Origin of the sequence: Allorhizocola rhizosphaerae (genome assembly GCF_003426775.1) — a bacterium.
Lineage (GTDB): Bacteria > Actinomycetota > Actinomycetes > Mycobacteriales > Micromonosporaceae > Allorhizocola > Allorhizocola rhizosphaerae.
Map to the genome: position 1 here is coordinate 1 of NZ_QJUG01000028.1, position 52353 is coordinate 52353.

Below are 52353 nucleotides of genomic sequence, written 5' to 3' on the forward strand. Positions count from 1 at the left end.
CGTGCCCGCGGTCAACGATGAAGACGCCTACGCCGGTATGGCCCGGGCCTCCATCACCTTCAACGGTGCCACCGGTCCAGAAGTGTCTGCGGTGGTCAATGAGCCGTGGCAATCCACACCGACCGCCTCACGCACCATCAACGGCACCACCGTGCATGCCCGCTTCGCTGCGACCGCCGGCACGCACAGCCGGGTCGCGTTGGATACCGATGGTGGCGCCCGCACGGCCGGCGTGCGCACGACCTCTACCCGGACCAGCTTCGACGAGCACGGGATGGCCATCGAGGTCGACCACTTCGGTGATGACGCTGTCGCCGATGACCAAAAGTGCACCCTGACCGACTACATCCGCAACACCAACCCGGCCACGGGTGTCTGGCTGACCGCGTTCGTGAAACGCGTCCGTAGCTTCGCCGTCGGCTGCACCACCGCCAAGACCTCCCCGCTGTCCGAACAGGACATTATCAGCGATGACAAGACCCTCTACGACAACACGGCCTATGGCACCGCACCCACCAAGGGCGACGTCACCGAGGTCCAGCAACTCAAGGCATACAGCGCCGGCTCACCCACGCATGTGACCGTGGCCAGGAGCAACTACGACCAGTACGGCCGGGTCATCGGCACCTGGGACGTGGACAACCGCCACACCGCAACCGCCTACACACCCGCTGCAGACGGGCCGGTTGCCCAAATGGTGGTCACCAACCCGATGGGTTGGACCACTACGACGGTGCTGGAGCCCGCGTGGGGGACACCGATGGCGGTCACCGACGTCAACGGCAAACTGACCGAGGCCACTCGGGACGGGCTCGGACGGACCACCGCCGTGTGGAAGCCAGGAAGGTCCCGGGCCGGCGGGCACACCCCGCATGCCACCTACAGCTACCTGATCCGCACCGGCGGCGCCAACGCGGTCACCACCAACAGCATCAACGCCACCGGGACCGGCTATATCACCAGCATCGCGTTGTACGACGGGCTGCTGCGGGCGCGGCAATCCCAAACCCCCGACGCCGCCGTTGCCGGGGCCAGGATCGTCACCGACACCTTCTACGACACCGCCGGCCGGGCATTCAAAGCTACCAACCCGTACACCATGTCCGGCACCCCCAGTCCGGACCTGTACCGGCCCAAACCTCCCGAATACTCTGGGCCGGAAGCGCTGCCAGGATGGTCGGTCAACCTCTTCGACGGAGCCGGACGAGTCACCGACTCGATCCTGTACTCACGTAACGTGGAGAAGTGGCGCACCCGCACCGCCTACACCGGCGACCGCGTCGACGTCACCCCACCGGCCGCTGGCACCGCCACCTCAACCATCACTAACGCAGCCGGGCAGACGATCGCGTTGCGCCAGTACCACGGTCCCACACCGACCGGCGGCAGAGATACCACCACATACTCCTACGACCGCAAGGCCCAATTGGTCAGAGTCACCGACCCTGTCGGCAACCATTGGGATTACGCCTACGATATTCGCGGCCGCAAATTCCAAACCGACGACCCCGACGCCGGACGCACCACCACGACCTATGACGACGCCGGACGGATCGTCACCCGTAAAGACGCCAACAATCTCACCGTCGCCTATACCTACGATGCGCTCGGGCGTAAGACCAGCCTCCGCGACGGCAGCGTCACCGGCCCGAAACGCGCCGAATGGGTCTACGACAGTGTCGCTAAAGGACAGTTGGCCAAGTCGGTGCGCTACGTTCAACGCGACACCGTCTACGACGCCTATACCACCGAAATCCTGTCCTACGGCCATCAATACGAACCGGGCATCGTCAGGTATTCACTTCCCGCCAGCGAAACCGGATTCGGCGCCACCGTATTTAGCTACAGCCATGGCCACAACACCGACGGCAGCCTGTCCACTACGCGTATTCCCGCCGCCGGCGGGCTCGCCCTCGAAGTCGTCAACTACGGCTACAACAGTCTGAGCCTGCCCAGCACCCTTTCTGGCGGCGGTGGCACCCTGGTCACAGATACCGGCTACACCAACTACGGCGAACCCAACATTGTCACCCTGCAAAACAGCTCAGGCAAGATCGCCCAAGTCGGCTACTACTATCACGACGACGGCACCCGCCGTCTCGCCGAAATCAAAACCACCAGCGCCGCCGTACCTACCACGTATGCCGACCTGTTCTACACCTATGACCCGGCGGGCAACATCACCAAGATCGCTGATGCTGTTTCCGGCGACAACCAATGCTTCCGCCACGACCAGCTGCGCCGCCTCACCGAAGCCTGGACCCCTGCCAACGGGAACTGCGCCACCAACCCCACTCTCGCGGCGCTGGGCGGACCAGCAAAATACTGGCAGCAGTGGACCTTCGACGCGATCGGCAACCGCAAAACCCAAACCAACCACGTCGCCGCGACCACCGCTACCTATACCTACCCGACCGCGGGCGGCCTCCAGCCTCACGCGCTGTCCAAAGTGGACTATACCGGCGCGGTCTCCCGGACCGACAACTACACCTACGACCCGGCCGGCAATACCAAGACCCGGCCTGCCGCGACCGGCGGGCAAACCTTGACCTGGGACGCCGAAGGCCACCTCGAAAAGAGCATCGACCCGTCCGGCACCACCAGCTTCATTTACGACGCCGACGGCAACCGGCTCCTCCGCAAAGACCCAGGCGGCAAAACCCTTTACCTGCCTCAACAGGAAATCCGCTACAACGGCGCCACCGCCACGTGCACCCGCTACTACACCCACGCGGGCAAGACCGTAGCCATGCGAACCAGCGCCGGCATCACCTGGCTGTCCGGCGACGCCCAAAACACCAGCAACATCGCCATCACCGCCACCAGCCAAACGACGGCGCTGCGCTGGCAGGACCCGTACGGCAACCCTCGTGGTGCCTCAGGTACTTGGCCTGCCGCCATGGACAAGGGCCTGGTCGGCGGCACTAAAGACAACACCGGCCTGACGCACCTCGGCGCCCGCGAATACGACCCACAACTCGGCCGGTTCATCTCCGTCGACCCGATCATGGATCTGGCCGATCCACAGCAATGGCACGCCTACACCTACTCCAACAGCAGCCCCATCACCTTCTCCGACCCCACGGGACTGCGGCTCAAAGAAGAAAAGTCCGGCGGCGTGCCCTGGAGTGGCACCGGCGCACACCTCAATCCGAAACCCAAGAAAGACAGCTGGGCTCGCGGATTCTTCATCGGGGCCGCCAAAACCACCCGCGACGTCGCCTACTACGGCAGTCTGATCGGGCTTGGCGACATGCTGTGGCAAACCGGAAAAAACGTGTACAACGGCATGAACCAGCGCGCCCAAGCACTTGGTGCCGGTGAAATCGGCTGGGGCGAGTACCTCCTCGGCGGCGCTGCAGACCTGTTCAACCAGCCATTCATGCTCGGCGGCCTTATCAACAGCGTCACCTCGATGATCGAAACCGCCAACACCGCCATCAACGGCGAAACCGCCGAGCAACGCGGCGAAGCCGCCGGCAACCTCACCGTGGAACTCGTAGCCAGCATCGCCGGATCCCGCATGCGCCTGCCCCGAGCAAGCGGATGCCACAGCTTCCACCCAGCCACACCAGTGCTCATGGCTGACGGATCCACCAAGCCCATCGAAGACGTCGCCGAAGGCGACACCGTCCTGGCCACCGAACCAACCACTGGCGAAACCACCGGCAAGCCCGTCACGCAACTCCACAACAACCAAGACTGGGACCTTGCCGACGTCACCGTCCTCAACAACACAACCGGTGAGACCACTACCATCCACACCACCTGGACCCACCCCTTCTGGAACGCATCCAGACAGACCTGGGTCGACGCGGCCGACCTGCTACCCGGCACCGCCCTAACCGCACCAGACGGCAGCACACCACTCACCGTCATCGACGTCCACACCCGTATCGGCAACGCCACAATGCGCGACCTGACCGTCGCAAACATCCACACCTACTATATACTCGCAGGTGAAACGCCGGTTTTGGTCCACAACTGCGGCGACGTCGACATCTATAAGGCGCCAGGCAAGGGTATGACCGATAAACTGAAAACAGATGGCTTTACCCCAGAGGATTTCCCGGGCTCAGGTAGTAGCTATCCTGACGGAAGGGCGTACTTTGGGATCGGTGAAAAGGGCAAGGCGATTGCCGAGGATTATGCGACTCGGGGCGGATACGACGGAACGGTCATCAAGATGACAATCCCAAAGAATGTATGGGACGAGCACTTCGCCAAACACGTAGGTGCACACAATGGCGTTCCTAGGACCGAGATAGGCATTCCGAACTCCCTGTTTGGTATCTTGAACCGGTTCGAGCGGGTGGTGTTGTGACGTGGGTGATGACGGCATTGAGCAGCGCGAACGCGAAATGATAGGCGGGTTGGTCCGCGGTCGTGTTGAGGCTGTCTTCCGATGGGGAGTTATTGTCGATCTTGGAATGTCGCGCCCAGGTCTAATTGATGCTCTTTATGTCGAAAACGACGATCGATACGAGGCGGGGGATGTGGTGGAAGCCCATCTCGAATGCTTCGATGAAATGAAGCAAGAGTTCATTCTTCGTCCACCCTCGCAGACTTCAATCGGGGATAGACTCCAAGCTAAAGGTTTCGACTTAGATTGATCCTGGAAGGCGACAGGTCAGCTAATGAGAATCCCGAGCGAATCTCCACTAGAATAGATGTCGAATACTTGAATGTGTCCCTGGATGGTGAGAGCGTTGGCCTGGGGCGGACGACTGGACCGGATCGCCGTGGTGCCGTGGCCGACTCGGGGACTGGCGGTGCTCGCTCGTTGGCACGTCGCGTAGCGTCGTGGCGTCGATCCCCGGAACCCATCACGGCTGGCGCTTGCCCAACCGGGGGATCGTCACCGCCTTCGCCGGTTCTGGCTGGTCGTTGCGTGGGTGAGTGCGCTCGGCGCAGCCGGGCGCGCTCTTGATATCTCGGTAAAGCAATTTCTAACCACCTTGGCGGTGGTCGTCGATGTTTCGGCCTCGGGCAGGGCGGGCCACTGTGGTGAGTCGGTGGATTGCCGGTCGTGTGGCGCGTTCGGGGCGGGCGGCCAGCCTGCCCGCGATGCCTGCTGTGAGGCCGCAGTGGTCTCTGGGCTCAAGGGCCGCCTGAGGGCGGTTGCCGTGGCGACGCGTAGCGCCCTTGAACCCGGAGGGGCGGCCACGTAGCCTGGCGACCCACGACCGGCTCCGGACAAACCTCTTCATGCCTCCCGCGTCGCCGAACCGGCGACGCTCGTCGTCTACGGTCGCTGACGTGCGCTCGTGTTGATGTCACCGCTGATGTCAAAGCCGACAACGGCGAATGGATGATCCAATGTGGAGGATCGAGATGCGCATATAGAAGTGCAAAGTGGTACGGGCTGGCGCAACAAGATGATCCCGATCCCACACCTACTATGTGATCGCCGGGGAAACTCCGGTCCTGGTCCACAACAACAATGGGCTCGGCGCGTGCGGGACTGGCGGCGGTCGCCCCGACGGGGAGACTGTCTTTAGCGGACACGGTGGACAAGAGCCAGGTACCGGACTAACGCGCGCACCGAAGGGAACTTGCGTGGTCATGTATTGCACATACGGAGATACGATTTTGGATAGCACTGGAAATGCAATTGAGACAGGCGCTAAACTGAGCCAAGTCAGGCTACAATCTGTATCGGAATGGCAACTCCAGGGCAAACTCAATGACTCTGGCGTGTATCTTCCGGGCGATGGATCTGGAGGGCCTTTGTGCTGAAGCGACGCAAGCGCATCATAGTAGGCGTGTTCCTGGGCGGCCTGCTGCTGATAATCGGTGGGTTTGTGCTGTACGCGACAACCGCTGAAGCAATGTGTAACGGGAATCCCATGCTGCCGACCGAGACATGCCTCATTGAGGAAGAGGGCGCTGCCGTCGAATATGGATATGAGGAGCGGCTTGGCTATCAGGCCGGTCAGGCCAGCGTCTATGCGTTGGTTGCAATCGGACTCCTTGGCGGGTTGTGCTTCTACCTATACCCACGTAACAGAAGCAAGGCTCAGACATCCGATCCGGCAGTCGAAGACCAAGCTTCCTGAGTCTGCGCCTTCGGTCAGTCTGCTGTCGCCGCTCAGGTAATTCGCGTGCGACACAAGGTCGCGTATCTCAGTGAATCCATCAGTGACGATCGAAGATGTAGCTCCGGGCTGGTGTCCCGTCCCCAACCTCGACGTGTCGGGGCCCGGCGCGCGTTGTCGACTGTCAGTCGCGCGTTGGCCGGGGCAGTACGGTGCCGCGGCGTCACCGCGCCCGTCTTTCATCATCGCATAGCCAGGGTCCGTTGCCATCGTGCGAGGTCAACGGAGTGCCCCTTCCGGTGGCCGCAGCTGTGGTTCACTCGAGGTTCGCCGACGTTCGTCGCATCGCTGTCAATACGGTCGAACGCAGCATCGCTGCGGTGACGTCGGCCGTCAAACGAGAGTGACCAGTTTTCGCACCGCAATCCAGTTCGGAGCGTTTACGAGGAATTGAAAGGCAGACATGGGAGTGAACCCCTCTGCTCATGCACGAGCACGGTCCCTACTACTTGTCGTCTTGTGTGCCGCGGCGACTGCCGTCGGTACACCCGCCGCGGCGAACGCGGATTGGACGCCGGTCGGGGCCAGCAGGCCGTACGTCGGCATGCCTGTTCCCGAGCCGTTCAACGTCACAACGGACTGTTCCCTACAGTGCGTCACTCCTGCGCTGGTGCGAACCACCACACCGGCGTTGGGTGTGAGCATTTCGGGCGCCGCGGGCTACGCGTTCGACACCACATTCGAGGTCCGCTCGGCGCCCAGCGTCAAAGCACCTGTGCTCGCGAACGGAAGGACCGGCTTCCTTATGGCTCCCACCACGGTCCGGTGGACCGTGCCGCAGGGAATCTTGAGCGCAGACACGCCTTACTTCTGGCGTGCCCGATCCATGAACGAACGACAGATGTTCAGTAGATGGACGGCATGGCAGACGTTCAGCATTGACCAGACCCGGCCCGATGTCCCAACGGTGAGTTCGGCCGAATATCCGGAAGACCAGTGGGGAGCCGAGTTGGGGACCGAGGGTACCTTCTCCTTCTCCAGCAACGCAGCCGACGTCGTCGAGTTCCTTTATCACTTCGACTACGACTATGGCAGGGTGGAGGCCACCGGCACAGGGCCGCGGGTTGCGTCGGTCAGGTACACGCCACCGTCCAGCATGAGCCACCTCTTGGCGGTGACGGCGATCGATCCGGCCGGAAACACCAGCGACCCAAGGCACTACCGGTTCTTGGTCACTTCACCACCGGAGCGATACTCCAATTGGACACTGGACGGTACAACCATTGACTCAGGCAATATAGGAGCCGACGGTATCCTCTCCGGCGACGTCAGCTTCGGCCCCGGCAAGCTCGCCGACGCGGCTGTCTTCAACGGCGGCACTATCTCTACTGCCGCAAGCGTCGTGGACACCGCCGACAGCTTCACGGTGATGGCATGGGTCAATCCAAGGGATCTGAGCGGCAGTCAGACGATCGCCGCGCAAGGCGCGTTACGCCTGTACCTTGACGCGACCACCAACGCATGGTGCGGTTCGCTGGGCACGACCGTCGCCTGCGCGAATGGCCAGAGTTGGGGCCCGCCCACGGTAGACCAGTGGGTCCACCTCGCCCTGCGCTTCGACGCGATCAGAGGAACGCTGACCATCTTTGTCATGGGAGATTGGGAGAGTTGCTGGTTGCCGAGTGAGCGCACGGAAGTGGGCGCTGCCGCGGTCGCTTCCGTGGGGCCACTGGTCATCGGTGATCGCTGGCACGGTGCTATCGACGAGGTTTGGGCCTATCGGCGGGCACTGGAGGGTGTAGAGATCTGCATGGCGGCGGACAAGTAACGTCACGCATCTGCGATCGACGAAAGGCCGCCCGCATCGCCAGCGGGCGGCCTATACCGCCAACGCCCGATCGAAGGGGCAAGAATTTAGCGTTTGGGTGGGGCGGTGCTGGCGCGCGTGACGAGGATGGGGGCGACGGGGGAGGCGGAGGAGGGGGTGGTGTTGTCGAGCAGTTGTAGCAGGGTGGCCATGCTGCGGCGGCCTACCTCGTCGAAGTCTTGGCGGATGGTCGTGAGCGGCGGGAGGAGGAAGCCGGACTCGGGGATGTCGTCGAAGCCGATGACGCTGATGTCTTCGGGCACGCGCAGGCCGCGCTCGTGCAGCGCGCGCAGCAGGCCGAGCGCCATCTGGTCGTTGCCGGCGAAGACGGCGGTCACCTCGGGCTGGCCGGCGAGCGCGACGCCTGCGGCGTAGCCGGATTGGGCGCTCCAGTCGCCCGCGATGGCCGCGGGCACGGGCGCGCCCGTCTTGGTGAGGGTTTCGCGCCAGCCTTCGATGCGGTCGCGGGCTTCGAGCCAGTCATTAGGGCCGGCGATGTGCCACACGGTCTTGTGGCCGAGGTCGAGCAGGTGTTGCACGGCCAGCCGCGCGCCCTCGATCTGGTCGACGGAAACGGAGGGCAGCCCGCTGTCCTGGCCCGCTTCGACCGCGACGGCGGCCATGCCCTTGGGGAGATTGTGCAGGGCGGCTGCGGCGGCCATCTGCGGGGCGATGATGATGACGCCGTCCACGCCCTGCCCGGCGAGGTTGTCGGCGGCCTCGAGCACGCTCTGCCGGTCGACCCGCTCCAGGGTGGCGATGCTGACGCCATAACCCGCGGCGCGGGCCGCGCGCTCGATGCCGAGCAGGGTTGACGCCGGCCCGAACAGGATGGTGTCGAAGCTGACCACGCCCAGCACCCGGGAGCGGCGGCTGACCAACCCGCGCGCCATCGCGTTTGGACGGTAGTTGAGCTCGGCGACGGCGCGCATGACGCGCTCACGCGTGTCGGGGTGCACCTGGGGGTTGCCGTTGAGCACCCGCGAGACGGTCTGATGGGACACGCCTGCCAGCCGGGCCACGTCGGTCATCACGGCCGGCCTGCTCGCGTTCCGTGGTGTGGTCAAATGTCACGCCCTCTTCACTGATTGCCGCAGCCCATAGACTAGCGCGGCCCACGCACAACGGTTCGGTCGCAATCCCGCAAGGAATGTTTCGCGGATGTTGACAGCACGATATGTTAACGCTCACACTGCTGTGAACGCGGGGCCAATGAAAGACCTATGCACTAACAGAATCGAAAGGGTTTGCGTTGCCGTGAGCGCACACCATCGGTGACGCTGCCCATGAACGCAGGATTTACCCGGTACCCCCAAGGAGAAAAGATGATCAGCAGAAGGAGCCTGCTGACTGCGGCCGTCGCCGCGGCAGCCACAGGCGGTCTCGCCGCCTGCGCCAAGGATGGCGGCGGCACGAACACCGGCAACGGCAATGGCAAGATCACGCTCGGGTTCTCGCAGACGGGTTCGGAAAGCGGCTGGCGGACGGCCAACACCAAGTCGATCCAGGAGTCGGCGACGGCGGCCGGGATCGACCTGAAGTTCTCCGACGCGCAGGGCAAGGAGGAGAACCAGATCGCCGCGGTGCGCTCGTTCATCCAGCAGAAGGTGGACGTCATCTCCTTCTCGCCGTTGAAGGTGACGGGCTGGGACACCGTGCTGAAGGAGGCCAAGGCCGCCAACATCCCGGTGATTCTGACGGACCGGGGTGTCGAGGCCGATGCGTCGCTGTATGTGTCGCTGCTCGGGTCGGACTTCACGGAAGAGGGCAAGCGCGCCGCCGTGATGTTCAAGGAGATCTGCAAGGACATGGCGGCCGTGAACATCGCCCAGTTGGAGGGCTCGACCGGCTCGGCGCCGGCGATCGAGCGCACCAAGGGCTTCGCCGAGGCCATCGCGAGCGAGACCAAGTTCAAGATTGTGGTCACGCAAACCGGCGAGTTCACCCGGTCCAAGGGCAAGGAGGTCATGGAGGCGTTCCTCAAGTCCCACCCGGAGATCAACGCGTTGTACGCGCAGAACGACGACATGGGGCTGGGCGCGATTCAGGCGATCGAGGCGGCCGGGAAGAAGCCGGGCACCGACATCAGGATCGTGACGGTCGACGCCATCAAGGACGGCATGACCGCCCTGGCCGCAGGGAAGATCAACGGCATCGTCGAGTGCAACCCGCTGCTCGGCCCGCAGCTGATGGAGATGGTGAAGAAGGTCAAGGCCGGCCAGACGGTGGAGAAGCGGATCATCACCATCGAGAAGGACTTCTACCAGAAGGACGCTGCCGCGGCGCTCCCCACGAGGCAATACTGAGCCATGACTGAGCCGGTCCTTGAGATGAAGGGCATCAGCAAGGAGTTCTCCGGCGCCCGCGCGCTGGTGGGCGTGGACTTCCGGCTGTTTCCCGGTGAAATCCACGCGCTGATGGGTGAGAACGGCGCGGGCAAATCAACCCTGATCAAAGTACTGACCGGCGTCTACCATCCGGACGCCGGTCAGGTCACGCTCGACGGGGAGGTCGTGCGGATCACCAGCCCGCTGCAGGCGCAGAAGGCCGGGATCAGCACGGTGTATCAGGAGGTCAACCTGTGCACCAACCTGTCCGTGGCCGAAAACGTGTTCCTGGGCCGCGAGCCGAGGCGAATGGGCGCCATCCACTGGGCGCGGATGCGGTCCGATGCGGCCCAGCTGGTCAGGCGGGTCGGACTGGAGCTTGACGTGTCGGCCCCGCTGGGGTCCTATCCGTTGGCGATCCAGCAGTTGGTCGCGATCGTGCGCGCCGTGGCCATTTCGGCGAAGGTGCTGATTCTCGACGAGCCGACGTCCAGTTTGGACAGGAGCGAGGTGGAGCAGCTGTTCGCCGTGATGCGCCGGCTCAAAGAGCAGGGGGTCGCGATCCTGTTCGTGACGCACTTCCTGGAGCAGGTCTACGAGATCTGCGACCGGGTAACCATCCTGCGCAACGGCGCCCTCGTCGGCGAGCACATGGTGGCCGAGCTCGAGCGCAAGCGCCTGGTGCAGCTGATGATCGGCAAGGCGCTCGGCGAGCTGGAGGAGCTGACCGAACACATCCGCCCGGCGGTCGGCAAGGCGATGATCCGCGCCGAAGGGCTGGGGCGCAACGGTGCCATCGCGCCGTTCAACCTCGACGTGCACGCGGGCGAGGTGGTGGGGCTGGCCGGGCTGCTCGGCTCGGGCCGCACGGAGGTGGCGCGCCTGCTGTTCGGCGCCGACCACGCCGACAGCGGCAAGGTGCTCATCGACGGCGAGCCGGCCAACCTGCGCACGCCCAACGCGGCCATCGAGCGCTCGATCGCGTTCTGCTCGGAGAACCGCCGCGCGGAGGGCCTTGTGCCCGAGCTGTCGGTGCGGGAAAACATGATTCTCGCGCTGCAGGCGGCCCGCGGCTGGACCCGCCCGCTGTCCACGGAGAAGCGGGATGAGCTCGTGGCGCGCTACATGAAGGCGCTGGACATCCGTCCGTCCAATCCGGACCTCCCGGTGTCCTCACTGTCCGGCGGCAACCAGCAGAAGGTGCTGCTGGCCCGCTGGCTCATCACCCAGCCGCGGCTGCTCATCCTCGACGAGCCGACGCGCGGCATCGACATCGGCGCCAAGACCGAGATCCAGAAACTTGTGGTGGAGCTGTCGGAGGGCGGGATGGCGGTGCTGTTCATCTCGGCGGAGCTGGAGGAGGTGCTGCGGTTGAGCCACACCATCGGGGTGCTGCGCGACCGCCAGCTGGTTTCGCAGATCGCCAATGCCCCGGAGATCAACGCGGACCGCATCATGGAGATCATCGCGAGCGGAGCGCCGGCATGAGTTCCGTTATCAGACACCGGCTTTTCTGGCCGCTGGTGGCACTGGCCCTGCTGTTGCTGGTCAACCTGTTCAAGAAGCCCGACTTCTTCGCGATCAGCGTGATCAACGGCAATCTGCACGGCAGCCTCATCGACATCGCGCTCAACGGCGCACCGCTCATGCTGGTGGCGCTCGGCATGACGCTGGTGATCGCGACCGGCGGGATCGACCTGTCGGTGGGCTCGGTGGTGGCGATCTCCGGCGCGATCGCGTGCTTCTACATCAGCGGGCAACCCGACCAGAACAGCCTGAGTGCCGTGCTGATCGCGGTCGCGCTGGCGCTGGCGGCCTCGCTCGTGCTCGGCGCGTGGAACGGCGTTCTGGTGGCCCGCTTCGGCATCCAGCCCATCATCGCCACGCTGATTCTGCTCGTTGCCGGGCGCGGCATCGCACAGCTCATCACGAGCGGGCAGATCATCACGATCAACAGCGCGCCGTACAAAATCATCAGCGGGTTCTGGCTGGGCCTGCCGGTGGTCGTGCCGATCGCCGCGGTGATGGTCGGCTTCACCGCGCTGCTCACCCGGCGCACCGCGCTCGGCCTGCTGGTGGAATCCGTCGGCGGCAATGCGGAGGCCAGCCGCCTGGTCGGAATCCGCTCCGCCACACTGAAGATCATGGCCTACGGGTTCAGCGCGCTCTGTGCGGGCATCGCCGGCCTGATGGTCAGCTCGAACATCTCGGCGGCCGACGGCAACAGCGCCGGATTGTGGATCGAGCTAGACGCCATCCTGGCCGTGGTGATCGGAGGAACCTCGTTGCTTGGCGGCCGGTTCTACCTCGGTGGCACGGTCATCGGTGCACTGATCATCCAGTCACTGACGACAACCATTTTGACCATGGGGGTACCGTCCCAGGGCACCATGGTCTTCAAGGCCGTAGTGGTCATCATCGTGTGCCTGCTGCCGGTGATCCGAAAGGTGCGCAGCACGAGGGTGGAGGCGACATCATGATGAGTCCGGCAATGCGCCGGCGGCTTCCGGCGGTGGTGACCGCGACGCTGCTGGTTGCCATGATTGTCAGCGGCTACCTGCGCTATCCCAAGTTCGACGGGCAGGCCATCTACGACCTGTTCATCGACAACGGCTTCCTGCTGGTGGCGGCGATCGGGGCCACGTTTGTCATCCTGTCCGGTGGCATCGACCTGTCGGTGGGCGCGGTCGCCGGGTTCAGCACGATGTTTGCCGCCTGGCTGATCGTGCGCCAGGGTTGGACGTCGTGGCTGGTGATCCTCATCGTGCTGGCCATCGGCACGCTGGCCGGCCTGCTTATGGGCGCGGCGATTCACTACCTGGAGATCCAGCCGTTCATCGTGACGCTCGCCGGGCTGTTCCTGTTCCGGGGACTGTGCTTCGTCATCGACGACAACTCGATCTCGATCCGCGACCCGTTCATCGCGGGCATCGCGGAGGCGCGGTTCCAGCTCCCGGGCGGCACGAGCATCACGCTGAGCGCGTTCATAGCGATCGCGGTGCTGGCTGTCGCGGCCTACGTGTTGCATTACATGAGGTTCGGGCGGCAGGTCTACGCGTTGGGCGGCAGCGAGCAGTCGGCCCTGCTGATGGGTGTGCCGGTCGCGCGGACCAAGCTCGCGGTCTATGCCGTCTCCGGCTTTTGCTCGGCCTTCGCGGGCGTGCTGTACATCTTCTACATCCAGTCCGGTGATCCGTCCATCGGTGTGGGGCTGGAGCTCGACGCCATCGCGGCCGTCGTGATCGGCGGCACGCTGCTGACCGGTGGTACGGGCACGGTGCTCGGCACGCTGCTGGGTGTGCTCGTGTTCGGGATGGTGAAGACGATCCTCAACTTCGAGGGCACGCTGAGTTCGTGGTGGGTGCGCATCTTCGTCGGCTCGCTGCTGCTCGCGTTCATCCTCTTGCAGCGGTTGATGGTCGCCCGCAAGACGCCCGCCCCGGCGTAGGCTCGTGTCCATGCTGGTGGCGAGACTGCACGGGGCCAAGGACATCCGCGTCGGCGAGGAGTCCATGCCGGAGGTGGCCGACGGTCACAGTCTGGTGAGGGTGACGGCGGTCGGGCTGTGCGGGTCGGATCTGCACTGGTACTGCGAGGGCGGCATCGGCGAGGCACGGGTGGGCGAACGCCCGCTCGTGCTCGGGCACGAGTTCGCGGGCGTCGTGGAGGGCGGCCCGCTGCACGGGCAGCGGGTCGCGGTCGACCCGAACATCGCGTGCGAGGCGTGCGCGCTGTGCCTCTCCGGGGATCGAAATCTGTGCACGGCGGTCGAGTTCGCGGGCAACTGGTCGTGCGATGGCGGGCTGCGTTCGCATCTCGCGTGGCCGACCCGCCTGCTGGTGCCGCTGCCCGACAGCGTGTCCGATGTGGACGGTGCGCTGCTGGAGCCGCTCGGCGTCGCGATCCACGCGCTCGACCTGGGCCACCTGCGGATCGGCATGTCCGTGGCGGTCATCGGGTGCGGCCCGATCGGGCTGATGCTCATCCAGATCGCCCGTGCGGCAGGCGCCTCGTCGGTCTTTGCGGCAGACCCGTTGCCGCACAGGCTCGCGGCAGCGGTCGGGCTGGGCGCGTCTGCGCTCACCGAGGACGCCGAGGTCGATGTCGCCTTTGAAATCGGTGGCACGGACGGTGCGGTGGATCTGGCGCTGCGGGCGGCCCGGCCGGGCGCTCGCGTGGTGCTGGTCGGGATCCCCGACAACGACCGCACCACGTTCACGGCCGGTTTGGCCCGGCGCAAGGGTTTGACGCTTGTGATGTCGCGACGCATGAAGGACGTCTACCCCCGCGCCATCGACCTCGTCGCGCGCGGCGCGGTGGACCTGACTTCGCTTGTCACACAACGGTTTCCGCTTGCCGAGGCCGCCACCGCTTTCGAGGTGGCGGCTGCTCGGACGGGCCTGAAAACCGTTGTGACGCCTTAGCCTAAGCGTAGGCGGAAGAAAGACTTCCAGTCCGGTTCTGCCCAGATCTGGCAACGAAGCTGGCGGCGGCCGAGGCGGTGGCCATGACAGCCATGACGGCGTCGACGTAACGGTCGGCAAGGGTGCTCGTGGTGGGGGTGGTCATGTCTCGTCCTTCAGGCTTTGGAATGCGGAATACATCTCGTCCCAGTCGCGGCTGAGCGCGTCGGCGAGCGCCGTGCCCGCGCGGCTCGTGCGGTAGAACTTGCGCGGCCGGGATTCGTCGGTGTTCCAGTCGCTGGTGAGCAGGCCCTGTTTTTCCAGTCGACGCAGCAGCGGGTAGAGGGTGTTGGCCTCGACCGTGAAGCCGTGCTTGTCGAGCCTGTCGAGCAGGGCGTAGCCGTAGTTGGGTCGCTTGAGGATGAGCAGGCACGCCAGCACGATCGTGCCCCGGCGCAGTTCTTGTTGGTGCAGGGCGTGCAGCTCGTCGCCGGGCATGCATGAAACGCTAATGTGCGTCACACACTATTGCAACGGCATCATAGCGATATGGGCGTCATGTTAGCGCTCACATGGCGTGGAGAACAGATTGACTTCGAATCTGTGAACGTTAACATCTACATGTAACGTTTCATTAAGGCAATAGCAGGGGAGCAGATCATGTTCCGTGCCGTCCTCGCTACGCTCCTATCTGTAGTGCTGTTGCTCAACCCGGCGCCCGCGCAGGCGATCGGGGAGACGACATTCCGTAATCCGTTGGTGGCCAACGGGGCCGACCCGTGGCTGCAGTACCACAACGGCAACTACTACCTGGCCACGACCACGTGGACGCAGCAGCTGGTGATGCGCAAGTCGCCGACCATCACCGGCCTGTCCACCGCGCCCGCGGTCAACATCTGGGCGGACACCGACGCCGCCAACTGCTGCAATCACTGGGCTCCGGAGTTTCACCGGCTCACCGGGCCCAACGGCACCCGCTGGTACTACATGTACACGTCCGGCCGCAACGGCACGTTCGACTACCAACATCTCAGCGTGCTGGAGAGCGCGGGCGACGACCCGATGGGGCCGTACCGGCACATGGGCTCTCCCCTCGGTACCAACTGGAATATCGACGGCTCTTATCTACAGCTCAACGGGCAGCTCTATCTATTGTGGTCGGAGTTCGTCGGCTCGGACCAGAGCCTGTGGATTGCGCGGATGAGCAACCCGTGGACCGTCACGGGACCGAGCGTGGTCATCTCGCGGCCGACCCACTCGTGGGAGACGCAGGGCCTGCGAGTCAACGAGGCCCCGGAAGTCTTGCAGCGCAACGGCAGGACGTTCCTCATCTACTCGGCCAGCTATTGCGCCACGCAGCACTACAAGCTCGGCATGCTGACCCTGAACGGTGCGGACCCGATGTCGCCCGCGTCGTGGACAAAGTCGCCGAACCCGGTTTTCCAATCCGCCAATGGGGTGTACGGCCCCGGCCACAACGGATTCTTCACGTCCCCCGACGGCAGCCAGAGCTGGATCGTTTACCACGGCAACGCCTCCTCGTCCCAGGGCTGCAGCACCACGCGTTCGACGAGGGCCCAGCCGTTCACGTGGAATGCCGACGGCACACCGAATTTCGGCGCTCCCGTGTCGACCGCGACCAACGTGAACGTGCCCTCCGGTGAGCGCGGCCCGATCACCACCGCGGTGCGCGGACCCGTCTATCAACTGGTCAACCGCAACAGCGGGATGTGTGCGGGTGGTGTGGATGTCGTGCAGGTCGCCTGCGGCGGCGCAACAACGGAATGGGTGCTCGACTCCACGGCCGACGGCTACTACCGCCTGGTGAACCGCGACAGCAACAACACACTGGACGCGGTCAACTGCGGCACCGCCGATGGCACCGACGTCCGTCAACTGGCGTGGATGGACAATTCCTGCCAGCAATGGCAGGTCACGCCAACGAGCGACGGCTGGTTCCGGCTGGGCAACCGCAACAGCGGCAAGACCTTGGACGTCGCCGAATGCGGCACCGCGAGTGGGGCCAACGTGCGGTTGTGGACGTGGCTCAACAGCAACTGCCAGCAGTGGCGGCTCCAGCCGATCGGCGTCAACACCATCGTCAACGCCAACAGCGGCAAGCTCGTCGACACGCTCAACTGCTCGACCTCGAGCGGGGCCGACGTGCGCCAGCAACCGTTCCTCAACACCGCTTGTCAGAAGTGGACGTTCACCCACACCGACAACGGTTACTACCAGGTGCGGCCGACGCATGCGAGCGGCCTGTGCCTCATCGTCAACGGGGGCTCCACGGCGGACGGTGCCGACATCGTGCAGGGGGCGTGCTCCGGCAACCACAGCCAGTGGCGCGTCGAGCCGCAGGCCGATGGGTCGGTGCGGTTCGTGGCCCGGCACAGCGGCAAGGTCATGGACGTGAACAGCTGCGGCCTGGCCAACGGCACGAACATCGCGCAGTGGAGCTGGCTCAACAACAACTGTCAGAAGTTCCGGCTGATGGGGTGATTAGATTGCGAAAACTGGTGTTATTAGGGGTGCTCGTGGCGATGCTGGCGACCCCGGCCGCGGTGCAGGCCGCGCCCGCCGTGCAGTTCACCAACCCGCTGATCGCGCAGCGGGCCGACCCGCACATCTGGAAACACACGGACGGGTACTACTACTTCACCGCGACCGTGCCCGCGTACGACCGCATCATCATGCGGCGTTCGACCACGCTGCAGGGGCTCGCGACCGCGGCCGAGCAGACGATCTGGACCAAGCACGCGAGCGGTGAGATGGGCGCGCACATCTGGGCGCCGGAAATCCACCACATCAACGGGAAGTGGTACATCTACTTCGCGGCCGGCCGGTCCAACGACATCTGGCGGATCCGGATGTATGTGCTGGAGAACTCCAGCGCCAACCCGATGAGCGGCACGTGGGTGGAGCGGGGCCGGATCGTGACCCCGCTGGACACGTTCTCGTTGGACGCCACGACATTTGAACACAACGGGGTGCGGTATCTCGCGTGGGCGCAAAACGACGGGGTGAACTCGGGGACGAGTCTCTACATCGCGCGTATGAGCAGCCCGTGGACTATCACCGGTACACCCGTGAAAATCTCTTCGCCCACATACGCCTGGGAACGGCGGGGGCACAACGTCAACGAGGGCCCGGCGGTCATCAAGCGCAATGGGCGCATCTTCATGGCGTTCTCCGCCAGTGCCACGGATGCGAACTACTGCGTCGGGCTGCTGACGGCATCGGAGTCGGCCAACCTGCTGTCGGCGTCGTCGTGGGTTAAGACCTCCACGCCGGTGTTCGCCAGCAACGCCAACACGAGTCAGTATGGCCCCGGGCACAACTCGTTCACAGTGTCGGAGGACGGGCAGAGCGACATCATCGTCTACCACGACCGGTCCTATCGCGACATCTCCGGTGACCCGTTGAACGATCCCAACCGGCGCACGCGGCTGCAGAAGCTGTACTGGAACGCCGACGGCACGCCAAACTTCGGCATCCCGGTTGCGGACGGCATCACCCCGGTACGGCTGCGCTCGCACAACCTGAGCACGAGCTACATCCGGCACTACGACTATCGCGCGCGGGTGGAGGCCAACGTGACCCTGCTGGCCGACTCGCAGTTCCGGATCGTGCCGGGCTTGGCGGGCAGCGGGACCGTGTCGCTGGAGTCGGCCAACTTCCCCGGATATTTTCTGCGGCACAAGAACTTCGAGCTGTGGGTGGAGCGCAATGACGGTTCGTCGGTGTTCCGGTCGGACGCTTCGTTCTTCCGCAGGGCGGGGCTTGCCGACTCGGCGGGCGTGTCGTTCGAGTCCTACAACTTCGCGGGGCGTTACCTCCGGCATTCCAGCTCGCTGCTGTACGTGCAGGCGGTGAGCACGGCGAGCGACCGGTCGGACGCTACGTATCACCTGGAGTAATTGACATACGGCGATCTGATGTTCATGCTGGTCTGATATTGAAACCTTTCAAGTCCCAGAAAGGATTCATCGTGAGACGACTAGTGGGCACTGTCGCCTGCGGGATTCTCGTTCTCGTGGCGGCACCGGCTTATGCCGCGCCGGTCCGCCACGAGGCCGAGAACGCCGCGTGCGATGGGCTGATCGAGTCCAACCACACAGGGTTCTCCGGAACCGGTTTCTGCAACGCCAACAACGCCGTGGGTGCGGCCGTCACCTTCACCGTCAACGCATCCGATGCGGGCACGGCCACGTTGGGCATCCGCTATGCCAACGGCACGACGGCCGACCGGCCGGCGACCGTGAACGGAACGGCGGTCAGCTTTCCAGGCACCGGCGCCTGGACGACCTGGGCCACCAGGACGCTGACACTACAGGTAAACGCCGGGTCAAACACGATCCGGCTCGCGCCGACGACCGTCAGCGGGCTGCCTAACATCGATTACCTCGATTTTGAGGTGGGGGGTACGCCGCCCGGCGACTACCCGAATCCGATGCCGGTCACCGGTTCGATCGGCGCGCACGACCCCGCCGTGGTGAAGCGGCCCAACGGCAGCTACCTGCTGGCGGTAACGGGGAACAACCTGCCCTTGAAGACCTCCACGAACCGCACGTCGTGGAGCAATGCGGGGGTGGTCTGGCCGAACGGCGCGCCGTGGACGACGGCCTACACGGGTGGGTCCGCGAACCTTTGGGCGCCGGATCTGTCGTTCCATAATGGACAGTACTATCTGTACTATTCGGCCTCCACGTTCCGTTCGCAACGCTCGGCGATCTTCCTGGCGACCAGCCCGACCGGCGCGTCCGGAAGCTGGACCAACCAGGGTCTGATCATCGAGAGCAGCACGTCGGTCAACTACAACGCCATCGACCCCAACCTGGTGGTGGACGCCTCGGGGCAGTGGTGGCTGACGTTCGGCTCATTCTGGACCGGCATCAAGCAGATCCGGCTCGACCCGTCCACGGGCCGGCGGTCCACAACGGACACCGTGGTGCGGGCGGTCTCTCAGCGGACCACCGCGAGCGGCGCGGTCGAGGCGCCGACGGTCTATCAGCGCGGCGGTTACTACTACCTGTTCGTGTCGTTCGACCGTTGCTGTCAGGGCGCGTCGAGCACCTATCGGGTGATGGTCGGCCGATCGACGGGGGTCAACGGCCCGTACGCCGACCGCAACGGCGTGGCCATGACATCCGGTGGCGGCACACAGATCCTGGCCGGGCACGGCTCCGTCCACGGGCCCGGACATCAGGCGGTGCTCAACGACAACGGCACCGAATTCCTGTTCTACCACTATTACGCGGACAACGGGGCGTCGTTCCTCGGCATCAACAGGCTCGGATGGGATGCCGCGGGCTGGCCCTATGTCTACTAGGAAGGATCGCACATGAGACGACGCTTGGCGGGCGCTGCCGCCTGCGCGATGCTCGTGCTCGTGGCGGGTCCGGTGTATGCCGCTCCCACCCGCTACGAGGCCGAAAGTGCAACGTGCGATGGCACTATCGATTCCAATCATGCGGGATTCTCGGGTACCGGATTCTGCAATGGCAACAACGCGGTAGGCGCGGCGCTGACTTTTACGGTCAACGCCTCGGCTGCGGGGTCGGCGACGCTGGGGATCCGTTATGCCAACGGAACCACCACCGATCGGCCGGCGACGGTCAACGGGACCGCGGTCGGCTTCCCGGGCACCGGGGGCTGGACGACGTGGGTCACCAACACGGTGACGTTGCAGGTGACCGCGGGAAGCAACACCATCACGATCTCACCGACGACGGCGAGCGGCCTGGCTAACATCGACTATCTCGATTTCGAGGTGGGTACCGTGCAGCCGCCCGCCGGCAAGCAGATGGAGGACTTGAACCGGGGCCTGATCTCCCTACGCTCAGGCAACGGCAACTTCGTGTCCTGGCGGATGCTGGGCACCGAACCGTCCTCGGTGTCGTATCGGCTGTATCGGGGTTCGACGCTGGTGGCCACGCAGTCGCACACCAACTTCTACGACAACGGCGCCGCGGCTGGTTCCGCCTACACGGTGCGCGCGGTCGTCAACGGCGTGGAGGGCCCGGCGTCGGAGCCCGCGCTGCAGATCGGCTCCAGCGGCTATCTGGACGTGCCGATCCAGGTGCCCGCGGCCGGGCCGGACTACACATACTCGGCCAACGACGCGAGCGTCGGTGACATGGACGGCGACGGCCAGTACGAGATCGTGGTCAAGTGGGACCCGTCCAACGCGAGGGACAACTCGCAGGCGGGCGTGACCGGCAACGTGTACGTCGACGCCTACCGGCTCAACGGGCAAAGGTTGTGGCGCATCGACCTCGGGCGCAACATCCGGGCGGGCGCGCACTACACGCAGTTCCAGGTGTACGACTACGACGGCGACGGGCGGGCCGAGGTGGCCATGAAGACCGCCGACGCCACGGTGTCGGGCACGGGTCAGGTCATCGGCAACGGGTCGGCGAACCATCGCAACGCCGATGGTTACATTCTGACCGGGCCGGAATATCTGACCATGTTCGACGGGTTGACCGGGGCGATCCGCTCGACGGTCAATTACGTGCCGGCGCGGGGGAATGTGGCGTCGTGGGGCGACTCGTATGGCAACCGGGTCGACCGGTTCCTCGCGGCAACCGCCTATGTGGACGGTCAGCGGCCGTCGCTGATCATGGCGCGTGGATACTACACGCGTGCGGTGATCGCGGCGTGGGACTTCCGCAACGGGACTCTCACGCAGCGCTGGGTCTACGACTCGGGCAACAGCGGCGGCGCGTATGGGCAGGGCAACCACAACCTGTCGGTGGCCGATGTGGACAACGATGGGCGCGACGAGATCATCTACGGGGCGGCGACCATCAACGACAACGGAAGTCTGTTGTACAGCACCGGTTTGGGTCACGGCGACGCCATGCACGTGAGCGACTTCGTGCCGTCGCGTGCCGGGCAGGAGGTGTGGACCATCCACGAGTCGGGCAGTTCGCCAGGTGCCGACCTGCACGACGCGCGGACCGGTCAGGTCATCTTCCAGCGGCCGAACAACGGTGGCTCGGAAGGACCCGGGCGGGGCGTCGCGGGCGACATCTACGCGGGCAACGCGGGCGCCGAGTTCTGGGGTGCCGGAACCAACATGGGCAACCTCTACAACGCTTCGGGCGGCTCGGTCGGGCGCAACCCGTCGTCGGCCAACTTCGTGATCTGGTGGGACGCCGATCCGGTACGCGAATTGCTGGATCAGACCCGGATCGACAAATACGGTACGGGTGGCGACACCCGCCTGCTGACCGGCTCCGGGGTGGCCTCCAACAACGGGACCAAGGCCACACCCGCGCTGTCGGGTGACATCTTCGGCGACTGGCGCGAGGAGGTCATCTGGCGCACGACCGACAGCCGGGCGTTGCGCATCTACACGACGCCGACCCCGACCACGACGCGGATCTTCACGCTGGCCCACGACCCGCAGTACCGGGTCGCGTTGGCGTGGCAGAACACGGCGTACAACCAGCCGCCGCACCCGAGCTTCTTCATCGGTAACGGGATGAGCACACCGCCTCAGCCCCACATCTACGTGCGGTAGCTCGGGATCGGTTGTCAGGGGTGGTGAGCACCCGGTGTGTTCACCACCCCGACACGGGAGATGGTTGACAAGTAGAAGACGTTCGATTTTCCTTGAATGATGCCTGTCAACTTATTGCGCAGGGTCGCGATCGCGCTGGCAAGCGTCGCCACGGTGATTGTGATGAGTGCAGCCCCGGCGGCGGCGACCGAGGGCTGGTTCGTCCACAGCGGCGGCTATCCCGGCGACGTCTTCGGCGACATGCCGTGCCTCGACAAGGGCGCCGAGCTCAAGGCCAAAGGCGAGATCCAGGACTACTACTGCCGCGTCAACGACGACAACGGCCTGTGGGACCTGTGGGTCATCCAGGGCACGTGGGTCTTCCACAGTCGCCACGGCGATCTTTGGGACTGTGACGCAGTGGGCTACGCGCAGGTGACGGCGGGCAACGCGTACACCTACGACTGCCGCCTCATCAAGACGCCCACCTGGTACTTCGATTTGTATCTTATCCTCACGTGACCCCGGCGCCCGGCCGGTCTTGGCCCACGGAGGCCGGCGATGCACGGGCACGAGAATCGTGAGAGTCGAGCTCAACGCGCGCTCGAGTCGCGTACCACCAATTCGGGCTCGAACACGACCTGCCGGTGCCGATGGTTTTCGCCATCATTGATTTCGCCGTAGAGCAGCTCGGCGGCCGTGCGCCCGAGCAGCTCGCGCGGCTGGGCCACGGACGACAGCGGCACGGCCGCGGCGGCCGCGTATTCGATGTCGTCGTATCCGACGATCGCCACATCACCGGGCACGGCCAGCCCGCGCCGGGTCATCTCCTGCAGCACGCCCAGCGCGAGCAGATCGTTGGCGCAGAACACGGCCGTGGGCCTGCGGCCGGCCGGCAGATCGGCGATCTTCTCGCCCGCCATGCGCCCAAAAGCGGTCGTCAGAGCGGGCATCTCCAGCACACTGAGCTTGACGTCACGGCGTTCGGCGGCGACCGCGGCCGCACCGGCGTGCCGGTCGGCCACCTGGGCGATGGATGTGGGCCCGCCGACGAAGGCGATGAGCCGGTGCCCGGTCTCGATCAGGTGGGTGACCGCGAGCCGCCCGCCGAGCACGTCGTCGACCGCGACCGAGCATCGGTTGCGCGTGCGCGATCCCCGGTCCACGAGCACCACCGGTATCCCGTTGCGGATCAGCTGTTCGAGCCGCTCGTTTGACCCGTTGTCCACCGGCGTGATCAGGATCCCGCGCACCCGTTGCTCTTCCAACTGGTCGAGATGCCGCCGCTCACGCACGGGGTTTTCGTCGCTGTTGCAGACGATCACCATGGCGCCGGAGTTGTCGAGCGCCGCCTCGGCGCCGCGCACCACGTCCGTGAAGAACGGGTTGGCGACGTCGAGGACGACGACCGCGACGGTGCGGCTCTGCCCGGCCCGCAGTTGCCTGGCCGAGTCATTGCGCACATATCCAAGTGTGGTTATCGCGTCGAGCACCCGCTGTCTGGTCGCGGGCGCCACCAGATCCGGCCGGTTGAGCACGTTGCTCACGGTGCCGATGGACACCCCGGCCCGGCGGGCAACCTCCTTGATGCTGCTGGTTGCCATGCGAGAACGATATTCGACCCTTGAAACGTGTCAAGGACGAGGGTCATCTCGTGCCGAACACCGACACCTCCGCGATTTTGCCTGCGCCGATCGGCTTGACGCGGACATAACGCCCGAGCCCGGTGAACTCGACGCGGCCCGCTCTGCCCTGTGCGGCCTGGATCCACTCATGCCCGTCCATGGAGGTCTGCACCAGGAACCGGCCCGACGCCGTCACCCCGGTCAGCTCACGGATGCGCCCCAGATCGACGACCGTCCACGGGCCGTGCCGCCGCGAGGTCCCGTTGAACTCCAGGGGGATCTCCTCGGCCGTGTAGCGCGTGTAGTTGTACAGCTTCTTGGACTGCGGCAGCGGCCGGCCGGTCACCTTGGCCGCCAGGTCGCACGGACCGCTGGCATACACATACACCGCCTGACCCATGACATAGGTGAGCACCTCTGTCCGGTCGTCGCCGCAGATGTCGCCGCGGATCATGCGCCCGTCCACCGGGAACGTGGCCACCCGGTTGCCGTGCCCGTCCCAGATGCCGGCGATGACACCGCACCCGCGGTTCCACGAAAGCAGGTGATCGCCGTATTTGCCGTCCCAGTTGTGCAGCGGCTCCACCACCGAGCCCCAGCAGCCGACGCTGTTTCGCTGCTCCTTCCACAGCAGCTCGCCGGTTGACGACACGACATACATCGCGTCCTTGCCCGCGGCGGAGGTCCGGTTGACCCGGTCGAGCCCCGCGACCTCAAGGCCCGGCAGGTCGGGGCGGAAGTCGCCGAGGCCGACCTGCTGCGCTTCGACCGCGTCGAGGTTGCGCCAGAGAAGATTTCCATTTGAGCGGTACACATTCGTGCTGTCGCCGCCCCGGCCGGCCCCGCCGAACAGGATGTCCTCGTGCCCGTCACCGTCCAGGTCGCCCACGCCGAGGGAGTCGGGATGGTCGGCCATGTCGGCGGTCCACAGGCGCACGCCGTCCGGCGTCAGGAAGTCGTAGCCACCCACGAGCTCCTGCCGCCCGTCGTCGTCGAAGTCGTGCGGGTATGGCCGGTGCCCGGTCACGCCCCGGTGCGTCCACAGTAGACGGCCCTGGTCGTCGACCGCCCACATCTGGTTGTACCGGTCCTTGAGCAGGATGTCCTGCGGTGTGGGCGTGCCGCGGAAGTTCGCGATGACGATGGTGTCGTGCGCCTGCGGGTGTGGCAGCGCGAACGAGCGCACGAACCCGCCGGTCCGCCCGTCGAACACGCGGAACTCGTTGTCCATCACGGCAAGGATGTCGTTGTCGCCGTCGGCGTCGAGGTCGTAGATCTCGGCCGGGATGTCGGTGCCGTTGTTGGTCACGCGCGGGTCGGGCGTGCCGATCTGCCAAAGCATCTGGCCGGTCCCGATGTCGTACGCGGTGAGCGCCTGGGTCTGGCGTCCGATGAACCGGTCGTCCGCCGAATAGGTCGGCTGCATGAGCACGAGGTCCAAGCGCCCGTCTCCGGTGACGTCGCCGAGTAGCGCGCGGGCGCCGGTGCCCGCCGCGCTGGTGTCGAAGCTTGTGACAAGCTGGGGTTCAAGCGATGGTGAAGGGGCAGGAGCGACAACGAACGTCGCTACGAGCCCGGCCAGCGCGAGGTGTTGGATCATGGCCCACCTTCAAGAACGTTTCAACCGTTGAACTACTTCACAAAGCGGCTGGTATTGACGTTCGTTCCGGGCATCGTGTCACGCCCCGATCGTCAGCGGCAAACGTCCTGCTCGTTAACGGTGCTCTTGACAGCCATCAGCGGCGGGCATACGTTCGCACTTCAAAGCGGCTGGTCGAATCGTTTCAAGGAGAGGGCATGCGTTCTTTATCCCGGGTCGTCGCCGTGGTGGCCCTCCTAGCGGCGGCGGCGTGCAGTTCCAACGAGCCGAGCGGTGGTGGCGATGTCACCATTCGCTTTGACTGGTGGGGCAACCCCGACCGCGCGGAGGTCACCGAGAGGGCGGTAACCCTGTTCGAGGAGAAAAACCCGACCATCAAAGTGGACACGTCCTACGCGGAGTTCAACGCCTACTTCCAGAAGCTCGCGACGCAGGTCGCTGGCGGCGGCGCACCGGACGTGTTCCAAATGGACTATCGCTACGTGCGCGAATATGCCGACCGCAACCAGCTCGCCCCGCTCGACAGCGGACCGTCCAAGGTGGACACCTCGCTGGTCACCCAGCAGTTGCTGTCCGGCGGCACGGTCAACGGCAAGCTCTACGGCATCCCGCCGACGCAGAACACGCAGGTGTTCAGCTATGACTTCAAGCAGTGGGAGCAGTCCGGCGCGGCCGCACCCAAGGACGGCTGGACCTGGAACGACCTGAAGGCGTCCGCGCAGAAGGTCAGCGACTCCACCCAGGGCAAGGTCAAGGGCATCGTCGACTTCGGCGGCATCGAGGACTGGTTCGAGGTCTGGCTGCGCCAGCAGGGCAAGACCCTCTACACCGCCGAGGGCAAGATCGGATACACGGCTGCCGACGTGCAGAAGTGGTGGGAGATGACCGACGGTTGGCGGCGCAGCGGCGCCTCCACCCAGGCCGAGCTCACCACGAAGATGGACGGTTCGCAGGCCAACGACCCGGTCACGCAGAAGCTCGCCTCCAGCGGCTTCGGCTACGACAGCGGCTTCACCGCCAAGACCTGGGAGATCATGGGGCGCGAGTTCAAGCTGCACCCCTTCCCGAGCGACAGCAGCAAGCTGGGCCAATACGCCAAGCCGGCCATGATGTTCAGCATCGCGCAGAGCTCCAAGCACAAGGAGGCGGCGGCCAAGCTGATCAACTTCCTGCTCGGCGACCCGGAGGCCGGCAAGATCCTGGGCATGTCGCGCGGGCTTCCGGCCAACGCGAAGCTGCGCGAGGAGGTCGGCAAGACGCTGACCGGTCCGCCCGCGGTGGGATTCCAGTTCGAGCAGTCCGTCGGGTCCAAGCTGGAGCAGGCCCCGCCGCCCCCGCCGAAGGGCGCGGGGACGGTGAAGTCCACGTTCCAGCGCATCTACGATGACGTGATCTTCCAGCGGATGCCCATCCCGCAGGCGGCCCAGAAGTTCATCTCCGAGGCCCAACAGGCGATCACCACATGAGCAAAAGCACCAAAGCACGGGGACAGGGAGTGGCCTACCTCTTCCTGTCCCCGTGGGTCATCGGCGCGCTGCTGCTCACCATCGGGCCCATGCTCGCCTCGCTGTATCTGTCCTTCACCGACTACGACCTGTTCTCCACGCCGAATTGGATCGGGCTGGAGAACTATCGCCGCCTGATCGAGGACGATCCGCGGTTCCTCACCGCGATCTGGGTGACCCTCAAATACGTCGCCCTGTCGACTCCGCTCAAACTCGTCGCGGCCCTCGCGGTCGCGATGCTGCTCAACCGGGCCAGCCGGGCACAAGGCTTCTACCGCTCGGCGTTCTACGCACCGTCGCTGCTGGGCGCGAGCGTGGCCGTGGCGCTGGTCTGGCGGGTCATCTTCCAGGACTGGGTGGCCGACCCCGACCGCTCGCTGCTGGTCATCGTCACGCTCGCGGTGTGGCAGTTCGGCGCGCCGATGGTGATCTTCCTGGCCGGGCTCAAGCAGATCCCGAAGGAGCTCTACGACGCGTCCGCCGTGGACGGTGCGGGTTGGTGGCGCACGCTTTGGTCGGTCACGATTCCCATGCTGTCACCCGTTATCTTCTTCAATCTGGTACTGGAGACGATCCACGCGTTCCAGGCATTCACCGGCGCTTTTGTGGTCAGTGGCGGGCGTGGCGGGCCGAGCGACTCGACCCTGTTCTACACGCTCTACCTGTATCAGAAGGGCTTCACCGAATATCGCATGGGCTACGCGTCGGCGATGGCGTGGCTGCTCGTGCTCGTGATCGCGCTCATCACCGCGCTGCTGTTCCGTACCGCGCGCAAATGGGTCTTCTATGCGGGGGAACGATGAAACGCCTTGGCTGGCACGGGGTTTGCGTCGTGCTGTTGGTCATCCTGCTCTACCCGGTGGCGTGGCTGCTGGTGTCTTCGGTCAAGCCGGCCAACGAGATCCTGTCGGACATGACCCTGTCGCTGGTGCCCGATCGGTTCGCCTTCGGCAACTACACCGAGGTGTTCAAGGGCGCGGCGGGGATCGACGTGTGGACCTTCCTCAGCAATTCGATGGTGATCTCGGTCGGATCGGTAATCGGCAACGTCCTGTCGTGCGCGCTTGCCGCGTACGCGTTCGCGTGGCTGCGCTTCCGGCTGCGCGGGGCGATGTTCGCGTTCATGATCGGCACCATCATGCTGCCGATCCACGTGCTGCTCATCCCGCAGTACACCATCTTCCAGCGGCTGGGCATGATCGACAGCTTCTGGCCGCTGGTGCTGCCCAAGCTGCTCGCCACGGACGCGTTCTTCATCTTCCTCATCGTGCAGTTCATGCGCGGCCTGCCGCGTGAGCTTGGCGATGCCGCGCGCATCGACGGCTGTGGCCCCATCCAGACGTTCCGCTACGTCGTGCTCCCGCTGAGCAAGCCGGCGCTGGTGACCACGGCCATCTTCACGTTCATCTGGACCTGGAACGACTTCCTGAGCCAGCTGATCTATCTGAATACGCCGGACAACTACACCCTCCCGCTGGCGCTGCGGCTCTTCATCGACCAGACCAGCGAGACGTCGTACGGCGCGATGATGGCCATGTCGGTGCTCACGCTGCTGCCGATCGCGCTGTTCTTCTTCGCGTTCCAGCGGTTCCTGGTCCAGGGCGTGGCGACGACGGGAATGAACGGATGAACCCGACGTTCCGCCGCTTCGCCGACTGCCTGCTCCTGGGCGTGTTCACGGCGTTCGCGTCGATCCTCGTGGTCACGGCCTATCCCGCGCTGGTGACGGCGTGTTCGATGCTGCGCGACGATGAGCCCGTGGGACCGATACGCTTCGCCCGCCGGCTGCTCACGACGCTGCGCGCGGCGTGGCTGCCGGCGTTGGCGTTCCCGCTGCTGCTCCTCGACGTGGCGGCGCTGCGGGCGGGTGTGCCGGGTGCTTGGGCCCTGGCTGTCGTGCTCGGTGTGGTCGTCGTGATTGGATTGCGCGGGGCGGCGGTTTGGCACCCCTCGTTGAGCTGGGCGGGGGTGGCGCGCGACGCGTGGCGTGATCCGTCCGGGTCCGTGCTCATGGCGCTGGCCGGGGCGGGCGCGGCGGCGATCGTCGCGCTCGTGCCTGTGACCGCCCTGCTTGTTGGCGGGCCGTTGGCCAACGCGCTGGTGGCTGTCGAAGGGAGAAGGCGTGGCTGAGGCGCACGCGTCGCTGAGGTTCGATCCGTCGTTCGCGGTGGGCGACGTCAATCCGCACCTGTTCGGGTCCTTTGTGGAGCATCTTGGGCGGTGTGTCTACACCGGGCTGTACGAACCGGGGCATCCGACGGCCGATGAGGATGGGCTGCGCACCGACGTGCTGGCGCTCATCCGTGAGCTCGGCGTGACGCTCGTGCGCTATCCGGGCGGCAACTTCGTCTCCGGCTATCGGTGGGAGGACGGGGTCGGCCCGGTCAGCGAGCGGCCCAGGCGGACTGACATGGCGTGGCACTCGATCGAGACCAACGAGTTCGGGCTGGGCGAGTTCGCGCGGTTCGTGGCCAAGGTGGGCGCGGAGCCGATGATGGCGGTCAACCTGGGCACGCGCGGGGTTCAGGAGGCGTGCGACCTTCTCGAATACAGCAACCTCACGGGTGGCACCGCGCTTTCCGAGCTGCGGCGCGCGCACGGGGCGAAGGACCCGTACCAGATAAAGCTCTGGTGTCTTGGCAACGAGATGGACGGGCCCTGGCAGATCGGCTACAAGACGGCCGAGGAATACGGTCGGTTGGCGGCGCAGACGGCGCGGGCGATGCGCCTGCTCGATCCGAGTGTGCGGCTGGTGGCCTGCGGGAGTTCGGGTTCGGGCATTCCGACGTTCGCGGAGTGGGAGCGGGTCGTGCTCAAGCACGCCTACGACTCGGTGGACTACATCTCGTGCCACGCCTATTACGAGGAACACGACGGCGATGTGGGCACTTTCCTCGCCTCCGCTGTGGACATGGAGCGCTACATCCAGGCCGTCGTCGCGACGTGCGACCACGTGGGCGCGGTGGTGCGCTCCCAGAAGCGCATCGACATTTCGTTTGACGAATGGAATGTCTGGTACATGAACCGGCCCGCCAATCCGTGGCCGTCGGACTGGGTCGTGGCTCCGCGACTGCTCGAAGACGTTTACACGGTGACGGACGCGGTGGTGGTCGGGAGCCTGCTCATCACGCTGCTGCAGCACTGCGACCGGGTCACGGCCGCGTGCCTGGCGCAGCTGGTCAACGTGATCGGCCCGATCATGACCGAGCCGGGCGGGCCGGCATGGCGGCAGACAACGTTCTACCCGTTCGCGCAGGCGTCGCGATTCGGGCGGGGGAGCGTGTTGCGCACGCTGGTGGACGGGCCCACTTATGAGACTTCGAAGTTTGGGGACGTGCCGGTGGTGCATGCGACGGCGGTGTCCAACGAGGACGGTGGGGTCACGGTGTTCGCGGTCAATCGCGACACTGAGAATCCGGTGCGGCTCTCGCTTGACGGTCCAATGCGGACTGTCGTGTCGCACTCCGTTCTGCGCGACGACGATCGGCACGCGGTCAACACGCTGGACAATCCCGATCGGGTCAAGCCTTCGGCCGGGGACGGCGTCACTCTGCCGCCCCTGTCCTGGAACACCATCCGGCTCACGGCATAGGGAGGAAACGTGCGTCGCGTCTGCTTCACGCTTCAGGTCCGGGCGGATCGGCTGGAAGAGTACCGGGAGCGCCACGCCGCCGTGTGGCCGGAGATGCTCGCGGCGCTGCGCGACGCGGGGTGGCACGACTACTCCCTCTTCTTACGCGAGGACGGGCTGCTGGTCGGGTACCTGATGACGGAGGACTTTCAGGCCGCGCTGGACGGGATGGACCGGACCGAGGTCAACAAGCGCTGGCAGGCCGAGATGGCGGAGTTCTTCGAGGGCGGGCGGCCCGACCGGCAGATGCACGTGCTTCAGGAAGTGTTCAATTTGGAGAGCCAGCTGGGAGGCACGGCATGACTGGGGAGGTCAAACGGGCGCTGCGCGCGTTGCGGATCGAGACGCCATCGTGGGCGTTCGGCAACTCGGGGACCAGGTTCAAGGTCTTCCCGCAGGAGGGCGTGCCGCGCACGCCGTTTGAGAAGGTCGAAGACGCGGCGGCGGTGCACCGCTTCACGGGCGTGGCGCCGAGTGTGGCGTTGCACATCCCGTGGGACGCGGTGCCGGACTACTCGCAGCTTGTGGAGCACGCTCGCTCGCTGGGCGTGCAGCTGGGGACCATCAATTCGAATGTGTTCCAGGACAACGACTACAAGCTGGGCAGTGTCACCAATCCCGATCCGGGTGTGCGGCGCAAGGCCATCGGGCATCTGCTCGAATGCGTCGACATCATGGACCAGACCGGGTCACGGGATCTGAAGCTGTGGTTCTCCGATGGGACCAACTATCCGGGGCAGGACAACATCCGGGCACGGCAGGACCGGCTCGCGGAGGCGTTGGCGCAGACCTATGCGCGGCTCGGCGAGCACCAGCGGATGTTGTTGGAATACAAGCTGTTTGAGCCCGCGTTCTACATGACCGATGTCCCGGATTGGGGCACCGCCTATGTGCACTGTGCGACGCTGGGGGAGCGGGCGCGCGTGGTCATCGACACTGGGCACCACGCACCCGGTACCAACATAGAATTTATTGTCGCTTTTCTCTTGCGGGCCCAAAAGCTGGGCGCTTTCGACTTCAATTCGCGGTTCTACGCCGACGATGACCTGATGGTCGGCTCGGCCGACCCGTTCCAGCTGTTCCGCATCATGCACGAGATTGTGTTGGCAGACGCGCTGGATCCGGCCGCGGGCATCGTGTTCATGCTCGATCAGTGTCACAACATCGAGCCGAAGATTCCGGCCGTGATTCGTTCGGTGATGAACGTGCAGGAGGCGACGGCCAAGGCGTTGCTGGTGGACCGCGCGGCGCTGCAGGCGGCCCAGGATGAGGGTGATGTGCTGGGCGCCAACGCGGTTTTGATGGACGCATACAACACCGACGTGCGGCCGCTGTTGCGGGAGTTGAGGGAGGAGATGGGACTCGATCCGAACCCCGTCGAGGCATATAAGCGCTCCGGATACTTCGAGAAGATCCGCGAGCAGCGGGTCGGCGGTCAGGCCGCGGGCTGGGGAGCGTAGCTCGGCCGTCGGCGTTGCGGCCGTCGACCTCGGTCGAGGCTACCGCCCTCGGAAACGCCTCATCCAAGCCCGCGCCATCGGCCTCGGCCGTGCCGCCGCTGATGCTCAAGATGCGCCTATCGCGGGGGGCGCAGGACGTAGCGCAGGAAACCGCTGTGCGGTGTGTACTTGTCGTACAGCGAGCGGGCGCGGTAATTGTCCTCCCTGGTGTGCCAGTACAGCTGGTACCAGCCCTGCGCCTGAGTCTCGGCGAGCAGCCAGTCGATGAGCAGCTTGCCCACGCCGTGCCCGCGTGCGCCGGGATCCACGAACAGGTCTTGCAGATAGCACGCCGGCGTGAGGGCGGACGTGTTCTCGTGGATCACGTAGTTGGCCATCCCGATCACGCCATCGTGCGGATCGTCCGCGACGATGGCGTGGACGGCGGACGTGTCGTCGAGGATGCGTGACCACGTGTGGCCGGTGATGTCGGCGATCGCTTCGCGTTCGTAGAAATGGTTGTAGCCGTACCAGAGTTCGCGCCAGCGGGCTTCGTCGGATGGGCGGGCCGGGCGGATGACAGGAGTGGTCATCCGCCCAAGGTTAACGATCGGACGGGGTGACATCGAGCTCGTCTACGGTCGGGTCCAGCCTCGGGTCCTCGTTGACGTGTAGTGCGAAGATGTCCGGCCGGGCGTAGTGGCCCACGACGTCGAAGTCGAACCGTGCCCGCGGGATGTCGGCGAGATCGAGCTCGGCGGTCAGGATGCCCTCGCCGCCGCGTAGGGGTCCGGCCAGCACCTCACCCAGCGGGGAGACGATCACACTGCCGCCGTCGATGAGCACCGTGCCCGGCTCGTTGCCCTGCATCGGCGTAACGTCGTCGGGATAGTCGGCACGCACCACGAACTGCGACGCGCTGAGCACGAAACAGCGGCCCTCCAGCGCGATGTGCCGCATCGTTGCCGGCCACGTGTCCCGGTCGTCGACGGTGGGGGCGCACCACACGGTCACGCCCTTGGCGTACATGGCCGTGCGGAACAGGGGCATGTAGTTTTCCCAGCAGATCGCCGCACCGAGCACCGCGTCTCCCATCGGCACGGCAGGCATCGTGGACCCGTCGCCGTAGCCCCACAGGAAACGCTCGGCGGCGGTCGGCACCAGCTTGCGGTGCACACCGGCCAGGCCCGTCCGCGGGTGGAAGAACAACGCATCGCAGTAGAGCGTGCCGGACCGCCGTTCGACGGCGCCGACCACCAGGTGCACGCCGAGCTCGGCGGCAAGGCCCGACAGGTGTGCGGTTTGCGGTCCCGGCACCTCGATCGCCGAGGCCGCATAGCGGCGGAAGTGTTCCCTGCCCGCATGCGAGCGGGAGCCGACGTACACGTCGAAGTTAAGCCCTTTCGGGTATCCCCCGAGGATCGCCTCCGGAAGGACGATGAGCCGCGCCCCGTCCGAGGCCGCCTTTCTCACATACTGCTCGATCTTTTCCAGCGTCCTGCCGGTGTCGAAGAGGAACGATCCAATTTGCACCACAGCCGCGGTGAACTTGTCGCCGATGGGTACAGCGTGGCTGGTGTCCTGCATTCCTGAGTGACCATCCATTTCGGATCAACAATGTGTTTGCCGAACTTCATCGCTCAAGTATGCTAGCGACCATGTTGGCAACGTGTCGCCGGGGGGAGCCATTCGCGCAATATCGATAAGTTGCGATGAACACTTCGCAACCGTATCCTCACTACGGGTACCCGGCCTGCCGTGCTGAGGAAGACTATGGACGCCCGCATCGAGCACCACCGGTATGTCACTCACCAACGACTCCGCCACTATCTGGGAGAGAAGAACTCCGCCGCGGCGATGCGGGCCATGGAGCGCCTGCGTGCGCAATTGGCACGAACCGCTTCGCCGCGTGAGCATGCGCGCGTGCTGCTGGCCTACGGCGGGGGCAAAGACAGCTCCTACATGGTGGCCTTCGCTCGGCTGGTGCAACTGCTGATGGCCGAGACGCACGGGCAGACCATCCAGCTGCGCGTGATTACCAATCGGCACGCCGGGATGCCACGGGCCGTGCTCGACAACATCGCCCGGACCTACGATGCCCTCGCTTTCCAAGGCGACCCGGATGTCGAGATGCTGTTGCTGGACGGCGAGCGCGTAAGTGAATTCTCCGCCGATCTTCCCATGCCGGCAGAGCTCATCGAACGCAATCGAATAGACATTCTCATGGCGGGCCACCGCTGCTACGGCGACGGCCGGCCCACCTTCTGCAACGCTTGCAACCTGAGCATGGTCTCCGCCTTCGCGATCGGCGCCGCCCACGGCGACGGCGTCGATGTCGTGATCACCGGCGATTCGTTGCGCGAGCAGGCCGCATACCTCGCCTGGGTCCGGCGTTTGGCGCGGCAGCTCCACCTGCCGGTGCGGCAACTGCGCGACTTCAAGTCCTTTGTGGAGGCCGTAGATGGCATATCGAGCGAATATTTCGCCGACATCCGCAGGGATGGCCCTCCTCGCCGCGACCTCGGGCCGGCCCAGCCGGTGTTCTTCTCCATATATCAGGACACCGCCTACGAGGTGGCGGATCACTGGGACCTGCTCACCGAGTTCCTCGGTTTCGTCTTCGACGATCTCGCGTTCAGCTTCACCGAATCGGACTGTGCCAACCCGGCGCTGATGGCGCATCTGCGCGGGCTGCGCTCCGAGCATGTGATCGGCACGGGATATGACACCGGCGTGGATGAGTACGTCACCTTCGCCACCAATCTGATGCGCGTCAAGAAGTTTCCCGAGACACTGATCGAAACGATGCACCGCCGATACGCCACCCCCGGTGGCAAGAGGCTGATGCATCGGCGCATTACGGACTATGCTGCCGAGGCGTTCGGGCTGACCGCGGAGCAACTGGTGTGCCTGGTGTACTCGCCCTTCGCACAGGGTGGCCGGCATCTTCGCCGCTACCTGAGTGCCGAGTGCCCGGCGCTGTCGCCGATGATCGACGAGATTCGCGGTCTGCTCGCCTCCGATCGACCCGTCAGCGACGAGTTCGCCGGCCTCGCTCGGGACCTGGAGCGGCAAAGCGGGCTGAGCCTGCGCCATCTGAGGATCCTCTATCGGTCGGCACTGGCCGCGGCCACACCGGGCGAGGCGGCCGGGCCGACCACGCCGATCGGGCTCATTCTCGCCGACGACCCGCACAAGGGCCTTGTCCTGACGCGGAACTCGCCCGTCGCGCCCTACATGCTAGGACCGATCTCCGGCCGATAGCCGCACCCGCACAAAGGCCCTGTCGTGACGCAAAACTCGCCCGTCGCCCTAGACGCTAGGACCGATCTCCGACCGGTAACCGCACACGCTTCGGCGTGCGGCACGAATTCAGCAACTCCACCACAACGCGAGGGTCCCGCGCGGACACGACGACCCGGCCGACGGCGCCCGCATGCCGCACCACGTCGGAGCGCAGGGTGGCGGGGAGCTCGCGCTGCCAATCCTGCGGCAGCGGTGGTGGCGCGAACCGCTGGACCTCAACGCGCGCGCCGAACGCCGGCTCGACCGCCTCGGCCGCGAGCAGCTGCTCGGCCCGGCGAAGCGTCAAGTGGCCGGCATAGCGGTGATCGGCCTGCGGCCGGGGTGGGTTGGGCGATGTGCCAAGGTGCGCGGCGAACGTCTCCTCCGCCCAGCTGCGGCCGGCGACGCGATCGACAAGCTCGACGACCCTCATGCCGGACAGCCGGAATCCCATCTCCAGCAGATGGAGCGTGTCGCCGGTGCGGATGAGGTCAACGTGGAAGGGGCCCTGCCGGTATCCCACGGCCGATACGCAGTTTCGGACAAAGTCATGAAGCGCGTCGTCGGCCTCGGAGCCCGGATGTGCCACATGACCGGACTCACGAAAACTGCTGAGCGGACCGCCGGACTCCGGCTCCACCGTGGTCAGCTTCTCGCAGTAGGTCAGGATTTCCGGCACGCCGTCACGCGCGATGGCCTGCACCGAAAGCTCCACACCCGGCAGGTATTCCTCGACGACCCATCCCTTGAAGGTGCCACCGTCGTAATTGTTCACCCCGGTCAGCGCCGCTCGGGCATGCGCGAGATCGCGCGGATCGCTGACCATGACCACGCCCAGACCGCCGCCGCCGTCATCGGGCTTGACCACAATGGGGAAGGTCAATTGCCGGGCGGCCGCCTCCAGCTCCGCCAGCGAATTCGCCAAGGCGTATCGCGGCTGGCGCACCGACGGGCGCATGAGCGTGAGCGCGGTGCGTTGGGCCTGCTTGTATGGCGCTCGAAAGGTCGGCGACTGTCCGGCCGGTTTCGCCCGCAACGCCTGCGCCGCAACGTATGCCGAGGACACGTAGCGTTCAAAGCCGGCAAGCACGAGTGCCGGTGGTTGACCCAGCGCGCGCAGCGCGGCGATCAGTTCCTCCGGCGCGGCGGGTCGCTCGACCGGAAGTGTCAGATCATAGGCACGGCGGCCGAGCACTTCGCGCCAGCGCAGATAGTCGGGGGTTTCCACGAGAACGGCGGTCATGCCGCGACGCCGCGCCGCGTCGAGGTAGGGGTCGAGGCCATCGCGAGTGGCGCCGATCTGGATGAACATGCTTTCGGCCGGCATACGCATTTCCTCTTCCAGCCTGGCGGCCGGTTGATGAGCACGGTTCGGGAACCACCATATCGGCATCCCCGACTCTCCCCAACTGTCCAACAGGAGATCAGGTTGCGCCTCAAGGAGGAACACCACCGTGGGTGGTCGGGTGGGAAAACCAAAGTCGACGTTTCGACTCTACTTCGACAACGGCCGATCTGTATGCTTGCGGATGCAAGATGGACCGCGGGGGGGTCGAAGCGCGGCTCATAGGTTCGGATGGTTGTCCTCGTGGGGCGGATAAGGGTTTCCGGCGGTAGCCCGGCGCAGGTCTGTGGCGCGGGAGTCCTGCTGGCGTCCAATATGGTCATCTCATGCCGGCAGGTGGTCAGCGAGGCCCTGGGGCGCACGCGTTCCAGGCTCTACGTCGACTGTCCGGAGGCGCCGGCGTCACCACGCATCTCCGCGTCGGTGTCCGATGACGGCCATGTGGGTGATCTCGTCACGTTGACGTTGGTGAAGCCGGCTCCGGTTGCGCCGGCCCGGTTGTCACACAGCCCGCGTCGGCGCAGTGTGCGGTTGTTCGGCTATCCGCGCGCCTTTCCCAGCGGTGTGTGGGTCTCCGCGGAACTGGGCGCCGAACATGAGCCGACCGGCTGGCGACGGCTGCGGTGCCTGGACGGCACGGCGATCGAGCCCGGCCTCGGTGGCGCCGGAGTTCACGACGAGGCCGACGGCGTCCTGGGGATCGTCCTGATTCACGCGGCGGCAACCGGAGACGCGGTCGCCTGGATGATTCCCACCGAGGGTTGGCCGGCCGCGCTTTCCCGGCGGCAGCTCGCCCAGGCTCCGGCGCAACCGGGTGGACCGCTCACCTTTTCGGACAAGCACGCGCTCGCCATGGCGCTCGGCGAGGTGCCCATCCTGTCTAGCCCGGAGGGCCGTCGGCTGATCGTCCAGAGTCTTCCCGCGAACATTCGCGGTGCGGTGCCCAATCATGCCGTCGCGAGCCTCGAACTGTTCGGTCTGGTCGACGCGGTGTTGGCCTTCGACGGCGGCTTCGAGGCGCTGTACTCGGTCGTCGCCACGCTAATGGGTGAGACCGCCGTTCCCGTGATTCACGTGCGGATGCTCGCGATGCGATTAGGGTTGTTGGTGAACTGATGAATCCGCCTCTCATGTCGCCGGTACGAGTGCATGCGATGGTCAATGTGCTGATGTCGATTCCCTCGCTCAACGAATCCAATGCGCGGACGCTGTATCGCCGCGAGATCGAGGCGATACTCGGCCGGCAGCTGGCGAGCGACCGCGATCCCAACCCGCGCTTGGATCTTTATCATCTGGTACGAGGATGCGATCAGGAGCCGGGCGGGCTGGACGCGCTGCAAATGGTGGTCGACGGGTTCAACGAGGGGGCGAAAGCCACCAGCCAGCTCCGGAAGCTGATCGCGGAGTGGGCTCACGAACAGCGGCTGATCGGCATTCTGCCCGGTGACCGCCTCGACGATCTGCTGAGCGCTTGCGAGCTGGTCACCGGCTCCACGCCCCCGGTGTCGCGAATCGCGACGGCGGTGCAGAGCATCGGGTGGAAGGTCACCGAACCGTGGGGCGCACCGTCGATTCTGGCTGTGGTAGATGTACTTTCGGCCAGTACACCTGATCGCATCGAACTGAGTGAATGGTTGAACGAGGTCGCGCCACACGTCGGTTGGAGTGCGGTAGATCTCAAGCGGCTGCGTCAGACGACCGCGAGGCAAATGAAGTCACCCATGTACCGCAACTCCAAGCCAGATGTGGAAGATGGCAACTATGATCAACCGGAGCCGATCGTGAAGAAGCGAATCGTGATCGAGGAGACGCCGGCCACGGTGTCACCGATACGCGGCGGCATCCCGGCGCGAAATCTGTTCTTCACCGGGCGTCAGGCGATAATGGACGATCTGAGGGATGCCCTGGCGGCCCAGCAACGCGCCTCGGTGTTGCCCGAGGCGACACTGCACGGCTACGGAGGCGTGGGAAAGACTCAGATTGCCGTCGAATACGCCTATCGCAATGCCGATCAGTACCAATTGATCTGGTGGATGCCGGCCGAAGATCCGGCGGCGGTGCGGGCACAGCTGTCCGTGCTCGCGGAGCGGCTGGGCCTGCCGAGCGGCGGCACCATGGAGCAGACCGTGCGGTCGGTGCTCGACACGCTCGCCAGCACCACGTCGATGTCCTGGCTACTGGTGTATGACAACGCCGGCGATCCGTCGACCCTTGAGGGCCTCATTCCGTCGGCGGGCGGCCATGTCCTGATCACTTCGCGCAACCCGCTGTGGGCGGCTTCGAACCCGGCGCTTGAGGTCGACGTGTTCACCCGCGAGGAGAGCATGGAGATGCTGCGCCGGCACCATCCCGACATGCTGGAGTCGGAGGCCGACCGGCTGGCGGAGGTGCTCGGGGACCTGCCGCTCGCGCTCGAACAGGCGGCGTCGTGGTTGGTGACCACGCTTACCTCCGTCGATGACTACCTTGAAGAGTTCGAGCGCCGGAAGCGCCAGCTGCTGGCCGAGGGAAAGCCGCGCAACTACCCGAATACCGTTGCCACGTTTGTGGGCCTGGCCGTCGACCGGATGCGCCGGCAGGCGCCCGTCGCGGCCCAAATGCTGGAACTGCTCGCCTTCCTCGGGCCGGAGCCGGTCTCCAGCACGTTGTTGTGGGAGGGGCGTGCCGCCGAGATCCGCGAGCCTCTCCGCACCGCGCTGCAGGAGCGCAATGAGGTCGCCAGGGTGCTGCGCGAGCTGGTCGGTTTCGGCGTGGCCAAGGCCAACAGGGCCCGTCAGGTGACCATCCACCGGCTGGTGCTGTTCGTGCTGCGCGAGGAGCTCGTGGCCGGCGGCAAGCTGGACGGGCTGCGTGACGCGCGGCGCCTTCTGGCGGCGGCCAACCCCGGCTATCCCGATGACCGCGACACCTGGCAACGCCACGCGGAGTTGCGGCCGCACATCCACGCCGCCGATCTGATCAAAGGCGAGGCCGACGCCCGCCAGGCGGTCATGGATCAGCTGCGGTACATCTACAACACCGGTGACTTCGAGGGTTGCTGTGAACTCGCGCTGGAAATTCTCGACGCGTGGGACAAGCCGGTCCAGGAGGGCGGCTACGGTCCGGAAGATCCGCTGACCCTGCTGGCGGTGCGCCGCTACGCCGACGCGCTCAGGTCGCTCGGCGACCGGCGCGCCGCCGAGCACGCCAAGCGCGCGCTTGACGGCATGATGGCGACGCTGGGCGAATCGCACGAGTACACCATGGGCGCGATCATGGGCGTTGCCGCGGACCTGCGCATCGAGGGCAAGTTCGCCGAGGCGCGTGAGCTGGACGACCGCAACCTGGAAAGGCATCTGGAGGTCCTCGGGCCCGGCGACCCCAGCACGCTGCGGGCGATGAACTCGGTGGCGCTCAACCTCAGGTGGGCCGGTGACTTCAAGCGGGCCTATGAGATCGATGTGGAGGCGGAGCGTCAGGCGCGCAGTTCCCTCGGCGAGCTTGAGGCGTGGACGTTCTTGGCGGTGGAGGGCCAGGCCCGCGATCTCCTGCTGCTCGGGCGGTATCGCGAGGCGCTGGACCTGCAGCAGGCGATCCTGCCCGACCATATCGGGCTGCTTGGCGAAACGCATATCACAGTGCTGCGGGCCCAAACGCTGGTGGCAAGCATGTTGCGCAAGACCGGCAGGATCACCGAGGCCGTGGCGGCGGCCCGTGCCACCTATCGCAGCGTGTCCGTCCGGTTCGGGCCGGAGCATCCGTTGACCCTCGCCGCGACGGTCACCCTGGCCAACACCCTGCGTGCCGCGGGGGACCCGGCTCAGGCGCTCAGTCACATCATCGCCGCGCGTGAGGGATACACCCGGCACTATGGTCCGGACCACGGGTTGACGCTGTGTGCGGCGGTCAACGAGGGGGTCATCGACCGGGCCCTGGGCTACGATCGCGACGCGTTGGCGATCGACGAGCACACGCTCGGGCGGATGAAGGAGATCCTGGGCGAGGAGCACCCGTTCGCGTTGTCGGCCGCCGTCAACCTGGGCAGCGACCTGTCCCGCCTGCACCGCCTCGAAGAGGCGCTGGCGATAACCGAGCGAATGTGGCAGGCCTGCACCCGGATTCGCGGCGCGCGGCACCCGTACACCTTGCACGCCGCCACGAATACCGCCATCGACATGATCCAGCTGGGCCGGATGGAGGAGGGCGAGGCCTTGCTCAGGGAAACCGTTGTGCTGCTTGAGGGGGTGTACGGCGCCGGCCATCCCGAGCCCGAGGCGGCCCGGCGTTACCGCCGGCTGGAGTGCGAGCTTGAGCCACCGCTCATTTAGTTTCCGTCGTGCCGGCGCAGGTCGAAGCGTTCAGCCGGATGCGGTGCTCGAAGAGACGAAATTGCCCCAACCCAGTGTCACCTCCGGCGCGTCATCGAGCAGCGCGACAAGGTCACGAGCCGCCTTTGCCAGGGCCGGATCGTTGCCCAGCAATGCCGAGAGGCGGGCGGACGCGACGTCGGGCAAGCCGGTGAACTTCAGGTCGCCAAAATCCGCGTCATTCATAGGCCCATCCCGCAGATGGAATCATAAACTTGAATGATACCTGGATGCGTCCGCTTCACGACCGCGCTCGCCCGCGAAGATGCCGCCGAACGAGCTGCGGTCGGCGCACCCCGCTTCCTGAACAACCTTGAACATTGCTGAACGCCTATCTATCCTCAATCGTGTCCAGTGAACCGATCGTGGCCGTCAACACCATCCACACCATCCATGACCTGGCCGGGCTGCTGCGCGAGCTGAAGCGGCGGCAGGCCCGGCGGCGTGGCGACGCCGAGCTGACCTATCGCGAGCTCGCCGCCCGCACCGGCTGGTCGATCGGGATCATCGCCGGATATTTCGGCGGCCGCATCCTGCCGCCCACCGACCGGTTCGACGTCCTGATGTCGCTTTTGGACACTACGCCCGCCGAGCGGGGAGCCCTGGCGACCGCCCGCGACCGGGTGCAGGCGGGCCGGCATCCGGCTGCCGAATCCCCTTGGCCGATACCGCGCCAACTGCCCGCCAACGGGTTCGCGTTCACCGGGCGGGGCGACGAGCTCGCCCACCTGGACATGATGGCCGGCACGCCGGGCGCCATCGCCGTGCTGTCCGGAACGGCGGGCGTGGGCAAGACGGCGCTGGCGGTGCACTGGGCCCACCGGGTGGTCAAGCGCTTCCCGGAAGGGCAGCTGTACGTCAACCTGCGGGGGTTCGACGCTTTCGGGGTACCGAAAAATCCTGAAGAAGCTGTGCGTGGGTTCCTTGAGGCCCTCGGCATCACCGCGCAGAATGTCCCGGCGGACCCGACAGTCCAATTTGACCTGTACCGCAGCCTGCTGGCCAACCGGCGCGTGCTGGTGATTTTGGACAACGCGCGCGAGGCCGAACAGGTCCGGCCGCTGCTGCCCGGCGCGCCCGGCTGCATGACCGTGATCACCAGCCGCAACGATTTGACCAGTCTGGTGGCGGTCGACGGCGCGCATCCGCTGATTCTCGATCTGCTGCCGGTCGGACAGGCGCGGCAGCTGCTCGCGCATCGCCTTGGCGCGCAACGGATTTCGGCCGAGGCTGAGGTAGTTGACGAGGTGGTGAGCCGGTGCGCGCGGCTGCCGCTGGCACTGGTCATCGCGGCGGCGCGGGCGAGTGCCCGGCCGACGCTCCCGCTCGCGGAGCTGGCGACCGAGCTGCGGGCGGCCGGGGGTGGGCTCGACCCGTTGCGCGGACAGGACACGACGGCGGATGCGCGAGTCGCGTTTTCGTGCTCCTACCGGCATTTGAGCGCGGAGGCCGCGATGCTGTTCGGGCGGTTGGGCGTGCATCCGGGGCCGGACGTTGGCGCGGCGGCGGCCGCGAGCCTGGGCGGGGTGGGGCTGGCGCAGGCGCGGGCGGCGATGGAGGAGTTGGCGCGGGCACATCTGGTCAACGAGCATGCGCCGGGGAGATACACGTTGCACGACCTGTTGCGGGCGTTCGCACGGGAGCGGGTGTCCACATCGGAGCGTGAGGAGGCGTCGCGACGGTTGCGCGAGCATTACTCGCACACTGCTTACGCGGCAGCGCTGCTCATGTATCCGCATCGGGACCCGATCGGGTTCGGGCCGGTGCCGGATGGGGTTGAGCCGTTGGCGGATCGCGACGAGGCGCGGGCATGGTTCGAGCGCGAGCATCGGGTCCTGCTGGCGGTCATGAGCGAGACGCGAAGCTGGCGGCTGGCGTGGGCGCTCGCGGACTATCTGGATTGGCGGGGCCATTGGCACGACCTGGCGATGGTGCAAGCGCTGGGGTTGGAGGGCGCGCTTCGGTCGGGGGATCGGCCGGGCCAGGCGCACGCGCACCGCAACCTCGCCCGTGCGCTGATCCGATTAGGACAGCTGGAGGCGGCGCAGGGGCACCTGAGCGAGGCGATCGCGTTGGCGCGGGGCGCGGGAGACCGGCTGACGGAGGCCGCCAGTCATCTGAACCTGTCGCTGGTGCTGGAAAAGCGGGGCGAGAATCGCGACGCACTGCACCACTCGGAGCTGGCCTTGGAGCTGTTCTTCCAAAGTGGACACCAGGCGGGGCAGGCGCGGGCCTTCAACGCCATCGGTTGGTACCGCAGCCTGCTCGGCGAGCACGAGGAGGCGCTCGCCTGCTGCGAGCGGGCGCTGGCGCTCCAGCTGGCCATCGGCCGCCCGGTCGATTTCGCATCCACATTGGACAGTCTAGGGTTCGCGCAGCACAACCTTGGGCGGTACGAAGACGCGGCCGAGTCCTACCGGCGGGCGGTCGAGCTGTATCGCGAGGTCGGCGACCGGTACCACGAAGCGGACACGCTCATCCATTTGAGCGACGCCCACCGGGCCGCCGGAGACGAGGTGCAAGCCTGGCACGCGTGGCAGGAGGCCCTCGACATCCTCGACGACCTGCACCACCCCCGGGTCGCGGTCACCTCGGCCGTCGCCGTGGACACGGCCGTGCTCGGTGATCCGACCACACTCGTGAGCAAATAGGTTCAGGTCCACTGACAGAACTTGTCAGTGGACCGGCGTTAGCGTCCCGGGCATGAAGAACGACAACAACTTCGATTTCCTCGTGGGCGACTGGACTTCGCAGCAGCGCAGGCTGCGGGAGGTGCTCACCGGCTGCGACGAGTGGTACGAATTCCCGGGCGTGCACAGGTGCTACCGGGTGCTCGACGGCGCGGGCAGCTTCGACGAGGCCGTGTTCCCGACGCAGGGGTTCAGCGGGGTGACCCTGCGCCTGTACGACAGGGAGCGCGACGAATGGTCGCTCTACTGGGCCAGCAGCCGCAACGGCATCCTCGCCATGCCCCCACAGGTCGGCCGCTTCGACGACACGGGCGTGGGCACGTTCCTGGCCGACGATGTCTACAACGGACAGCCCATCAAGGTCTCGTATATCTGGTCCGACATCACCGAGACCTCGGCCCATTGGGAGCAGGCCTTCTCCACCGACGGCGGCCTCACCTGGGAAACCAACTGGACCGCCGACTTCCAGCGCGCCGCGTGACCCGGCTCAGGCCGCTGATCGAATCGAGAAATGTATTCCGATCATTAGCTCGCGCGTCTTCAATGGTTGGGGTTGGAGGCGAGCACGGGGGGTGGTGAGGCGGTGCCGCGTCCTGAGCGATCGCTGCATGCGCAAGACGGGCCGGTGCAGGCGTTGGCGGCGCGACTGCGGGAGTTGCGCCGCCTCGCGGGCAATCCCGGATATCGGGAGCTGGCCAGGCGTTCCGGCTTCTCGCTGGCCGCGCTGGCCAACGCCGCCGGCGGGCGGCAGATGCCCAGTCTGGCGGTCACCATGGCGTTTGTCCGGGCGTGCGGCGGCGATCCGGTGGAGTGGCAGACCCACTGGCAACAGGCGGCTGCGGAGCGGGCCGCGTCGCAGGCCCGCGAGGACGCCGGCAAGCCGCCCTATCGGGGGCTGATGGGATACCGCGTCGACGATGCCGAATGGTTCTTCGGCCGGGACCGGTTGGTGCGACAGCTGGCCACGATGCTGGAGAAGCAGCGGTTTGTGGCGGTGTTCGGCGCGTCCGGCAGCGGCAAGTCGTCGCTGCTGCGCGCCGGGCTGATTCCCGCGATGAGCCGGGCCGGGTTCACACCGGTCGTGACCACGCCGGGCGATGTCACGCCGAGCGGTGTGCTGCTCGTGGTGGACCAGTTCGAGGAGTTGTTCACGCTGTGCGCCGATCCGGTGGAGCGGGCGCGGTTTGTGGACCGGCTGGCAGGGCTGGTCGCGTCCGGCGACGGGGCCACGCGGGTGGTGCTCGGGGTGCGGGCGGACTTCTACGCCCGCTGCACCGAACTGCCCGTCCTGGCAAGGCTTTTGGCCGGTGCCAACGTGCCGGTCGGTCCGCTGGACGCCGACGAGTTGCGGCAGGTCGTCACCGAGCCCGCCCGGCAGGCCGGGCTCAGCGTGGAACGCGCGCTGGTGACCAAGATTTTGGCGGACGCGGCGGGACAGCCGGGCGCGCTGCCCCTCGTGTCGCACGCGCTCCAGGAGACCTGGCGGCAGCGCCGCGGCGACGTGCTGACCGTGGCCGGATACGAGGCCGCCGGAGGTGTGGCCGGGGCGATCGCGCAGACCGCCGAGACGGTGTATCAACGGTTCGACGTCGGCCAGCGGGCGACGGCCCGGCAGGTCCTCACGCGCCTGATCACGCTCGGCGATGGTACCGACGACACCCGCCGCCGGGCGGCACGCTCCGAAGTCGACCTGCCCGACGCGACCAAGGTGCTGCACGAACTCGCGGCCGCGCGCCTGATCGTGCTCGACCGGGACACGGTCGACATCGCCCATGAGGCGTTGATCCGCGCGTGGCCGCGCTTACACGCCTGGCTGCACACCGACCGGGAGACGCTGCGCCTGCACCGCCGGCTGACCGAGGACGCCCGCGTTTGGGAGTCGCTCGGCCGTGACGCCGGAGCCCTGTATCGCGGGGCGCGGCTGTCCGCGTGGCACGACCGCGACACGGGCGGGCTGAACCCGTTGGAGCGCACGTTCCTCGACGCGAGCCGCGACCTCGCGCAGTCTGAGGATCTGGTGGCGCAGGCCCGTCGCCAGGCCCAGCGGGACCCGAGTCTGGCGAAGGCGCTGGCTCGCAAGGCGTACACGATGAATCAAAGCGTCGAAGCGGAGATGGTGCTGCGGCAGGCGACCGCGGATGATCGCACGCGCGGGATCGTTGCGGGCAGGCAAGGGCACGCGACCGGTGTGGCATACAGCCCGGACGGCAAGCGGATGGCGAGCACCGGGACCGACAACACCCTGCGCGTGTGGTCGGCCGACGACGTCATCGTGCTCGACGGATGGGAGGACGACACGTGGAGTCCGGTGTTCAGCCCCGACGGGCAGTGGGTGGCCGCGGCCGGGCGCGATGGCACGATCCGGATGTGGCCGGGAGACGGGACCGGTGCCGTCACATTGTTTCGTGGGCATGCCGCTGGGGTGTCGGGCATCGCGTTCAGTCCGGACAGTCAACGCCTGGCCAGTGCCGGTGATGATGGTACGGTGCGGATCTGGCCGGTGGACGGGCCGGGCGCGCCGGTGGTGCTGCGCGGGCACGAGGGCCGGGTGTGGGGCGTCGCGTTCAGCCCCGACGGGCGGCACGTGGCCAGCAGCGGATACTCCGACCGGACGGTGCGGGTCTGGGACCTGTCGGGTGCGGTGCCGCCGATCGTGTTGCGTGGGCACGACAGTCCGATCACGACGGTCGAGTTCAGCCCGGACGGCATGCGGTTGGCCACTGCGAGTCTCGACGGTACGGCACGGGTTTGGCCGGTCGGCGGCGAGGGTGAATCGGTGGTGCTGCGCGGGCATCAGGGCACCGTGAACGCCGTGGCGTTCAGCCCCGACGGGAGGTGGCTGGCGACGACGGGAGCCGACAGCACGGTGCGGGTGTGGAATCCCGCGCAAAGCAATCCGCTGGTGCTTCATGGGCACAGAGGCAACGTGTGGGACGCCGCCTTCAGCCCCGACGGGTCGGAGCTGGCGACCGCCGCCGAGGACGGCACGGTGCGCATATGGTCTCCGTGGGGCGTCGGGTCCGTGCTCCTGCACGGCCACGAGGGCGCGGTGTGGTCGGCGGTGTTCGCGGCCGACGGGCGGCGTGTGGTCAGCGGCGGCGCGGATGCCACGATTCGCGTCTGGAGCGCCGATGGGCAGGGCACGGCCATGGTCCTGCGCGGGCATGAGCAGGAGGTGCTGGGGCTGACCGTCAGCCGCGACGGCGGGCGTTTGGCAAGCGGCGGGCGTGACGGGACGGTACGGGTGTGGGACCTGAACCGGCCCGGCCATCCGACCGTCCTGTGTGGACACGAGAATGCGGTGTGGATAGCGGCGCTCGCTCCTGACGGGAGCCGTGTGGCGAGTGCGAGTCGCGACGGGACGCTTCGCATCTGGGATCTCGCCGGTGGCTCGCCGCCACTGGTCCGCCGCGCCGATCGGGTGCAGATCCGGCATGTCGCGTTTGGACCCGACGGGCAGCGCGTGGCGACGGCGGGCGCGGACGGCACGGTGCGGGTGTGGGACGTGACGGGCGCGGCCGAGCCGTTGATCCTGCGTGGGCACCAGGGTCTGGTGTGGGCGGTCGCGTTCAGCCCGGACGGGCGGCGCCTGGCGAGCTCGGGTAGCGACGGCACAGTACGGATCTGGCCGCTTGCCACGGGCGAAACGCCGATGGTGCTGGAGGGCCATGACGGCTTCGCGTGGCATGTCGCGTTCAGCCCGGACGGGCAGTGGGTGGCCAGCGCGGGGCAGGACGACACGGTGCGGGTCTGGAGTGGTACCCGGACAGGACCGCCGATCACGTACAGCGGATTCGTCGCGTCCGTGGAGCACGTGGCGTTCGGCCCGGACAGCCGCCACCTCGTGACCGCGCACGGAGACGGCACGGTCCGCGTCTGGCGGTGCGACGCCCTGACGGTTGTTTAGCGATGCCCACCGGTACCAAACAACCCTGTTTGCGGCTGTGCTGTCACTGTGCCCAGACAGGACGGAGTTTCTATGGCCAACGGGGGTCACATGTTCCCGGACGTGGAACAGGCGAGGCAACGACTCCAGGCGCGCCTGGACGAACTGCACCAATGCACGGCGGAGCTGGGCCGATGGGCGGCGACATATCAGCAGCGCGCACAGGAGGAGGACGACGAACGGGACCGGCAGGAGCTCGCCGAGTTCGCGCGGTCCGCGGATGCGCCGCCGGAGCTGCGCAGCCTGCAGCAGCAGATCGAACGCGGCGAGCTTTCGTGGCACGGGGTGCTGATCGGCGACGCCGACGGGGTCATGGATGAGCGGGTGAGCGCGTTTCTGGCCGGTCGCCTGGCGAGTCTGGCGGCCCTCGGTGAGGCACTGCGATCCGGCATGTCCGCCGAGGAGGCCGCTCTCGCGGTAAGGAAGCCGGGGCGATGACTGAGCCGGTGAAAGTGGAGCCGCCCGCGTTGCGCGGCTATGCCAAGCAGCTGGAGCGCAACGCAGACGCGTTCGACGCGCTCAAGAAATACTGCGAGTACTACTGCGACGACGCCGGTGGTCTGACCGGCCTGCTGTGGGCGACGGCCGTCCCGGCGGTCAACATCCTGGCGGAAGTGCAGTACTGGCTTCTGCCCGGCGCGCGGGAACACCTCACCGACACCGCGCACAATCTGGAGGCGGCCGCGACCCGCTACGAGCAAAGCGATCAGGAGGCGGCCGAGCGGATCTGGACCACGCGGCCGAGCTGGTCGCCGCCGGACGAACCACAATGGGTGCAGAACGACACGAGCCACGTCGGCGACTTCAGCGATCCGTCGGCGGTCGAACCACCCGCACCCGCGCCGAACAAGGACATGCAGAAGAAGATCGACAAGACCCTGGGCGTGATCGACGAGATCGACCGGTGGCTGGAGAAGGTACTCCAGATCAGCCTGCGCAAGGAGCTGTTCCCGTGGCTCACGGGCGACTGGGGCAAGGTGCGGGAGATGGCCGAGGCGTACGGCTCGCTCGGCGGCGACCGGGGCGTGATGGCGATCGATGCGAATCTGCGCTACGGCATGGCCTCGCTATCGTCGTCGTGGAACGGGCCGGCCGCGCAGATGTTCGAGTACCACATCGCGGGACGCTGGCACGAGGCGCTGACCGCCGAGGCGGAGATCTGCAAGGCGTCCAAGGAAGGGCTGGAGGCGCTGGCGGTACAGGCCGAACACCTCTACACGGGGCTGGACGCCGGGCTGACCGCGTTCCTGCTGTGGGTCGTCGGCCGGGTGCTCAAGGCGGTGCGGCTGCTGACACGCTTCAGGTTCGGCGAGGCGGCCCTCATTGTGGAGGAGATCTGGCAGGCCGTGGTGACACTGCTAGACCTGATCGAGACATGGGCCAAGATCTGGCCGCAAACCGTGCAGAACGTCATCGAGCTCGGCGAGGCGCTGTACGCGGGCGCGAAGGCCACGATCTCGCGGCTCAGCGGGGATCTGGCGCCCATGCAGTCGGGCTGAACGCGGTACCGTTGCGGGAGTGGAGATCGCGCGCGGCGAATCGGGGTACGAGGGGGAGAAGCTCACCGCGCTTCTGCCGTCCTATGTGGACTCTCACTCCTTCTGGGGCGACCCCCGCAGCTGGTCCGTGCGGAGCTCCGGCCCGGCGCGGTTAAACTGAACCGATGCCGATCGTGGAGAGAGTCACCGACGTCGCCGGGCTCATGCCCAGCGCCAGATATGCCCATGCCGTCACCGTCACCGGCCGCTTGGCCTTCGTCGCGGGCCAGGTCGCCATGGACGCCGAGGGAAATCTCGTCGGCAAGGGCGACTTGGCCGCGCAAACCGAGCAGTGCCTGGCGAATCTGCACCGCATCATCACCAGCCTCGGCGGCGACTGGTCCGACGTGGTCCGGCTCAACTGGTATGTGGTCGATGCCGGTCAGGTCCAGGTGATCCGGGACGTGCGCGCCCGGGTGATGGCCGGCGCGCCCAACCCGGCCAGCACGCTCATCCAGGTCGCGGCGCTGTTCCAGCCGGAATTCCTGGTCGAGGTCGACGCGGTGGTTGCGTTGCCTTAACCGGTTGCGTTGCCTTAACCGGTCGCTACAGCGTCGAAGGCGTCAGCTCCAGAGCGCGCCGATGGGCACCGCGGCGATCCGTTCGCCCAAGCGTTGGATCCGGGCCCTCGTCGGGGTCGGAACCGGTCGCCGCTGCGATCAGCGCCGGGGTCGAGCCGCGACCTGTCGCAGGTCGCCCTTGAACCGAGCCACGAGCTGAGGCGCCCGTTCTAGGGACGGCCGGCGTGGACCCGGTCCAGGAAGTCTCGGGTGAGCGCGACCACCTCGTCAAGGTCGGTTTCGAGCAGCCAGTGGCCGCCGTCGAGCAGGTGCAGCTCGGCGTCTGGCAGGTCGCGCAGATAGGCACGGGCGGCGCCCTCGGGCATGTAACCGTCGTGCGGCCCCCAGACGATGAGCGTGGGAGGCTGGTGCTCGCGCAGGTACTCCTGCTGGCGCGCGAACCATTCCAGCGTGCTGGGCTGGTCGGCGAGCAGGCGCATCAGGTTGTCCCGGCGCGGGCCGACCTGTGCCCACGACAGCGTCCACAGGTCCGGGCTGACCCGGCCCGCGATGTCGGGCGGCAGCTCACCGCGGAACTCGTCGCGGAAGCCCTGTTCGGTGACGAACTCGGCGAGCCGGTCCAGCCGCTGCTCGACCGGTTCGGCCCACATCTCCTTGAGCGGCTTGTACTTTGGCCCGTGCTGGTCCTCGTAGATGTCGCCGTTCTGGATGATCAGGGCGGCGACGCGCTCCGGTGCGCTCATGGCCAGCCGCAGGCCGAACTGCGACCCGTAGTCGTGCAGATAGATGGCGTAGTGCGGCAGTGCGAGCGCCTCGGCGAAATCCCGGAGAAAGTCGGCGTACGCGTCGAACGTGTAGCCGAATCGTCCGGCATCGGCGACCGTGTATCCGAAGCCGGGCAGATCGGGTGCGATCAGCCGCCACCGGTCGCCGAGCGCCGGCAGGAGATTGCGGAAGGCGAAGGATGACGACGGGTAGCCGTGTGGCAGCAGCACTATCGGCGCGCCCGGCGGTCCTGCCTCCCGATAGAAGGTCTCTATGCCGTCGACTTCCACCTGCCGATGGCTGACGGGTGCGTTTGACATGCTTATGTGGTACCCAGTCCGGGATCACCTATTCGCCGCGGTCAACGATCATTGAAAGGTCGTGGCCCGAGCGGGCCCGGTTGGTGCCGTGCGGCACGCTGTCGAACCGCAACCCCATGCTCGACCACGGTGAAGCGCAGCGATTCGGAGCACCAGAGCGGTCCACTGTCGACAGTCATCGGATCGGATTCGTCATGATCAATAGGTTGCGATAACAAAAGTGTAAGAGTTGACTGAGGGCATGGCCAGGGTCGCGATTGCCGTCGATGGCATCGGCGCGGTTGGGCGAGGACTGCCGTGCCCACCCGCCGTTTCGAGCGCGACGCGGATCGTGCGCGATGTCGTGGTGCCGGTGTGGGTACTGTCCTGATCCAGGTGCTGGGCACGATCCGGGCCTGGCGCGACGCGGAGGAGCTCGATCTCGGCCCGGCCGCGCAGCGCGCCGTGCTCGGCCTGCTGGCGCTGGCGTGCGGGCAGCCGTTGGGCCGCAACGAGATCGCGGCCGGGCTCTGGCCCGACCGGCGGCCACCCGCCAGCGCGGCGAACGTCATCCAGACGTATGTGAAAAACCTGCGCCGGGTGCTCGAACCGGGCCGGGCGCGGCGCGCCGCGAGCACGGTGCTGCGCCAGATCGGCGACGGCTATGCGCTTTATGCACCAACGGATCTGCTCCGGTTCCGCACCCTGTCCAATGCGGATTCGCTGGAAGAGGCGCTCGCGCTGTGGCAGGGTCCGCCCCTGGCCGATGTGCCCGTCCTCGCCGCCCATCCGCGCGTGCTGGCGCTGGTCGACGAGCGGCATGCGGCCCTGGCTCGCTACGGCGAGCTGATGCTCAACAGCGGCCGGGCTGCCGAGGGCCTGTCCGCATTGGAGGAGGCGGCCGAGGCGCAGCCGCTGAACGAGGCGTGGCAGGCGCTGCTCATCCGGGCATATCAGGCAGCCGGGCGCAGGAGTCAGGCCTTTGCCATTTTTCATGAGGTACGGAGGCGGCTCGTCGACGAGTTGGGGGTCGATCCCGGTCTGGAGCTGATGCAGGCGCACGCCTCACTGCTGCGCCACGATTCCGGCGCCGACGCCATGGGTCTCGTCCCGGCGCAGCTGCCCGCGGATGTGCCGCACTTCGTCGGCCGGTCCAGCGAGCTGTCGCAACTGGACAGTGTGCCCGGTGGGGTGGTCGTCGTGTCGGGCCCGCCGGGCGTCGGCAAGACCGCGCTGGCCGTGCGATGGGCGCACCGGATCGCCGATCGGTTCCCCGACGGCCAGCTGTACCTGAACCTGCGCGGCTTCGACCCGGGCGGGGTCGTGATGGACCGTGCCGACGCCATGCGCTGGTTTCTCGACGCCCTCGGCGTGCCTGCCGAGCGCGTGCCGTCCACTGTGGACGCGCAGGCGGCCCTGTACCGCAGCCGGATCGCCGGGCGGCGCATGCTCATCGTGCTCGACAACGCCCGCGACGCCGAGCAGGTGCGCCCGCTGCTGCCGGGCACACCGGGCTGCCTCGTGCTTGTCACCAGCCGCAACCAGCTGGCCAGCCTGGTCGCGGCCGAGGGAGCCCGCCCGCTCCCGCTCGACCTGCTCGGCTCCGCGGCAGCGCGCGACCTGCTGGCCCAGCGCATCGGCGCGGGGCGGGTCGCGGGCGACCCGGCGGCGGT

The 52353-nt window shown here is 66.4% G+C and carries 42 protein-coding genes; 33 read left to right on the top strand and 9 right to left on the bottom strand.

Translation table 11 applies throughout. The features are described from left to right. Positions 1-37: 37 nt before the first annotated feature. The 5 genes from DM816_RS08165 (at position 38) to DM816_RS08175 (ending at position 7866) form a co-directional block, all read left to right on the top strand. Positions 38-4324 (top strand): polymorphic toxin-type HINT domain-containing protein, encoded by a 4287-nt coding sequence (locus DM816_RS08165; RefSeq protein WP_211588588.1) that lies wholly within the window; start codon positions 38-40, stop codon positions 4322-4324. 1 nt (position 4325) lies between these two features. Continuing rightward, positions 4326-4613, top strand: coding sequence for a S1 domain-containing protein (locus DM816_RS42305; RefSeq protein WP_162907226.1), 288 nt, complete (start codon positions 4326-4328; stop codon positions 4611-4613). A 790-nt stretch (positions 4614-5403) separates the two neighbouring features. After that, positions 5404-5739, top strand: a complete 336-nt coding sequence (locus DM816_RS45700) for a putative adhesin (protein WP_425455226.1) — start codon at positions 5404-5406, stop codon at positions 5737-5739. A 26-nt stretch (positions 5740-5765) separates the two neighbouring features. Next, a complete protein-coding gene (locus tag DM816_RS08170; RefSeq protein ID WP_162907227.1) occupies positions 5766-6059 on the top strand; it encodes a hypothetical protein in 294 nt (97 codons plus the stop codon). Positions 6060-6939: 880 nt separating this feature from the next. Then, the gene (locus DM816_RS08175) at positions 6940-7866 is read left to right on the top strand and encodes a LamG domain-containing protein (protein WP_211588589.1); all 927 of its coding nucleotides are present in this window, start codon (positions 6940-6942) and stop codon (positions 7864-7866) included. Positions 7867-7952: 86 nt separating this feature from the next. Here DM816_RS08175 and DM816_RS08180 read toward each other — a convergent pair whose 3' ends face one another. Continuing rightward, complete coding sequence (locus DM816_RS08180; RefSeq protein ID WP_342768680.1) at positions 7953-8972, bottom strand: LacI family DNA-binding transcriptional regulator; 1020 nt, start codon at positions 8970-8972, stop codon at positions 7953-7955. A gap of 258 nt (positions 8973-9230) precedes the next feature. Between DM816_RS08180 and DM816_RS08185 the strand changes: the two genes are divergently transcribed. From DM816_RS08185 to DM816_RS08205, 5 genes are read left to right on the top strand one after another with little or no spacing between them, the layout of a single operon-like run. Continuing rightward, positions 9231-10211 carry an ABC transporter substrate-binding protein gene (locus DM816_RS08185; RefSeq protein ID WP_117209542.1) on the top strand — a complete coding sequence of 327 codons (981 nt, stop codon included), beginning with the start codon at positions 9231-9233 and terminating at the stop codon, positions 10209-10211. A gap of 3 nt (positions 10212-10214) precedes the next feature. Continuing rightward, positions 10215-11720, top strand: coding sequence for a sugar ABC transporter ATP-binding protein (locus DM816_RS08190; RefSeq protein ID WP_117209543.1), 1506 nt, complete (start codon positions 10215-10217; stop codon positions 11718-11720). Then, positions 11717-12712, top strand: a complete 996-nt coding sequence (locus DM816_RS08195; protein ID WP_117209544.1) for an ABC transporter permease — start codon at positions 11717-11719, stop codon at positions 12710-12712. The genes DM816_RS08190 and DM816_RS08195 overlap by 4 nt, the downstream gene beginning before the upstream one ends. Next, positions 12709-13680 carry a galactofuranose ABC transporter, permease protein YjfF gene (gene yjfF, locus DM816_RS08200; protein ID WP_117209545.1) on the top strand — a complete coding sequence of 324 codons (972 nt, stop codon included), beginning with the start codon at positions 12709-12711 and terminating at the stop codon, positions 13678-13680. Before DM816_RS08195 ends, yjfF begins: the two co-directional genes overlap by 4 nt. A 10-nt stretch (positions 13681-13690) precedes the next feature. After that, a complete protein-coding gene (locus DM816_RS08205) occupies positions 13691-14656 on the top strand; it encodes a zinc-dependent alcohol dehydrogenase (RefSeq protein ID WP_117209573.1) in 966 nt (321 codons plus the stop codon). A gap of 141 nt (positions 14657-14797) precedes the next feature. Here the strand turns inward: DM816_RS08205 and DM816_RS08210 are convergent, their stop codons facing one another. Continuing rightward, positions 14798-15133 (bottom strand): PadR family transcriptional regulator, encoded by a 336-nt coding sequence (locus tag DM816_RS08210; protein ID WP_117209546.1) that lies wholly within the window; start codon positions 15131-15133, stop codon positions 14798-14800. A 162-nt stretch (positions 15134-15295) separates the two neighbouring features. Between DM816_RS08210 and DM816_RS08215 the strand changes: the two genes are divergently transcribed. From DM816_RS08215 to DM816_RS08235, 5 genes are all read left to right on the top strand, one after another. Beyond that, positions 15296-17137: an RICIN domain-containing protein gene (locus DM816_RS08215; RefSeq protein ID WP_117209547.1), complete on the top strand. Its 1842-nt coding sequence runs from the start codon at positions 15296-15298 to the stop codon at positions 17135-17137. Positions 17138-17142: 5 nt separating this feature from the next. After that, positions 17143-18555: a family 43 glycosylhydrolase gene (locus tag DM816_RS08220; protein WP_246001702.1), complete on the top strand. Its 1413-nt coding sequence runs from the start codon at positions 17143-17145 to the stop codon at positions 18553-18555. 71 nt (positions 18556-18626) lie between these two features. Beyond that, positions 18627-19967, top strand: coding sequence for a family 43 glycosylhydrolase (locus DM816_RS42310; RefSeq protein WP_246001704.1), 1341 nt, complete (start codon positions 18627-18629; stop codon positions 19965-19967). Positions 19968-19979: 12 nt separating this feature from the next. Continuing rightward, positions 19980-22166 (top strand): rhamnogalacturonan lyase family protein, encoded by a 2187-nt coding sequence (locus tag DM816_RS08230; protein ID WP_117209549.1) that lies wholly within the window; start codon positions 19980-19982, stop codon positions 22164-22166. 162 nt (positions 22167-22328) lie between these two features. Continuing rightward, entirely contained in the window at positions 22329-22667 is a 339-nt protein-coding gene (locus tag DM816_RS08235) for a hypothetical protein (protein WP_211588590.1), read from the top strand. Positions 22668-22738: 71 nt separating this feature from the next. On the opposite strand, the gene DM816_RS08240 is transcribed toward DM816_RS08235, so the two are convergent. Both DM816_RS08240 and DM816_RS08245 read right to left on the bottom strand, forming a co-directional pair. Next, a complete protein-coding gene (locus DM816_RS08240) occupies positions 22739-23749 on the bottom strand; it encodes a LacI family DNA-binding transcriptional regulator (protein ID WP_117209551.1) in 1011 nt (336 codons plus the stop codon). A 43-nt stretch (positions 23750-23792) separates the two neighbouring features. Then, positions 23793-25370 (bottom strand): hypothetical protein, encoded by a 1578-nt coding sequence (locus DM816_RS08245; protein WP_162907230.1) that lies wholly within the window; start codon positions 25368-25370, stop codon positions 23793-23795. 197 nt (positions 25371-25567) lie between these two features. Between DM816_RS08245 and DM816_RS08250 the strand changes: the two genes are divergently transcribed. Genes DM816_RS08250 through rhaI form a run of 7 tightly spaced genes read left to right on the top strand, consistent with a single transcriptional unit; the run spans position 25568 to position 31966 of the window. Then, on the top strand, positions 25568-26836 hold the full coding sequence (locus tag DM816_RS08250) for an ABC transporter substrate-binding protein (RefSeq protein WP_162907231.1): 1269 nt from the start codon (positions 25568-25570) through the stop codon (positions 26834-26836). Next, positions 26833-27678 carry a carbohydrate ABC transporter permease gene (locus tag DM816_RS08255; RefSeq protein ID WP_117209554.1) on the top strand — a complete coding sequence of 282 codons (846 nt, stop codon included), beginning with the start codon at positions 26833-26835 and terminating at the stop codon, positions 27676-27678. The genes DM816_RS08250 and DM816_RS08255 overlap by 4 nt, the downstream gene beginning before the upstream one ends. Next, the gene (locus tag DM816_RS08260; RefSeq protein WP_211588591.1) at positions 27675-28505 is read left to right on the top strand and encodes a carbohydrate ABC transporter permease; all 831 of its coding nucleotides are present in this window, start codon (positions 27675-27677) and stop codon (positions 28503-28505) included. The genes DM816_RS08255 and DM816_RS08260 overlap by 4 nt, the downstream gene beginning before the upstream one ends. Then, on the top strand, positions 28502-29005 hold the full coding sequence (locus DM816_RS08265) for a hypothetical protein (protein WP_117209556.1): 504 nt from the start codon (positions 28502-28504) through the stop codon (positions 29003-29005). Before DM816_RS08260 ends, DM816_RS08265 begins: the two co-directional genes overlap by 4 nt. Next, positions 28998-30467: an arabinosylfuranosidase ArfA gene (gene arfA, locus DM816_RS08270; RefSeq protein WP_117209557.1), complete on the top strand. Its 1470-nt coding sequence runs from the start codon at positions 28998-29000 to the stop codon at positions 30465-30467. The genes DM816_RS08265 and arfA overlap by 8 nt, the downstream gene beginning before the upstream one ends. A gap of 9 nt (positions 30468-30476) precedes the next feature. Further along, positions 30477-30809 carry an L-rhamnose mutarotase gene (locus DM816_RS08275; RefSeq protein ID WP_117209558.1) on the top strand — a complete coding sequence of 111 codons (333 nt, stop codon included), beginning with the start codon at positions 30477-30479 and terminating at the stop codon, positions 30807-30809. Beyond that, complete coding sequence (gene rhaI, locus DM816_RS08280; protein WP_117209559.1) at positions 30806-31966, top strand: L-rhamnose isomerase; 1161 nt, start codon at positions 30806-30808, stop codon at positions 31964-31966. Before DM816_RS08275 ends, rhaI begins: the two co-directional genes overlap by 4 nt. A gap of 116 nt (positions 31967-32082) precedes the next feature. Here rhaI and DM816_RS08285 read toward each other — a convergent pair whose 3' ends face one another. Then, positions 32083-32538: a GNAT family N-acetyltransferase gene (locus DM816_RS08285; protein WP_117209560.1), complete on the bottom strand. Its 456-nt coding sequence runs from the start codon at positions 32536-32538 to the stop codon at positions 32083-32085. 10 nt (positions 32539-32548) lie between these two features. Further along, positions 32549-33532 carry a nitrilase-related carbon-nitrogen hydrolase gene (locus tag DM816_RS08290; protein WP_117209561.1) on the bottom strand — a complete coding sequence of 328 codons (984 nt, stop codon included), beginning with the start codon at positions 33530-33532 and terminating at the stop codon, positions 32549-32551. 171 nt (positions 33533-33703) lie between these two features. Here DM816_RS08290 and DM816_RS08295 point away from each other — a divergent pair, with 171 nt between their 5' ends. Continuing rightward, complete coding sequence (locus DM816_RS08295; RefSeq protein ID WP_211588592.1) at positions 33704-35209, top strand: hypothetical protein; 1506 nt, start codon at positions 33704-33706, stop codon at positions 35207-35209. Between the two features lie 55 nt (positions 35210-35264). On the opposite strand, the gene DM816_RS08300 is transcribed toward DM816_RS08295, so the two are convergent. Continuing rightward, positions 35265-36557: an ATP-grasp domain-containing protein gene (locus DM816_RS08300; RefSeq protein WP_162907232.1), complete on the bottom strand. Its 1293-nt coding sequence runs from the start codon at positions 36555-36557 to the stop codon at positions 35265-35267. A gap of 249 nt (positions 36558-36806) precedes the next feature. On the opposite strand from DM816_RS08300, the gene DM816_RS08305 reads away from it, so the two are divergent. Further along, positions 36807-37691, top strand: a complete 885-nt coding sequence (locus DM816_RS08305) for an effector-associated domain 2-containing protein (RefSeq protein WP_162907233.1) — start codon at positions 36807-36809, stop codon at positions 37689-37691. After that, positions 37691-40882, top strand: a complete 3192-nt coding sequence (gene fxsT, locus DM816_RS08310) for an FxSxx-COOH system tetratricopeptide repeat protein (protein WP_162907234.1) — start codon at positions 37691-37693, stop codon at positions 40880-40882. The genes DM816_RS08305 and fxsT overlap by 1 nt, the downstream gene beginning before the upstream one ends. Before the next feature lie 30 nt (positions 40883-40912). On the opposite strand, the gene DM816_RS08315 is transcribed toward fxsT, so the two are convergent. Further along, on the bottom strand, positions 40913-41107 hold the full coding sequence (locus DM816_RS08315; protein WP_117209565.1) for a hypothetical protein: 195 nt from the start codon (positions 41105-41107) through the stop codon (positions 40913-40915). A 161-nt stretch (positions 41108-41268) separates the two neighbouring features. On the opposite strand from DM816_RS08315, the gene DM816_RS08320 reads away from it, so the two are divergent. The 6 genes from DM816_RS08320 (at position 41269) to DM816_RS08345 (ending at position 49616) form a co-directional block, all read left to right on the top strand. Further along, positions 41269-43572 carry an ATP-binding protein gene (locus DM816_RS08320; RefSeq protein ID WP_162907235.1) on the top strand — a complete coding sequence of 768 codons (2304 nt, stop codon included), beginning with the start codon at positions 41269-41271 and terminating at the stop codon, positions 43570-43572. 52 nt (positions 43573-43624) lie between these two features. After that, entirely contained in the window at positions 43625-44092 is a 468-nt protein-coding gene (locus tag DM816_RS08325; protein ID WP_117209567.1) for a hypothetical protein, read from the top strand. A gap of 102 nt (positions 44093-44194) precedes the next feature. Then, positions 44195-47518 carry a WD40 repeat domain-containing protein gene (locus tag DM816_RS08330; RefSeq protein WP_162907236.1) on the top strand — a complete coding sequence of 1108 codons (3324 nt, stop codon included), beginning with the start codon at positions 44195-44197 and terminating at the stop codon, positions 47516-47518. A gap of 72 nt (positions 47519-47590) precedes the next feature. Further along, positions 47591-47995 (top strand): hypothetical protein, encoded by a 405-nt coding sequence (locus DM816_RS08335; RefSeq protein ID WP_117209569.1) that lies wholly within the window; start codon positions 47591-47593, stop codon positions 47993-47995. Beyond that, positions 47992-49056, top strand: a complete 1065-nt coding sequence (locus tag DM816_RS08340; RefSeq protein ID WP_117209570.1) for a type VII secretion target — start codon at positions 47992-47994, stop codon at positions 49054-49056. The genes DM816_RS08335 and DM816_RS08340 overlap by 4 nt, the downstream gene beginning before the upstream one ends. Positions 49057-49220: 164 nt before the next feature. Next, entirely contained in the window at positions 49221-49616 is a 396-nt protein-coding gene (locus DM816_RS08345; protein WP_117209571.1) for a RidA family protein, read from the top strand. A gap of 209 nt (positions 49617-49825) precedes the next feature. Here the strand turns inward: DM816_RS08345 and DM816_RS08350 are convergent, their stop codons facing one another. Then, entirely contained in the window at positions 49826-50701 is an 876-nt protein-coding gene (locus DM816_RS08350) for an alpha/beta fold hydrolase (protein ID WP_117209572.1), read from the bottom strand. Positions 50702-50942: 241 nt separating this feature from the next. Between DM816_RS08350 and DM816_RS45190 the strand changes: the two genes are divergently transcribed. Together DM816_RS45190 and DM816_RS08355 are read left to right on the top strand one after the other, a co-directional pair. Next, complete coding sequence (locus DM816_RS45190) at positions 50943-51071, top strand: hypothetical protein (RefSeq protein ID WP_281274309.1); 129 nt, start codon at positions 50943-50945, stop codon at positions 51069-51071. Next, positions 51056-52353: AfsR/SARP family transcriptional regulator (locus DM816_RS08355; protein ID WP_170318794.1), on the top strand; the 1298-nt coding region annotated here is incomplete at its 3' end. The genes DM816_RS45190 and DM816_RS08355, both read left to right, overlap by 16 nt.

Bases quoted from the DNA above. Each gene is read 5' to 3' on its own strand.
- DM816_RS08165 (WP_211588588.1), top strand. From the start codon at position 38: ATGGCCCGGGCCTCCATCACCTTCAACGGTGCCACCGGTCCAGAAGTG.
- DM816_RS08175 (WP_211588589.1), top strand. From the start codon at position 6,940: ATGTTCAGTAGATGGACGGCATGGCAGACGTTCAGCATTGACCAGACC.
- DM816_RS08185 (WP_117209542.1), top strand. From the start codon at position 9,231: ATGATCAGCAGAAGGAGCCTGCTGACTGCGGCCGTCGCCGCGGCAGCC.
- DM816_RS08190 (WP_117209543.1), top strand. From the start codon at position 10,215: ATGACTGAGCCGGTCCTTGAGATGAAGGGCATCAGCAAGGAGTTCTCC.
- DM816_RS08195 (WP_117209544.1), top strand. From the start codon at position 11,717: ATGAGTTCCGTTATCAGACACCGGCTTTTCTGGCCGCTGGTGGCACTG.
- yjfF (WP_117209545.1), top strand. From the start codon at position 12,709: ATGATGAGTCCGGCAATGCGCCGGCGGCTTCCGGCGGTGGTGACCGCG.
- DM816_RS08205 (WP_117209573.1), top strand. From the start codon at position 13,691: ATGCTGGTGGCGAGACTGCACGGGGCCAAGGACATCCGCGTCGGCGAG.
- DM816_RS08210 (WP_117209546.1), bottom strand. From the start codon at position 15,133: ATGCCCGGCGACGAGCTGCACGCCCTGCACCAACAAGAACTGCGCCGG.
- DM816_RS08215 (WP_117209547.1), top strand. From the start codon at position 15,296: ATGTTCCGTGCCGTCCTCGCTACGCTCCTATCTGTAGTGCTGTTGCTC.
- DM816_RS08230 (WP_117209549.1), top strand. From the start codon at position 19,980: ATGAGACGACGCTTGGCGGGCGCTGCCGCCTGCGCGATGCTCGTGCTC.
- DM816_RS08235 (WP_211588590.1), top strand. From the start codon at position 22,329: ATGAGTGCAGCCCCGGCGGCGGCGACCGAGGGCTGGTTCGTCCACAGC.
- DM816_RS08240 (WP_117209551.1), bottom strand. From the start codon at position 23,749: ATGGCAACCAGCAGCATCAAGGAGGTTGCCCGCCGGGCCGGGGTGTCC.
- DM816_RS08245 (WP_162907230.1), bottom strand. From the start codon at position 25,370: ATGATCCAACACCTCGCGCTGGCCGGGCTCGTAGCGACGTTCGTTGTC.
- DM816_RS08250 (WP_162907231.1), top strand. From the start codon at position 25,568: ATGCGTTCTTTATCCCGGGTCGTCGCCGTGGTGGCCCTCCTAGCGGCG.
- DM816_RS08255 (WP_117209554.1), top strand. From the start codon at position 26,833: ATGAGCAAAAGCACCAAAGCACGGGGACAGGGAGTGGCCTACCTCTTC.
- DM816_RS08260 (WP_211588591.1), top strand. From the start codon at position 27,675: ATGAAACGCCTTGGCTGGCACGGGGTTTGCGTCGTGCTGTTGGTCATC.
- DM816_RS08265 (WP_117209556.1), top strand. From the start codon at position 28,502: ATGAACCCGACGTTCCGCCGCTTCGCCGACTGCCTGCTCCTGGGCGTG.
- rhaI (WP_117209559.1), top strand. From the start codon at position 30,806: ATGACTGGGGAGGTCAAACGGGCGCTGCGCGCGTTGCGGATCGAGACG.
- DM816_RS08285 (WP_117209560.1), bottom strand. From the start codon at position 32,538: ATGACCACTCCTGTCATCCGCCCGGCCCGCCCATCCGACGAAGCCCGC.
- DM816_RS08290 (WP_117209561.1), bottom strand. From the start codon at position 33,532: ATGCAGGACACCAGCCACGCTGTACCCATCGGCGACAAGTTCACCGCG.
- DM816_RS08300 (WP_162907232.1), bottom strand. From the start codon at position 36,557: ATGCCGGCCGAAAGCATGTTCATCCAGATCGGCGCCACTCGCGATGGC.
- DM816_RS08305 (WP_162907233.1), top strand. From the start codon at position 36,807: ATGGTTGTCCTCGTGGGGCGGATAAGGGTTTCCGGCGGTAGCCCGGCG.
- fxsT (WP_162907234.1), top strand. From the start codon at position 37,691: ATGAATCCGCCTCTCATGTCGCCGGTACGAGTGCATGCGATGGTCAAT.
- DM816_RS08315 (WP_117209565.1), bottom strand. From the start codon at position 41,107: ATGAATGACGCGGATTTTGGCGACCTGAAGTTCACCGGCTTGCCCGAC.
- DM816_RS08325 (WP_117209567.1), top strand. From the start codon at position 43,625: ATGAAGAACGACAACAACTTCGATTTCCTCGTGGGCGACTGGACTTCG.
- DM816_RS08335 (WP_117209569.1), top strand. From the start codon at position 47,591: ATGGCCAACGGGGGTCACATGTTCCCGGACGTGGAACAGGCGAGGCAA.
- DM816_RS08340 (WP_117209570.1), top strand. From the start codon at position 47,992: ATGACTGAGCCGGTGAAAGTGGAGCCGCCCGCGTTGCGCGGCTATGCC.
- DM816_RS08345 (WP_117209571.1), top strand. From the start codon at position 49,221: ATGCCGATCGTGGAGAGAGTCACCGACGTCGCCGGGCTCATGCCCAGC.
- DM816_RS08350 (WP_117209572.1), bottom strand. From the start codon at position 50,701: ATGTCAAACGCACCCGTCAGCCATCGGCAGGTGGAAGTCGACGGCATA.
- DM816_RS45190 (WP_281274309.1), top strand. From the start codon at position 50,943: ATGGCCAGGGTCGCGATTGCCGTCGATGGCATCGGCGCGGTTGGGCGA.